This is a genomic window from Lacihabitans sp. LS3-19 (genome assembly GCF_024343575.1).
GTDB lineage: Bacteria > Bacteroidota > Bacteroidia > Cytophagales > Spirosomataceae > Leadbetterella.
Window position 1 is genome coordinate 403701 of the sequence record NZ_RJUA01000127.1, and the last position, 57671, is coordinate 461371.

General features: G+C 35.2%; 60 protein-coding genes (2 of these 60 cut by a window edge). 23 read left to right on the forward strand and 37 right to left on the reverse strand.

All coding sequences use genetic code 11. The features are described from left to right. Nucleotides 1–21, forward strand: partial view of a hypothetical protein gene (locus tag EGI22_RS22305; RefSeq protein WP_255070781.1) — the 3' end only. 978 nt of this gene lie to the left of the window's left edge; the window shows 21 of its 999 coding nt (coding positions 979–999); its start codon lies off the left edge, out of view; it ends in the stop codon at nt 19–21. A 4-nt stretch (nt 22–25) separates the two neighbouring features. Here EGI22_RS22305 and EGI22_RS22310 read toward each other — a convergent pair whose 3' ends face one another. After that, nucleotides 26–730 carry an SDR family oxidoreductase gene (locus tag EGI22_RS22310; protein ID WP_255070782.1) on the reverse strand — a complete coding sequence of 235 codons (705 nt, stop codon included), beginning with the start codon at nt 728–730 and terminating at the stop codon, nt 26–28. Between the two features lie 61 nt (nt 731–791). Here EGI22_RS22310 and EGI22_RS22315 point away from each other — a divergent pair, with 61 nt between their 5' ends. Next, complete coding sequence (locus EGI22_RS22315) at nt 792–1283, forward strand: dihydrofolate reductase (RefSeq protein ID WP_255070783.1); 492 nt, start codon at nt 792–794, stop codon at nt 1281–1283. A gap of 65 nt (nt 1284–1348) precedes the next feature. Here EGI22_RS22315 and EGI22_RS22320 read toward each other — a convergent pair whose 3' ends face one another. The 8 genes from EGI22_RS22320 to EGI22_RS22350 all read right to left on the reverse strand — a co-directional run bounded on the left by EGI22_RS22320 (nt 1349) and on the right by EGI22_RS22350 (nt 10169). Further along, nucleotides 1349–3898, reverse strand: a complete 2550-nt coding sequence (locus EGI22_RS22320) for a phosphoenolpyruvate carboxylase (protein ID WP_255070785.1) — start codon at nt 3896–3898, stop codon at nt 1349–1351. 167 nt (nt 3899–4065) lie between these two features. After that, nucleotides 4066–5112 carry a PA0069 family radical SAM protein gene (locus tag EGI22_RS22325; protein ID WP_255070786.1) on the reverse strand — a complete coding sequence of 349 codons (1047 nt, stop codon included), beginning with the start codon at nt 5110–5112 and terminating at the stop codon, nt 4066–4068. A 138-nt stretch (nt 5113–5250) separates the two neighbouring features. After that, nucleotides 5251–5451, reverse strand: a complete 201-nt coding sequence (locus EGI22_RS24200) for a PLDc N-terminal domain-containing protein (protein WP_369010887.1) — start codon at nt 5449–5451, stop codon at nt 5251–5253. A 48-nt stretch (nt 5452–5499) separates the two neighbouring features. Next, a complete protein-coding gene (locus tag EGI22_RS22330) occupies nt 5500–5880 on the reverse strand; it encodes a hypothetical protein (protein WP_255070788.1) in 381 nt (126 codons plus the stop codon). Between the two features lie 21 nt (nt 5881–5901). Further along, nucleotides 5902–7068 (reverse strand): aminotransferase class V-fold PLP-dependent enzyme, encoded by a 1167-nt coding sequence (locus EGI22_RS22335; RefSeq protein WP_255070789.1) that lies wholly within the window; start codon nt 7066–7068, stop codon nt 5902–5904. Further along, nucleotides 7069–7698 carry a DUF664 domain-containing protein gene (locus EGI22_RS22340; protein WP_255070791.1) on the reverse strand — a complete coding sequence of 210 codons (630 nt, stop codon included), beginning with the start codon at nt 7696–7698 and terminating at the stop codon, nt 7069–7071. It abuts the gene before it with no gap. Between the two features lie 96 nt (nt 7699–7794). Next, nucleotides 7795–9024, reverse strand: coding sequence for a DEAD/DEAH box helicase (locus EGI22_RS22345; protein ID WP_255070793.1), 1230 nt, complete (start codon nt 9022–9024; stop codon nt 7795–7797). Nucleotides 9025–9149: 125 nt separating this feature from the next. Beyond that, nucleotides 9150–10169, reverse strand: coding sequence for a hypothetical protein (locus tag EGI22_RS22350; RefSeq protein ID WP_255070794.1), 1020 nt, complete (start codon nt 10167–10169; stop codon nt 9150–9152). 439 nt (nt 10170–10608) lie between these two features. Here EGI22_RS22350 and EGI22_RS22355 point away from each other — a divergent pair, with 439 nt between their 5' ends. After that, the gene (locus EGI22_RS22355; protein ID WP_255070795.1) at nt 10609–11802 is read left to right on the forward strand and encodes an ATP-binding protein; all 1194 of its coding nucleotides are present in this window, start codon (nt 10609–10611) and stop codon (nt 11800–11802) included. Nucleotides 11803–11920: 118 nt separating this feature from the next. Here EGI22_RS22355 and EGI22_RS22360 read toward each other — a convergent pair whose 3' ends face one another. The 3 genes from EGI22_RS22360 to EGI22_RS22370 all read right to left on the reverse strand — a co-directional run bounded on the left by EGI22_RS22360 (nt 11921) and on the right by EGI22_RS22370 (nt 14348). Continuing rightward, nucleotides 11921–12319: a Dabb family protein gene (locus EGI22_RS22360; RefSeq protein WP_255070797.1), complete on the reverse strand. Its 399-nt coding sequence runs from the start codon at nt 12317–12319 to the stop codon at nt 11921–11923. 82 nt (nt 12320–12401) lie between these two features. Next, nucleotides 12402–13484, reverse strand: a complete 1083-nt coding sequence (fbaA, locus tag EGI22_RS22365; protein ID WP_255070798.1) for a class II fructose-bisphosphate aldolase — start codon at nt 13482–13484, stop codon at nt 12402–12404. A 150-nt stretch (nt 13485–13634) separates the two neighbouring features. Then, nucleotides 13635–14348: a DNA alkylation repair protein gene (locus tag EGI22_RS22370; RefSeq protein ID WP_255070800.1), complete on the reverse strand. Its 714-nt coding sequence runs from the start codon at nt 14346–14348 to the stop codon at nt 13635–13637. Nucleotides 14349–14417: 69 nt separating this feature from the next. On the opposite strand from EGI22_RS22370, the gene EGI22_RS22375 reads away from it, so the two are divergent. From EGI22_RS22375 to EGI22_RS22390, 4 genes are all read left to right on the forward strand, one after another. Beyond that, complete coding sequence (locus EGI22_RS22375) at nt 14418–14954, forward strand: NADPH-dependent FMN reductase (protein WP_255070801.1); 537 nt, start codon at nt 14418–14420, stop codon at nt 14952–14954. Nucleotides 14955–15048: 94 nt separating this feature from the next. After that, a complete protein-coding gene (locus tag EGI22_RS22380; RefSeq protein ID WP_255070803.1) occupies nt 15049–15837 on the forward strand; it encodes a DUF1080 domain-containing protein in 789 nt (262 codons plus the stop codon). A 54-nt stretch (nt 15838–15891) separates the two neighbouring features. Continuing rightward, nucleotides 15892–16725: a peptide chain release factor N(5)-glutamine methyltransferase gene (prmC, locus tag EGI22_RS22385; protein WP_255070873.1), complete on the forward strand. Its 834-nt coding sequence runs from the start codon at nt 15892–15894 to the stop codon at nt 16723–16725. A gap of 68 nt (nt 16726–16793) precedes the next feature. After that, nucleotides 16794–17765 (forward strand): MoxR family ATPase, encoded by a 972-nt coding sequence (locus EGI22_RS22390; RefSeq protein ID WP_255070805.1) that lies wholly within the window; start codon nt 16794–16796, stop codon nt 17763–17765. A 114-nt stretch (nt 17766–17879) separates the two neighbouring features. On the opposite strand, the gene hemB is transcribed toward EGI22_RS22390, so the two are convergent. The 4 genes from hemB to ispE all read right to left on the reverse strand — a co-directional run bounded on the left by hemB (nt 17880) and on the right by ispE (nt 22516). Then, nucleotides 17880–18860, reverse strand: a complete 981-nt coding sequence (hemB, locus tag EGI22_RS22395) for a porphobilinogen synthase (protein WP_255070806.1) — start codon at nt 18858–18860, stop codon at nt 17880–17882. A gap of 99 nt (nt 18861–18959) precedes the next feature. Then, the gene (gene atpG / locus EGI22_RS22400; protein ID WP_255070807.1) at nt 18960–19841 is read right to left on the reverse strand and encodes an ATP synthase F1 subunit gamma; all 882 of its coding nucleotides are present in this window, start codon (nt 19839–19841) and stop codon (nt 18960–18962) included. A gap of 60 nt (nt 19842–19901) precedes the next feature. Then, nucleotides 19902–21479, reverse strand: a complete 1578-nt coding sequence (gene atpA / locus EGI22_RS22405; protein ID WP_255070809.1) for a F0F1 ATP synthase subunit alpha — start codon at nt 21477–21479, stop codon at nt 19902–19904. Between the two features lie 212 nt (nt 21480–21691). Next, entirely contained in the window at nt 21692–22516 is an 825-nt protein-coding gene (ispE, locus tag EGI22_RS22410; protein WP_255070810.1) for a 4-(cytidine 5'-diphospho)-2-C-methyl-D-erythritol kinase, read from the reverse strand. A gap of 139 nt (nt 22517–22655) precedes the next feature. On the opposite strand from ispE, the gene rpsJ reads away from it, so the two are divergent. The 3 genes from rpsJ to EGI22_RS22425 all read left to right on the forward strand — a co-directional run bounded on the left by rpsJ (nt 22656) and on the right by EGI22_RS22425 (nt 25080). Then, complete coding sequence (gene rpsJ / locus EGI22_RS22415; RefSeq protein ID WP_255070811.1) at nt 22656–22961, forward strand: 30S ribosomal protein S10; 306 nt, start codon at nt 22656–22658, stop codon at nt 22959–22961. 192 nt (nt 22962–23153) lie between these two features. Continuing rightward, nucleotides 23154–23798, forward strand: a complete 645-nt coding sequence (upp, locus tag EGI22_RS22420; RefSeq protein ID WP_255070812.1) for a uracil phosphoribosyltransferase — start codon at nt 23154–23156, stop codon at nt 23796–23798. Nucleotides 23799–23826: 28 nt separating this feature from the next. After that, entirely contained in the window at nt 23827–25080 is a 1254-nt protein-coding gene (locus EGI22_RS22425; RefSeq protein ID WP_255070813.1) for an MFS transporter, read from the forward strand. On the opposite strand, the gene EGI22_RS22430 is transcribed toward EGI22_RS22425, so the two are convergent. The 3 genes from EGI22_RS22430 to EGI22_RS22440 form a co-directional block, all read right to left on the reverse strand. Then, nucleotides 25077–26333: a sterol desaturase family protein gene (locus EGI22_RS22430; protein ID WP_255070815.1), complete on the reverse strand. Its 1257-nt coding sequence runs from the start codon at nt 26331–26333 to the stop codon at nt 25077–25079. The two genes, EGI22_RS22425 and EGI22_RS22430, sit on opposite strands and share 4 nt — an antisense overlap. A 77-nt stretch (nt 26334–26410) precedes the next feature. Continuing rightward, nucleotides 26411–26860 (reverse strand): GNAT family N-acetyltransferase, encoded by a 450-nt coding sequence (locus EGI22_RS22435; protein ID WP_255070817.1) that lies wholly within the window; start codon nt 26858–26860, stop codon nt 26411–26413. 6 nt (nt 26861–26866) lie between these two features. Further along, a complete protein-coding gene (locus tag EGI22_RS22440) occupies nt 26867–27154 on the reverse strand; it encodes a hypothetical protein (RefSeq protein WP_255070819.1) in 288 nt (95 codons plus the stop codon). 118 nt (nt 27155–27272) lie between these two features. Here EGI22_RS22440 and EGI22_RS22445 point away from each other — a divergent pair, with 118 nt between their 5' ends. Both EGI22_RS22445 and EGI22_RS22450 read left to right on the forward strand, forming a co-directional pair. Beyond that, a complete protein-coding gene (locus EGI22_RS22445; RefSeq protein WP_255070821.1) occupies nt 27273–27503 on the forward strand; it encodes a hypothetical protein in 231 nt (76 codons plus the stop codon). Beyond that, a complete protein-coding gene (locus EGI22_RS22450; RefSeq protein WP_255070823.1) occupies nt 27485–27781 on the forward strand; it encodes a type II toxin-antitoxin system RelE/ParE family toxin in 297 nt (98 codons plus the stop codon). The genes EGI22_RS22445 and EGI22_RS22450 overlap by 19 nt, the downstream gene beginning before the upstream one ends. Nucleotides 27782–27966: 185 nt before the next feature. On the opposite strand, the gene EGI22_RS22455 is transcribed toward EGI22_RS22450, so the two are convergent. From EGI22_RS22455 to EGI22_RS22485, 7 genes are all read right to left on the reverse strand, one after another. Further along, a complete protein-coding gene (locus tag EGI22_RS22455) occupies nt 27967–30075 on the reverse strand; it encodes a prolyl oligopeptidase family protein (RefSeq protein ID WP_255070824.1) in 2109 nt (702 codons plus the stop codon). A gap of 112 nt (nt 30076–30187) precedes the next feature. After that, complete coding sequence (locus EGI22_RS22460; RefSeq protein ID WP_255070826.1) at nt 30188–31759, reverse strand: DHA2 family efflux MFS transporter permease subunit; 1572 nt, start codon at nt 31757–31759, stop codon at nt 30188–30190. 3 nt (nt 31760–31762) lie between these two features. Continuing rightward, nucleotides 31763–32890 carry an HlyD family secretion protein gene (locus tag EGI22_RS22465; protein ID WP_255070828.1) on the reverse strand — a complete coding sequence of 376 codons (1128 nt, stop codon included), beginning with the start codon at nt 32888–32890 and terminating at the stop codon, nt 31763–31765. A gap of 9 nt (nt 32891–32899) precedes the next feature. Then, entirely contained in the window at nt 32900–34243 is a 1344-nt protein-coding gene (locus tag EGI22_RS22470; RefSeq protein ID WP_255070829.1) for a TolC family protein, read from the reverse strand. Then, nucleotides 34224–34856 (reverse strand): TetR/AcrR family transcriptional regulator, encoded by a 633-nt coding sequence (locus EGI22_RS22475; RefSeq protein ID WP_255070830.1) that lies wholly within the window; start codon nt 34854–34856, stop codon nt 34224–34226. Before EGI22_RS22475 ends, EGI22_RS22470 begins: the two co-directional genes overlap by 20 nt. A gap of 168 nt (nt 34857–35024) precedes the next feature. Further along, nucleotides 35025–35639, reverse strand: coding sequence for a response regulator transcription factor (locus EGI22_RS22480; RefSeq protein WP_255070832.1), 615 nt, complete (start codon nt 35637–35639; stop codon nt 35025–35027). Next, a complete protein-coding gene (locus EGI22_RS22485; RefSeq protein WP_255070834.1) occupies nt 35636–37522 on the reverse strand; it encodes a sensor histidine kinase in 1887 nt (628 codons plus the stop codon). Before EGI22_RS22485 ends, EGI22_RS22480 begins: the two co-directional genes overlap by 4 nt. 277 nt (nt 37523–37799) lie before the next feature. On the opposite strand from EGI22_RS22485, the gene EGI22_RS22490 reads away from it, so the two are divergent. Further along, nucleotides 37800–38015 (forward strand): LytTR family DNA-binding domain-containing protein, encoded by a 216-nt coding sequence (locus EGI22_RS22490; RefSeq protein ID WP_255070835.1) that lies wholly within the window; start codon nt 37800–37802, stop codon nt 38013–38015. An 80-nt stretch (nt 38016–38095) separates the two neighbouring features. Here the strand turns inward: EGI22_RS22490 and EGI22_RS22495 are convergent, their stop codons facing one another. The 8 genes from EGI22_RS22495 to EGI22_RS22530 form a co-directional block, all read right to left on the reverse strand. Beyond that, nucleotides 38096–39133 carry a HipA domain-containing protein gene (locus tag EGI22_RS22495; protein WP_255070837.1) on the reverse strand — a complete coding sequence of 346 codons (1038 nt, stop codon included), beginning with the start codon at nt 39131–39133 and terminating at the stop codon, nt 38096–38098. Further along, nucleotides 39120–39452 (reverse strand): HipA N-terminal domain-containing protein, encoded by a 333-nt coding sequence (locus tag EGI22_RS22500; protein ID WP_255070839.1) that lies wholly within the window; start codon nt 39450–39452, stop codon nt 39120–39122. Before EGI22_RS22500 ends, EGI22_RS22495 begins: the two co-directional genes overlap by 14 nt. Continuing rightward, nucleotides 39445–39663: a type II toxin-antitoxin system Y4mF family antitoxin gene (locus EGI22_RS22505; protein ID WP_255070841.1), complete on the reverse strand. Its 219-nt coding sequence runs from the start codon at nt 39661–39663 to the stop codon at nt 39445–39447. The genes EGI22_RS22500 and EGI22_RS22505 overlap by 8 nt, the downstream gene beginning before the upstream one ends. A gap of 200 nt (nt 39664–39863) precedes the next feature. Further along, nucleotides 39864–41411 carry a long-chain fatty acid--CoA ligase gene (locus EGI22_RS22510; protein WP_255070842.1) on the reverse strand — a complete coding sequence of 516 codons (1548 nt, stop codon included), beginning with the start codon at nt 41409–41411 and terminating at the stop codon, nt 39864–39866. A gap of 100 nt (nt 41412–41511) precedes the next feature. Next, nucleotides 41512–43797, reverse strand: coding sequence for a helix-turn-helix domain-containing protein (locus tag EGI22_RS22515; protein ID WP_255070843.1), 2286 nt, complete (start codon nt 43795–43797; stop codon nt 41512–41514). Nucleotides 43798–43941: 144 nt separating this feature from the next. Further along, entirely contained in the window at nt 43942–44496 is a 555-nt protein-coding gene (locus EGI22_RS22520; RefSeq protein ID WP_255070844.1) for a hypothetical protein, read from the reverse strand. A gap of 12 nt (nt 44497–44508) precedes the next feature. Beyond that, the gene (locus EGI22_RS22525; RefSeq protein WP_255070845.1) at nt 44509–45543 is read right to left on the reverse strand and encodes a LacI family DNA-binding transcriptional regulator; all 1035 of its coding nucleotides are present in this window, start codon (nt 45541–45543) and stop codon (nt 44509–44511) included. A 173-nt stretch (nt 45544–45716) separates the two neighbouring features. Next, complete coding sequence (locus EGI22_RS22530; RefSeq protein ID WP_255070847.1) at nt 45717–46619, reverse strand: sugar phosphate isomerase/epimerase; 903 nt, start codon at nt 46617–46619, stop codon at nt 45717–45719. 112 nt (nt 46620–46731) lie between these two features. Here EGI22_RS22530 and EGI22_RS22535 point away from each other — a divergent pair, with 112 nt between their 5' ends. The 3 genes from EGI22_RS22535 to EGI22_RS22545 are packed head-to-tail and all read left to right on the forward strand — an operon-like array spanning nt 46732 to nt 48530. Beyond that, nucleotides 46732–47418: an HAD family hydrolase gene (locus EGI22_RS22535; RefSeq protein WP_255070848.1), complete on the forward strand. Its 687-nt coding sequence runs from the start codon at nt 46732–46734 to the stop codon at nt 47416–47418. Beyond that, a complete protein-coding gene (locus EGI22_RS22540) occupies nt 47415–48041 on the forward strand; it encodes a chloramphenicol acetyltransferase (protein ID WP_255070849.1) in 627 nt (208 codons plus the stop codon). Before EGI22_RS22535 ends, EGI22_RS22540 begins: the two co-directional genes overlap by 4 nt. Nucleotides 48042–48044: 3 nt before the next feature. Then, nucleotides 48045–48530: an NUDIX domain-containing protein gene (locus tag EGI22_RS22545; RefSeq protein ID WP_255070850.1), complete on the forward strand. Its 486-nt coding sequence runs from the start codon at nt 48045–48047 to the stop codon at nt 48528–48530. 19 nt (nt 48531–48549) lie between these two features. Here EGI22_RS22545 and EGI22_RS22550 read toward each other — a convergent pair whose 3' ends face one another. From EGI22_RS22550 to EGI22_RS22560, 3 genes are all read right to left on the reverse strand, one after another. Then, a complete protein-coding gene (locus EGI22_RS22550) occupies nt 48550–48996 on the reverse strand; it encodes a hypothetical protein (RefSeq protein WP_255070852.1) in 447 nt (148 codons plus the stop codon). Between the two features lie 3 nt (nt 48997–48999). Then, nucleotides 49000–50205 (reverse strand): acetyl-CoA carboxylase biotin carboxylase subunit family protein, encoded by a 1206-nt coding sequence (locus tag EGI22_RS22555; RefSeq protein WP_255070855.1) that lies wholly within the window; start codon nt 50203–50205, stop codon nt 49000–49002. Between the two features lie 99 nt (nt 50206–50304). Continuing rightward, nucleotides 50305–50694 (reverse strand): DUF1573 domain-containing protein, encoded by a 390-nt coding sequence (locus EGI22_RS22560; protein WP_255070856.1) that lies wholly within the window; start codon nt 50692–50694, stop codon nt 50305–50307. A gap of 237 nt (nt 50695–50931) precedes the next feature. Here EGI22_RS22560 and EGI22_RS22565 point away from each other — a divergent pair, with 237 nt between their 5' ends. The 7 genes from EGI22_RS22565 to EGI22_RS22595 all read left to right on the forward strand — a co-directional run. Then, nucleotides 50932–53340 carry a thiamine pyrophosphate-dependent enzyme gene (locus tag EGI22_RS22565; RefSeq protein ID WP_255070858.1) on the forward strand — a complete coding sequence of 803 codons (2409 nt, stop codon included), beginning with the start codon at nt 50932–50934 and terminating at the stop codon, nt 53338–53340. 51 nt (nt 53341–53391) lie between these two features. Then, complete coding sequence (locus EGI22_RS22570; protein WP_255070859.1) at nt 53392–53565, forward strand: hypothetical protein; 174 nt, start codon at nt 53392–53394, stop codon at nt 53563–53565. Then, nucleotides 53547–53843 (forward strand): hypothetical protein, encoded by a 297-nt coding sequence (locus tag EGI22_RS22575; RefSeq protein WP_255070860.1) that lies wholly within the window; start codon nt 53547–53549, stop codon nt 53841–53843. Before EGI22_RS22570 ends, EGI22_RS22575 begins: the two co-directional genes overlap by 19 nt. 169 nt (nt 53844–54012) lie before the next feature. After that, complete coding sequence (locus EGI22_RS22580; protein ID WP_255070861.1) at nt 54013–55392, forward strand: dipeptidase; 1380 nt, start codon at nt 54013–54015, stop codon at nt 55390–55392. A 29-nt stretch (nt 55393–55421) separates the two neighbouring features. Continuing rightward, nucleotides 55422–56258, forward strand: coding sequence for an N-acetylmuramic acid 6-phosphate etherase (gene murQ, locus EGI22_RS22585; RefSeq protein ID WP_255070863.1), 837 nt, complete (start codon nt 55422–55424; stop codon nt 56256–56258). Beyond that, entirely contained in the window at nt 56255–57241 is a 987-nt protein-coding gene (locus tag EGI22_RS22590) for a VWA domain-containing protein (protein WP_255070865.1), read from the forward strand. The genes murQ and EGI22_RS22590 overlap by 4 nt, the downstream gene beginning before the upstream one ends. A gap of 114 nt (nt 57242–57355) precedes the next feature. Beyond that, a protein-coding gene (locus EGI22_RS22595; RefSeq protein ID WP_255070866.1) for a putative oxidoreductase C-terminal domain-containing protein crosses the window boundary here: on the forward strand, nt 57356–57671 show its 5' portion. It continues 1724 nt past the right edge of the window; 316 of the gene's 2040 nt are visible here — the first part of the coding sequence; it begins with the start codon at nt 57356–57358; its stop codon lies beyond the right edge, outside the window.

Here is a 57671-nt window from a genome sequence, read left to right on the forward strand (position 1 = left end):
TCCGATAAGTATTGCAAGTGAGTTTTCACCCTGGCATTGTTGGCCTAACTTCTACTTTACTTGGTAATGTTCTCGCTGGCATTTTTATCAAATCCATTACCATCTGACCGATATCTTCCGGTTGAATTTTCCAAGCGTCTTTTTCATTTGGTTCATGACCATTGAAATACGAAGTTACTGATCCTGGCATTATGGTTGTTACTTTCACACCTTTAGACCTAACATCAAGCATTAAAGCCTGAGAAAAGCCAACTAAGCCAAACTTACTCGCATTGTAAGCTGTTCCACTTGCAAAGAAATTAGTCCCCGCCAAACTTGCGATAGTAATAATATAACCTTTTGATGCAATGATTTGATCCAAAGCGGCCTTTACAGTATTAAATACTCCTGTAAGATTGATATCAATAGTCTCATTCCACTGGTCAGCAGTTAGTGTTTCGATATTCCCGAAATGACCAACACCTGCATTGGCTATCAGATAATCTACGCTTCCCCATTTTGCTTCAGTTTCCTTAATATTTCCCTCTAAATCTGTTATTTTTCTAACATCAGACACAAAACCTATTGCGGAATCAGCCTTGATTTTATTTAAATATCCTGTAGCCTCATTTACTGTTTCAGCCGTTCTTCCAGTTATCGCAACTTTTATATTCTCCTTTACCATTGCCTCTGCTATTCCTAATCCTATTCCCTTCGATCCCCCTGTTATAAAGCCAACTTTGTTTTTCATGATATTTTTAAAAGATTATTCACAAATTTAGTCGGATATTTGCCTAAAGTTTAATAAAATCATGGATATTTCGATAATAGTGGCCGTGGCCAAAAATGGAGTAATAGGCAAGGACAACCAATTACTTTGGAGACTTTCTGAAGATTTGAAATTATTTAAGAAACGAACTACAGGTCATGCTATCATAATGGGTCGCAAAACTTTCGACTCTATTGGCAAAGCACTACCCAATAGGATAAATATAGTAATTTCAAGAAACGAAAACCTCGAAATTGAAGGCTGCGTAGTGGTGAATTCTTTAGAAAAAGGGATTGAAATTGCTAAAAATCTTTCTGACCAAAACGAAATTTTTGTAATAGGTGGGGAGAAAATCTACCAATTGGCTCAGCCTATGGCTACTAAATTATATCTCACTAAAGTGGATGCTGAAATGGAAGGCGATGCGTTTTTTGAAGAAAAACCTTATGAAAACTGGAAAATCATTTCTACAATTTCATATTCTAAAGATGAAAAGAACGAATACGATTTTGAGGTATTAGAAATGGAAAAATGATATAAAAAAAAGTTTAAGGGAACTTTCGTCCTCCTAAACTTTTAAAATATTCTTATGATAATTTCTTATGCCGAATTTCGACTAGCGTTAATGTTACCAAACAGCGACCTCGTTACCATTTTCTCAAAAATCACTTTTAAGTTTTCGTCTTTGGTTTCTTCCACTTCTTGTAAAGCATACTGCTGAATAGCTAAAAGAGGCAATACAATATTTTCTCTATAATCTACCGACCACATGCTCAACTGGTCAGTTTCCATCAACTGCGTTTGTTTTGAAATCAACAGCATATTGTTTATGCTTTTTTGTTGTTCTTCAAACAATATATTCCAAAACTCACCATAAATAGGGTCGTTTTTCATGTAGGAAGTCAAAGGGAAATAAGTTTTAGAAAGTGCCATCATACTGTTCTGAACCAAGGTTTTGAAGTACAATGAGTTTTCAAACAAATCTTGTAAATCGCCCAATTTGCCTTGATCTATTTTAATCTGAAGGGCTGTTCCAAATCCAAAAAAACCTGGCACGTTTTGTTTCAATTGGCTCCATGAACCAACAAACGGAATAGCTCTGAGGTCAGAGAGTTTTAATTGGCTCGAGCTCGATCTTTTGCTCGGGCGGCTACCTATTTTAGTTTTTCCGTAATATTTCAGAGGGCTTTTTTTCTCTAAATAAGAAACAAAAAGAGGGTGATTCTTAAGTTCTAGGTATTTTTTACCACCCAAATCTGCCAATTCTTCGATCAAAACTCGCTCCTTTGGATTAATCAAAGATTTATCATCAGTAAAAACGTCATTGATAATACCCGCAGAAAGTAATTGCTCAAAATTGAAAATAGCTTGAGGCTTAGAACCATACATCGACGAAATAGTTTGACCTTGGATGGTTATCTGTATCTCGTTATTGGCAATAGTTGGCCCTTGAGAAGCATAAAACTGGTGTGATTTACCACCTCCACGAGCTGGCGGCCCTCCTCTACCATCAAAAAACACCACATTTATTTCATTCTCCTTCGATACCGCCGTTAGGTTTTCTTTAGCCCTATAAATCTCCCAGTTGGCCTTAATATAGCCTCCGTCTTTTGTTCCGTCAGAGAATCCCAACATTATACTTTGGGCATTCCCACGCTTTTCAAGATGACTTTTATATTTTGGATTATTATATAATTCATCCATTGTTTCTCTTGCAGAATCTAAGCCTTCTATAGTCTCAAAAAGTGGCAAAATATCGATATGATTGGTGGTTACTCCACAGAATCTGAACATAGCCATCACCTCCAAAACCGAACAAGAAGAAGTAGAGTTTGAAATAATGTAGCGATGACAAGCCTTCTCCCCATTTTTTTCCTGAATCGCCTTTATGGTTTTGATTGTTTTAAAAGTATCACTCACCAATGCATCTTCAAACTCTTGATTGTCAATTTTTATGTCAGAGTGCAAGAGAAAATCAACTTTTTCTTCATGAGACCACTCACCATAAGGCTTTTCAGAGACCGAAAACTTTTCGTTTACAGCTTGAAAAACTTTCTCATGAATACTGCTGTCTTGGCGAATATCCAAACTAGCAAAGTGCATTCCAAAAAGTTTCACTCTACGAATAAACCTATCCAGCTCATCCAAAAACATCGAACTATGTTTCTCCACCATTACTTGTCTAACTTCTGCAAGCTGCTCAAGCAAACTTTCGGCAGTTAAATCATCATTTAAACCGAACATATTTGTATAAATACGACCATTTATCTTATCTAAAAGCGGAATTACACCTTTAAAAGTAAATCTTCTTCGTATGTCTTTGAAATGATTATAATAACATTTTAATATATTTGTTCGAAGTTCTTGAGCAACTTTTTTGGTTATATCGGCCGTTACAAATGGATTACCGTCCCTATCTCCTCCAGGCCAAAAACCAAGTTCGATTATTGGCTTAAATCCTTCTTCTTCATCTAAAATATCGTTGTAGATGGTATCGTGCAATTGCCCCAAAGCTTCATAGTAAACATGTCTTAAGTAAAATATTATACTTTGAGCTTCTTGAACAGGCGTAGGTTGCTCATCGTTGATAAAAGGTGTTTTACCTAATTGCTGCAATAATGCGTCAATGGCATTTATATCATTTACTTTTATACATTCTTCAAGGTCTTGTATAATTCTCAAAACAGAATTAGGATAAAACTGCGTTGGGTGAGCAGTAAAAACCACTTTCACCTTAAAATTCCGAAGTTTCTCTTTGACTTCCTCTATTTTTCCATGCTGTTTTGCCAAAGCAATAATAGAGCTAATTGTACCATTAGTATTTGTTGCATTAAGTTTTTCAAAAGCCGAGTCCTCCACACTATCAAACAATACCACTTGACGCTCAATGTATGTAATGAAACGAAAAAGCAAATCAATCTTTTCTTTATCTGTTTTTATGTAAGTAAAACGTTCGAAAAATTCATTGATAATTTCCTTGGGGGTATGTCCTGCCTCAAAACCCGACTTTGCCTTATCGTGAAGAAAAGGCATCAAAGTTCCAATATTGGTCATTTTGTCATAAGGTAGTCTTGAAAACAAAGTATTGAATACCAAATATTTGTTATGGACTTCCTGCGTAAATAGCGTCTCGAGATTTTGTTTTGTCATGGTTTTGTTTTTCCAGATAAAAAATTCATAACAAAGATAACAAAACTTAAAAAACAGAAGACAAATCAAGAAATTACTTGATTTTCAAGGCTAAAAATGTTCTGTTTTCCAAATTAAATATTGAAAAAATGATATTTTTAAGTATAAAAAATTGGGTAAAAATTCAATTATTCTTCGAAAAGCTCTAATTGGGGTTTGAGTAAGGGAATAAATGCCTTCATATTTAGTTTTGGATACTCAAAATCAGGGAAGAATTTTTGTCTTGCCAATTTCAACGTTTGGTTAATATTTTCAGAAATTTTACCTGTTCCTTTCATTCTTTCAATAGGCGTTTTACTACCCAAATTTCCTCCATGCGTTTCTTTTATTTGGTTTAAAACTTTTTCAGCTCTATCGGGAAAAGATTTATAAATCCACTCTTTAAATATTGGCTCAACGGCATCATTTAATCTAACTATTGTTGACGAAAAACCAATGGCACCATGAAGTTTAAACTGTTCGGCAAGGTTAAAAACTTCGTGATTATTAAGCGAAGGTATAATAGGTGCTATCATGCCAAAAACCGGAATATTGTGTTCTGATAATACCTTCATGGCTTTCAGTTTGTTGGCCGCAGATGAAGTTCTAGGCTCAAGTGTTCTTCTCAAATCTTCATTCAGAGTGGTAATAGACAAGGCCACAGCAATCAAATTGTCTTTTTGAAGCTCTATCAATAAATCCAAATCCCTTAACAAAAGTGCATTTTTTGTAATAATGCTCACTGGATGTTTGTACCTAAGACACACTTCTAAAATTTGCCTAGTAAGCTTAAATTTTCTTTCAGCTGGTTGATAGCAATCTGTATTTCCTGAAAGTGAAATCGTGTTTGGTACGTAATTCTTTTTTTTGAAATGTTTTTCTAGTAAAATCGCAGCATCAGGCTTGTAAAGAATCTTTCGCTCGAAGTCTAGACCGGCATTTAGTGCCCAATACTCGTGTGTTGGCCGTGCATAACAATACGTACATCCATGCTCACAACCTTGGTAGGGATTGAGCGATTGCACAAAAGGCAAATCGATACTTTTAACTTGATTTACAATAGTTTTGGCATAAACTTTAGTGAATTCAGTTTTGGTTTTTTCCTCTGAAAAATCAAAATCATTTTCCCAAAAAGGTACAATCTCGTTTTTTTCGAATTTATTTTTAATATTTCTGACAGCTCCTTGTCCTTTCATAAACTAAAAGTAGAAAGAGTAATGCAAAACCTAAAATAATGCTAATTTCCTTGGCTTGTTTTAGCTATAAAAGGACGAAAGATTTTTTTTAAATTGAATCTCAATAAAATAAAAATGCAATTCTTCAACTTTAATTCTTCATAAAACTTTGCTTTTCCTTCCCCAAATAAAATAAAAAGCACCTCCAAAAGGCACAAAAATGGATACTAAAACCCAGATAAGTTTATCATTTTTTTGAAATTTACTTCTTATAATATCAATAATTGCGAATATCATCAAAAGCCAAAACAAAAAAACTGCTACTTGCCAGATAATAAGGCTAAATGAAAGGTTGCTCATATGTTTTTTTTAAGAAATTATCTTATTTCAATTGGATTAAATCTGAAATCACTTTTTCAATACACCAAAAATCCATGCAAGTAAGGTTCCTATGGCTGTGCTTCCTGCAATAGAATATATATAACTGCGGATCAAAAAACCGGCAGTATCTTGTTTAAAAAAGCTAATCAAGTCTTTTGTAAAAGCAAAATAAGCGATTTGCAAAATCATTGGAAGAAGGATTACCAAAGTACGTGTATTGGTTTCCATGTTTTTGGTGAAATAAAAAACCAATGCAGAAATAACAAACAAAGGCACAGCCAAAACCAATTGGATAATAGGGGCCGAACCAACTTCACCTCCTGGATAGCTACTTTTGGTAATTATAAAAATATTGAAAACAAAAGCAAGAAGTACGATACCTATTAAAAAAAAATATATTTTGTCCATTGGCTATATTGGTTATGATTTTTATTGATTTGCCTCTAAAATACTGCTGAAAACATCTAAATCGTGTGCTTCATTCCAAACATTTATGGAAAGTCTAATTGCATTTCCTCTATAAGACACATGCACTTTTTCGGCTGAAAGGCTCTTCTGAATATTTTCCATTTTCACGTTTTCTGGTAAGCGAATACCAAACATGTGTGCTGATCTAAAACTTTCATTTTCAATCCAATACCCAGAATTACTAAGTCTTTCTATAAATGGCTGACCTAGATTTTTAGCATATTCTTGTATTTCTTTTGGCTGCCATTCTATTAATAATTCCAGGGCTTTTTCGACCATTGGCAGATTGATAAAATTACTATATTCGCCCATATTGTACCTAAAAGCACCTTCGCGATATTCTGGTTGATAATTCAATAAATTTTTAAAATCATCACTGTTTTTTCTACCAATCCAAGTTTGCTCCAAAGGCAGGCCTTCATCAAAATACGGCCCAAAATAAGCCAAAGTAGAGCCATAAGGCCCTAGAAGCCATTTATAACTCGCACAAACCAAAAAGTCAGGCTGTATTTTTTGTAAATCAAATTCGAAAGCACCTAAATGTTGCGTAGCATCTATAATCAACAATGCACCCGTATGTGTACATTTATTTTTTATTTCTTCCAAATTAAAAAGAGTACCATCGGCCCAATGAGTAGGAGAAATACAAACCAAGAGCGTCTTTTCTGTTATGGCTTCTAAAAGATTTTCATTCCAAACCTCTCCTCGATTATTTAACTCAACAGGAGCAGAAACCGTTACTATTTGTGTGTTATCTCTTAGCTCTACCAATTCATGCCAACCGTAAACATCACTTGGAAACTCCTCTCCTACCAAAACTATATCGGTTTTCAGTTTATCTGTAGACTTTTGGGCGATGTTCTTTACAACCGTTGCTATACCATAGGACACCGAAGGCATTAAGGCAATCCTTTCTGCATTTATGCAATTTATGAGTTCGGCAAACTTCCGTTTTACAACTTCAGCCAAACTAAAAAAATCAGCAGAGCTTATTTCATAAGGTTGAGATTTCCTTAATAATCCTTTGATGCCAGCCTCTTCCACCGTTTTTGCCAAAGGCGACATGGTGGCACAATTTAAGTATCTGACGTCAGGACTGAGCGAAAAATAATCTTTTTTACAATCCATTTATTTAGGGAGTCTTTTAGCGTACCAAGTCATTTGTCCGCGGTGGTTGGCAAAATGCTCTGTAACATGAAACCATTTGCAGTAATTGTTCCAGTCCCAATCTTTGGTTTCACCTGACAACAACCACGCATCGTCTCTTTTTTTCATTTCAGCTTTGGTTACTTCCCTGACAGATTCCATAGCTTCTTTATAATAGCTTAGTGGATTGCCTTTTATTTGATTTCTAGCATCTTCGCCTAGATCCATGGCTATGTTCCATTTGGCTTTGTTTTCAGGTGTAAAATCTTCTAAATTATGAAATGTCAAATCTTGATAGATCACTTCGGTAGCCACCAGATGCAACATTAGAGAACCGATAGAGTTTGAATCTTTATCATGAATGTAGTCTAATTGCTCTACGGTAAGTTTTTTGTTGTAGGAAATAACGGAATTGCTCACCCAATCGAGCATAGAGACCAAAGCACCAATTTGAGGTGTATATCCTTCCATTGGACCAATGTGGTTAAGATTTCGATCTTCCGGAAATTTAGCCGCAAAGCTATTTCTGGGTAAAACCAAGCTCCCAGCTCCAATCGCTGAAATGCCCAAAGTTCCAATAAAATTTCGCCGATTGAATTTTCCAGTTTCCATGATTTTAAAATTTGATTTTTCATAAAAGTATGAAAAAAAAGAAATTTCATTTCTACGAAAACTTAGATTTTTAAAAAAGTTTCTTTTCGCAAAAAATCAAGCAGATGGCTTTCTTTTAAAAAACTTCTTTTTATTACCATTAAACGGCTTATTAAAGCTTTTTTTAGCGGATGACGCGGTGAATTCTGGAGCTGGACCTAAGCCTAAACTTTCTGTTATATTTTGTTTTTCAACCTCTCTTTCTAGCAGCTTTTCTATACTTGTTATTTTTCTTTGGTCTTTTTCGTTTATAAAAGTAAACGAAGTACCTGTAGTTTCAGCTCTTGCAGTTCTTCCAATTCTATGAATATAATCTTCAGCGTCACGAGGCACGTCGTAGTTGATTACCAAATTCAAATTATTGATATCTATCCCTCTTGAAAGTACATCTGTAGCTACTAAAATGTTGAAGTTTTTGTTCTTAAAACCTCTCAAATATTCTTCTCGCTCTTCTTGGCTATTATCTGACGAAATCCCCTTAGCTATAATTTTGGCCTTACCCAAAGCTCTGATAATCTGATTGATCATGGATTTTTGAGAAGAGAAAATTATTATAGTTAAGTTTTCTTTTCCTTTCAAAAGATGAATTAGTAAAGGTAACTTTTGGTGATCAGACGCCAAATAAAACTGTTGGTCAATGCCCACTGCTGGTTTAGATACTGCCAATTTTATCTCTTCCGGATTTTTCAAAATTTTGTTGGCAAAATCTCTGATTTTCTGAGGCATGGTAGCCGAAAACATCAAATTTTGGCGTTTTTCTGGCAAATGTTTAATCACATACAAGATATCATCCGAAAAACCCATGTCTAACATTTTATCAGCTTCGTCTAAAACCAAACATTTCAAATCGTCGAATTTCACATCTCCAGATTTCATGTGAGCCAATAACCTTCCAGGCGTGGCTATAATTATGTCAGCTCCGTCTACCAAAGCCTTTCTTTGTTGGTCCCAGTTTTCGCCTTTACCACCTCCATATATTGCCAAACTAGTCGCTCTTATAAAATAGCTAAAGCCCTCTATTTGTTCGTCAATTTGTTTTGCAAGCTCACGTGTAGGCACAAGTATTAGAGCTGTAATATGTTCATTTTTTGCCCTGATTATAAGATCAAGCAAAGGGATAAGATAAGCCGCCGTTTTTCCGGTTCCAGTTTGAGCTGACGCTATCAAATCTTTCCCTTCTAAAATCATCGGAATGGCCATCTCTTGTATAGGCGATGCCTGTAGGTAATTCATGGCGTCTATGCCGGCCAGTACATCTTCGTGTATATTGAGTTCGTTGAATTGCAATTATTTACTATTTAATATATTAGCTAAAGCCTTAATACTACAAATATAGTGCTAAGTGTCCAAAGAGCAATATTTATGGTTTTGAGAAAAGGTTGAGACTATGATTTTTTAAAGGAAACCAAGTCTCATTTTTTCTTTTTTGATTCAGCAAATCGTTTTTGAAGCAGAATTTTTTCTTTCTTGCTTGGGTATCCCGAATCTAACAAAAATTTAAAAGCAGACTCATCTGAATCTAAATTAAGATTAATCATCTCGGCTAAAGCTTTGGTTTTGTCTTTAGCATTATTATAATACTTCAAGCATATTTGATGCCCCATAAAGTAGCCAATATCTTTAACCTTTACACCTCCAAAGTCTTTATCTTGTTGCATAAACCATTGTTTCTGGTCACTATTCAGTGGCGTAAACATTTCTTCTTTAAACTTCTCCCATATCTCCTTTTCGTGCGATTTTCCAAAAACATATTGCGAACTGGGATTGTTTTCTTCCACCGTTTTACCATAAACTACTTCAGCTACATGGTCTGCATTTCCTTCCCAAAGGGCATTTGCCAAAATCTGCGTTAGTCTCATTGGCTTTTGGCTAAAAATAAGTTCTGCGTTTCTCATGATCCATTGTTGCGTATGCGTAAATTCATGCAAGACCATCATAACGGCCCAATCTGGCTTTTCATTGGCTAATAGTTCTGTTCCAATCAATAAATCTTTTCCAAGTGGCCTCCCGCCAACTTGCCCCTTGCCTATTACAAAAACCACATCACCGGCGGTCATTTGAGGATATATGCTTTTATATCGCAAAAACATCTTATCGATAATCGGTTTTTGATCAATTGCTGACAATGCCCATGGTCTTATTTTAGTAAGATGTTTGCTATTTTTTGAGATGTAACTTAAATAGGAATTTAAATATTGACTAGAGGTTTCGTTAAAAGCAGTTTTTTCAAATTCCATGAATTTTTTCATCCCTTCAGATGCTCTTTCAAAATAATATTTTTCTAAGAAATAACTTTGCTTTAATGTATCAGTTGAAACTCGAATACTATCAAAAGCTTGGTAAAAATTATTTAAATCTTCAGCATAAATATTTACCTGACCGAATGAATTTGTTGAAATAAATAGAGAAAATAACAGGATAAATTTCTTCATAAAAAATATTTTGGAAGCAAATATAGCATTAAGAAATAAAAATCAAAATGGAGACTGTTTAACAAAAAAATCCCTGTTTGTTTCTTTAAAAATAGCAGGATAACCAATTTCATAAAAAATCTCCTCGAATCTACTACATTTTATACATTCACATTTTCTGATAAGTAAACGTGGTCTTCTTTAAACTTCAAATGAATTGGGTGTATTATTAAAAATTCCTTCGTCTTTAGTTCAAATAGTAGCGATCCTATTATAAGGCCTTTTTTCGAAAAAATCCTTTTACTCATTTCACATTTTCATTCATTTTGCATTTTTAAAAATACATTTTTAGCTATTATTGTATTTTATAAAATACATTTATTAATTATTTTTGTATTTTTTACATTACACTTTGAAGCATTTTTTGTACTTTTGAAAATACAAAAATGCAAAATCAATTATGCAAGAGTTATTTGAAAGTCAAAATAGAGTATTAGAAAAGGTGAATTTAGACTTTAAACGTTCACTATTCGCTAAACTCCCTTGGGATGAGAGAGCCATCATGCTGATGGGAGCAAGAGGCACAGGTAAAAGCACCATTTTTCTACAATATCTCAAAGAAAACTTCAAAACCAATGAGGCACTTTATATTACCTTAGATGACATTTATTTCAAACAACATACATTGGTAGAAACAGCAAGAGATTTTCTTCAAAACGGCGGAAAATTGTTATTAATGGATGAAGTTCACAAATACCCAGATTGGAGCCGAGAAATAAAGAATATTTATGACTTGATGCCCAATTTGAAAATGTTGTTTACGGGCTCTTCAATCTTAGAACTCCAAAAATCAAACGCTGATTTGAGCAGGAGAGTTTTAAATTATTATTTACCCGAACTTTCGTTTAGAGAATTTTTAGGCATAAAATATGGCCAAAAATTACCAATATTCACTTTAGAAGAAATAATAAAAAACCATGCTGATATTTCAAAAGACTTAAATTCGAAAATAGAAAACCCACTGATGCTGTTTAAAGAGTATTTAAAATCAGGAGCTTATCCGTTTTTTATAGAAACTAATTTGGTAGACATAAGACTAAAGCAAACGGTGAACCTGATAATCGATACGGATATTCCGAATGCTATACCTGTAGAATTTTCGACACTTGGCCAGTTGAAAAAACTCCTTTACATAATTGCTCAGAGTGTGCCATTTAAACCAAATATTACGAAACTAGCAGAACAGGTTGGTACTACGAGGCCTAAATTGTACGAAATGTTAAAAATGCTGGAAGCAGCCAAATTGATTTACGGCCTATACCATAGTAGCACCAATATTACGGTATTGAACAAACCAGAAAAGATCTTTTTACACAATACCAACTTGTTGCATGTTTTCTCAGAAAACCAGCCTGAATTGGGAACTATAAGAGAAACGTTCTTTATAAACATGCTTGAAAGTGCGGGATACAAGGTAAATTATACCGAAAAAGGCGATTTCACGATCAACAACAAATGGACCTTTGAAGTAGGCGGAAGAAACAAAACCGCAAAACAAATTTCAGGAGTAAGCAATGCTTTTTTGGCTTTAGATGAGATCGAATATGGCTATGGGAATGGTGTGCCGTTGTGGTTGTTGGGTTTTATGTATTAGGAAGAAACAGTATCGACGCTCTCTCAGAGTACTCAATACGAGCAATGTAATTCAATTAAATAAGATAGGTCTAGTGTCAAACCAAAGAATATATAAAGACACTAGGTCAAAAAACAACTTACCTCCTAGGCCCCACAGCATCATAAACATTCACTTTTTCCCATAGATATGCATAATCTTCAATGAACTTTAAATGAATAGGATGCTTTTGGTAAATTTCTTCCTCTTCGATATTGTCGAAAAAACATAACCACGAAATAGCGTAATCTCTTACAATTACAGAGCGAGTTGTATTTGCTGCTTCTCCAATATTAAATAATTTAATCTGAGGAACTTTTGAAAGTTTCAATAAGCCTTCGGTGAGTTTAGCTCTGTTTTCTGGCTTATCTTCTTTCAAATAAAAAAATACATGATGAATAAAAAGGTCTTTGGATTTTGCTTGATTAGCTACTACTGAAGCGATTGGCAAAGCACTCAATACCGCTGCATTTTTTAAAAAGTCTCTTCTGTTTTTCATAAAGTACATTGAATAAATTTAAAAAAAATCCCCATTCCCTGATAAACAGAAGAAATGGGGAATTACTATTAGATTTCTATTTTTAGAACAATCCTTCGCAACGATTGATACAGTTCAAATCTTCGAAAGCTTCTTTTAATCTCGCGATCATAGACTCTTCACCTTTACGCAACCATACGCGTGGATCATAATATTTTTTGTTTGGAGAATCCGCACCTGAAGGATTACCTAACTGAGACTGAAGATATTCTTCATTTGCTTTGTAATATTTCAAAATACCTTCCCAAGTGCTCCATTGCATATCTGTATCGATGTTCATTTTTACGGCACCGTATTCTATCGCCTCTCTGATTTCTGCACGGCTAGAACCAGAACCTCCGTGGAATACGAAATTTACTGGCAATTCACCTGTTCCAAATTTCTCTTGGATATAATCTTGTGAGTTTTTCAAAATGATAGGCTGTAAAGAAACATTTCCTGGCTTGTAAACACCATGCACATTTCCAAATGCAGCAGCAACAGTAAAGTTTGGAGAAACACTACCCAATTCCTCATAAGCATAAGCTACTTCAGAAGGTTGTGTATATAATTTAGAGCTGTCAACGTCAGAGTTGTCAACGCCATCTTCTTCTCCACCAGTTACTCCTAATTCAATCTCAAGTGTCATGCCCATTTTGGCCATTCTTTCAAGATATTTTTTCGAGATTTCTATATTTTCTTCAATTGGCTCTTCAGACAAATCAATCATATGAGAGCTAAACAATGGAGCTCCAGTAGCCTCAAAATGTTTCTCACCAGCATCTAACAATCCGTCAATCCAAGGCAAAAGTTTTTTTGCACAGTGGTCAGTATGCAATACCACAGGCACGCCATAAGCTTCTGCCAATTGATGTACGTGCATTGCACCAGATATTGAACCTAAAATTGCGGCTTTTTGTCCTTCGTTTGAAAGACCTTTTCCTGCATAAAACACTCCTCCACCATTCGAAAACTGAACGATAACAGGCGAATTAACTGCCTTGGCAGTTTCTAATACTGCATTGATAGAATCTGTTCCGACAACATTTACCGCTGGAAGAGCATAGTTATTCTCATTTGCATGACGCAACAATTGGTTAAGGGCTTCTCCCGTAACAACACCTGGCTTGATCAAAGATTGACTCATAAATAAAATTTTAGAATTAAATTAAGATTTTCTTGTATTTTCGTCCGTTGAAGAGTGTAATAGTGATATTTTGATACAAAAATACGAAAAATTAACCTTTGAATATTATTAAAACTGTAAAAATAAATGTTTGAAGTAAAACAAAAGCTCCTATTTTCCTAAATTCAAAAACGATTTTCTCTCCATTTCCTCCATTTTTTCTATAGCATATCTAAGCATTGTTCTAGGCATAATTTTTATATTTTCTCTGATATAGAATTCAACCTTTTCTTTCCCGCCTTTTTGCCAAACCTCTCTTAGCATCCATCCTGTAGCTTTATGAATCAGATCATGTTTGTGATGAATCAAAATATCTGAGATTTTAAAGGTATCTGTAAAATTCCCTTTTCTTATAAAATAAAAGGTTGTGATTATTGAAATCCTTTCTGACCACAGATCACCACTTTTTGCGAGTTTATACAGTTTAGATTTGTCTGTTTTTTCATAAAAATAAGGGCCTAAAATGTGCATACATGAGCAATCAACTAAATCCCAATTGTTGACATATTTTAAATTTTTGAAATAAAATTCAACAAATCTCTCTATTTCATTTTCAGTTTTTGCCTTTTTAATTTGAAGTACCAAAATTGTTAAAGCCACAAATCTTACTTCATGAATTTGGTTTTCTATAAGCTTTTGCAAATCATCAAAAGTAGCTAAGTTTTTATAGTGTTTACTTATTTGGTGCGTTTCGGGATTGGTCAAACCTACAAAAACATCACCTTCACCATATTCGCCTTTTCCATTTTTAAAATATTTAGCTTTAGATTGGGCTTTGTCTGGATTTCCCAAAAAAAGTATATCTTTAAGTATAGTTTCGTACATATTTTAACGTTTTTAGAACCCTTTGGGCTAAAATTTGTTCATTAATAAATAGTAAAATTGAGAATATAAATGTCAAAAAACAAAATAGGAATCATAATTGGCACAAATAGAAACCTTGCTTTTTCCGAACAAATAGCTGCATATTATCAAAAACAACTCGAAGAAAAAGATTTTGAAACTGAGAAAATCAACTTAAAAGACCTTCCTGCAGATTTTGCTTTTACAGCTCTATATGAAAACGCTGGCAAAAACCCAGAATTTCAAAAATTCCAAACTGTGTTAGATACGCTTGACAAAATAATTTTTATAGTTCCTGAGTACAATGGCTCATACCCAGGCGTGGTGAAAACTTGGATAGATGGCTTGAGGCATCCTGACAGTTTGAGCTATAAAAAAATTGCTTTGGTTGGCCTTTCTTCTGGCATGTTGGGAAACGCTGTAGGTCTAAGTCACTTGAGCGATGTTTTAAGCTATCTCAATGCCAATGTTTTAGGTTTAAGGATAAAATTGGGTAATATTTCGCAACACTTTTCAGAGGGTAAATTTACCAACGAAACATATAGACAGTTTGTAGATAAACAAATAAAACTATTTATTGATTTTTAAAAATAAGAACTAAAAATCCACGAAAAAATATTAAAATTTCAATTAACGGATTTTTATTATAATTTTGGATATAATTATAACCTTACATACGAAAATGAAAAAACAGATATTCGTTCAAGCATTGTCATTATTGTTCATAGGGAGTTTTGCTTCTGCTCAAAACGCTTACCCAAGCACACCGCCTGCGGTTTCGCCTATGCCAATGAAACCAGAAATGACAGAGATTTGGGATCCAGAAGTGAGGGTAGTAACCCCCGCTAAAAAACTCGGAGATGCACCTTCAGATGCAATAATATTGTTTGATGGTAAAAACCTAGATCAGTGGGTAAGCCAACTGGACATTACAAAACCTGCACCTTGGAAAATAGTAGACAATGACCACATGGAAGTAGTGCCTAAAAGTGGTGGTATACAAACAAAAATGAAGTTTGGAGATTGCCAAATTCACATTGAATTCAGTGCTCCGGATGTGGTAGAAAACGCGGGTCAAGGAAGAGGAAACAGTGGTCTTTTCTTACAAAACAGATACGAACTTCAAATATTAGATTCTTACAATAACAGAACTTACGCCAACGGCCAAGCTGGAAGTATATACAAAGACGTGCCTCCATTGGTTAATGCTATGCGTAGCCCTTTAGAATGGAATACTTATGATGTTATCTATACTGCAGTGAGATTTAAACCAGACGGTAGAGTTGATTCTCCAGCTAGAATTACTGTTTTGCACAATGGAGTTTTGGTTCAAAACAATACCACGATTGCTGGATTGACAAATTACATTGGATTGCATTTTTATCCTGCGGCTCATGGCGAGGACGTAATATCTCTTCAAGATCACAATAACAAAACACAATTCAGAAATATCTGGATTAGAAGATTGTAAAAGAACTAATTTTATATTTAAAAGGGAGAGCTAAAACTCTTCCTTTTTTTGTTTATGCTAGACCTAAAAACAGAATATCAAAAAATTTGTGAAGCTTTAAAAGTTTATGATAAAGAAGAGGCAAAGGAAATTGCATTTCTTTTATTAAATCATCTTTTGGGCATTTCGAAAAACGATATTATTACTTCTAAAACTGTAAAAGAGGCCGAAATGAAAGATTTGGGCACTTATATTGAACGTCTAAACAATTGGGAACCTCTTCAATATATCACAAACAAAACATGGTTTTTTGAGCATGATTTTTTTGTTGACCAAAATGTTTTAATTCCTAGACCAGAAACAGAAGAACTCGTGAGTTTAGCGATTGCTCTAAAACCTAAAACAGTGTTAGATTTAGGTACTGGGAGCGGATGTATTCCAATAAGTATAGCTTTGACTTTAGAGAACTCACGAGTTTTCGCTATAGATATTTCTGAAAATGCTTTGAAAGTAGCTCAAAAAAATACTTCAAACTTAAATGCAAATGTAAAATTTGAAAAAGCCAGCATACTTGATTTCGAAAATCCATTTGATACAGCAGAATTTGATTTAATAATCAGCAATCCACCTTATGTAAAAGAAAATGAGAAACCAGAAATTAGACAAAATGTATTGAACTTCGAGCCACATTTGGCACTTTTTGTTACGGACAATGACCCATTGATTTTTTATAAAAAAATAGCTGAAATCGGTTTGAAACATTTAAAGCAAAACGGCTGTATTTTAGTAGAAATAAACACCTATTTAGGCCCAGAAACTTGTGAGGTTTTTCGAAATGCCGGCTTTAGCAAAGTAGAATTGATTAAGGATTTTTTTGAAAAAGATAGAATGATTCGTGTAAATAGGTAATCGAAATAGAAAAAAGCTCCATGCTTTAAATTTTTATAATTAAATTCACGTTTCAGACGAATTCCCAGATGAACAAAATAGATAATTTATATAAAAAAATTGAAGATGTATTGACCGAAGTACACAAAGTGGTAATTGGTCAAGAATATCTTATCAATAGACTTTTAATTGGGCTTTTTACAGATGGCCATATCCTATTAGAAGGTGTGCCCGGCCTAGCTAAAACAAAAACAGTAAATACACTTGCCAAGGTTTTAGACTTAGGATTTAGAAGAGTGCAGTTTACACCCGACTTGCTACCCTCAGACTTGATAGGGACTATGATTTACAATCAAAAATCGGGTGATTTTGAAGTAAAAAAAGGGCCAATCTTTGCAAATTTAATCCTTGCTGACGAAGTAAACCGTGCTCCAGCTAAAGTTCAGTCTGCTTTATTGGAGGCAATGGCCGAGAAACAAATTACGATTGGCGAAGAGTCTTTTCAGTTAGACCCTCCATTTTTAGTAATGGCCACACAAAACCCTGTGGAGCAAGAAGGAACTTATCCTCTACCAGAAGCCCAAGTGGATAGATTTATGATGAAGATTTTCGTCGACTATCTTGACAAGAAATCTGAACTTGAAATGATACGCAAAGTCGCTGATTTAGATTTTAAAGAATCCGTAAAGTCTGTTTTAGGGAAAAATGACATTCTTGAAATAAAAAAACTCATAAACGGAATTACGATTTCAGATATGTTGGAGAGATATATTGTAGAATTGGTTTTTGCTACTAGGAATCCAGAAGAATATGGGCTAAAAGAAGAGGCAAAATATATTCAATTTGGGGTTTCACCGAGAGCTGGAATTGCAATACATAAAGCCTCAAAAGCTTTAGCTTTTTTTGACAAAAGAGATTATGTTTTACCAGAAGACATCAAAGCAGTAGTTAGCGATGTATTCAACCACAGAATCATATTGAACTATGAAGCTGAAGCTGACGGAATAAATACCCGCCAGATCATAGATGCAATATTAAAGAAAGTGGCGATTGGAGGATGAGTTGATTGATTCGATTTTAGATTGATTTGATTTTAGATTGACGATTGATTCGATTAATTGGATTGGGGTTTGGTTAAATTGGGCTTCAGTTTTTTCTTGAAAAAAAGAAGGTTTTCACTCATTCAACAAAACGGCCACTTCTTTAGCGAAATAACTCAGAATAATATCTGCTCCAGCCCTTTTCATACTTAGTAACATTTCCATCATGGCTTTTTCACCATCTATCCATCCGTTTTGAGCGGCGGCCTTTATCATTGCATATTCCCCTGAAACATTATAGGCTGAAATTGGAATATTAAAATTATCTTTTAAAGCTTTTATTACATCCAAATAACTAAATGCTGGCTTAACCATCATAATGTCGGCTCCTTCTTCAAAGTCTAATTGAGCCTCTAAAATGGCCTCCTTAACGTTAGCGGGATTCATTTGGTAGGTTTTCTTATCGCCAAACTTTGGAGCAGATTCTAAGGCATCTCTGAAAGGCCCATAAAATGCACTTGCGTATTTGGCTGTATAAGCCATTATGCTGACATCCGTAAAACCTTCGCTGTCTAATCCTCTCCTTATCGCTCCTATTCTGCCATCCATCATGTCTGAAGGTCCGATAATATCAGCTCCTGCTTTTGCTTGAGCGATGGACATTTTTGTTAAAATCTCTACAGTTTCATCGTTTAAAATCTTTCCATTTTCAACCACACCATCATGACCATCTGAGCTATACGGATCCAATGCCACATCTGTCATAAGCACTATATCTGGAAACTTGGATTTTATTTCCGACAATGCTTTTAAATATAGCGTGTCTTTTACTAAACTTTCAGAGCCATATTTGTCTTTTTTGGCTTCGGGATAATTTGGAAATAAACAGATCGATCTAATACCCAATGAATGAATTTCAGCAATTTCGTGTAAAAGCGTATCTAAACTAAACCTAAAAATACCTGGCATTGATTTTATCGCAATTTTTGCTCCGCTACCTTCTTGAACAAACATCGGAAAAATAAAATCATTTAATGTCAAGGTATTTTCTTCAACCAAAGCTCGCATAGCGGCCGTTTGTCTATTTCTTCTCGGACGTCTGTTTAGAATCTGCATAAATTTTTCGTTTTCACAAAGGTACTGTTTAGCATTTTAGGAATAAAAAAAACGCCTTGAAATTAATCAAGACGTTTTTCAAAAAGTTTATTTTTAACCTTAAGCTTTTAAAGCCTCTGCACCACCAACAATCTCCAAGATTTCCTTGGTAATAGCTGCCTGACGCGATCGGTTGTATTCAATTTTCAATGCTTTTAATAGATCTCCGCCATTTTCTGTGGCTTTATCCATCGCTGTCATTCTAGCTCCATGCTCAGAGGCATTTGAATCTAAAATGGCTTTGAAAATTGTTAATTTTATTGCTTTAGGTATCAATTCAAGAATAATCTCCTCTTCAGATGGCTCAAAGATATAATCTACATTTGCAGTTTTTGTGTCACTACTTTCATCACTTACTAAAGGAAGAATTTTTTCCGTTTTTAGTATTTGAGTAGCAACGTTTTTAAACTCATTGTAAACTACAACTACTTCATCATATAGTCCTTCGGCATACGCAGCCATAACTTTTTCAGCAGCCTCTTTTGCTGTGTCAAAGCTTAACCTTGTGAAAATATCCGTGAACTCATTATCAACTTTAATTCCTCTTCTTGTAAAAGCCTCGCTACCTTTTTTACCAAAAGACAAAACCGAAACATTTCCTTTTGCCAACTGCGAAGAGTAGTTATCATTGATATAAGTAAGAGCGGTTTTGATAATGTTCGAATTAAAAGCTCCACACAGACCTCTATCTGATGTTACCATTACTATCAAAACATTATTCACCTCTCTTACTTGAGTATATGGGCTAGAGCCTCCAACTTCAGTTCCTTGCGAAACTTGTGCTATAAGTTCGTTCAACTTTTTAGCATAAGGACGCATTTGAATAATACGATCTTGGGCTCTTCTCAACTTTGCAGCCGCTACCATTTTCATGGCTTTGGTAATTTGCATTGTAGAGTTAACCGAGGTTATTCTATTTCTTACTTCTTTTAATGAAGCCATTTTCTCTAATTATGATTTACGATTTGCGATTTTAGATTAACTAAAAACCCTTATCAAAAATTAAGCGTACTTCTTAGCCAAGTCTTTTCCGAAAGATATGATATAATCTGTATCTTCTTTTTCCATTTTACCTTTGGCCAAGTTTTCAAGTATTTCTGGCTTTGTATGTCTCAAAAGCGTCAAGAACTCTGATTCGTATTCTTTTACTTTTGTTACTGGTACTAAGTCCATAATACCATTTATAGATCCAAAGATTATAGCAACCTGATCTCCAACCGAAGATGGCGAATACTGTCCTTGTTTCAAAATCTCTTGGTTTCTACGTCCACGCTCAATTACCAATTTGGTTGCAGCATCTAAGTCAGAGCCAAATTTCGAGAATGCTTCAAGCTCTCTAAACTGGGCTTGGTCAAGCTTCAATGTACCCGCAACTTTCTTCATCGACTTGATCTGAGCATTACCACCCACTCGCGATACCGAAATACCCACGTTGATTGCAGGACGGATACCCGCGTTAAACAAGTTAGACTCCAAAAATATCTGTCCGTCGGTAATAGAAATTACGTTTGTAGGAATATATGCCGACACGTCACCCGCCTGAGTTTCAATGATTGGCAATGCTGTCAATGATCCACCACCTTTAACTTTTCCTACCAATGAAGGCGGAAGGTCGTTCATCGCTTGAGCAATTTTATCTGATTGGTTGATTTTAGCAGCACGCTCCAACAATCTTGAGTGAAGGTAAAATACGTCTCCTGGATATGCCTCACGACCTGGTGGACGACGAAGCAATAGAGATACCTCACGATAAGCAACTGCTTGTTTAGACAAATCATCATATATAACTAAAGCTGGACGACCAGTATCTCTGAAATACTCTCCAATAGCAGCACCTGTAAAAGGAGCAAAGAATTGCATTGGTGAAGGATCAGAAGCTCCAGCGTTAACGATCACAGTGTAATCCATAGCTCCGTAACGTCTCAAAGTTTGTTCTACAGCTTTCACTGTTGAGTTCTTTTGACCACAAGCTACATATATACAATAAACTGGCTCTCCTTTATCAAAAAATTCTTTTTGGTTGATAATTGTATCAATACAAACGGCAGTTTTACCTGTTTGACGGTCACCAATAACCAACTCCCTTTGACCACGACCAATCGGAATCATCGCGTCAATCGCCTTGATACCTGTTTGAAGAGGCTCAGTAACTGGCTGACGATAGATAACACCAGGTGCTTTTCTTTCCAATGGCATCTCGAAAGTCTCGCCTTGAATAGGACCGTGTCCATCAATTGGCTCGGCAAGGGTGTTAACAACACGTCCGATGATACCTTCACCTACTTTTACAGAGGCGATTTCTCCAGTACGTTTTGCTACTGCACCTTCTTTGATTCCAGCCGAGTCACCTAATAATACGGCTCCTACGTTGTCTTCTTCAAGGTTAAGTGCAAGTCCTTTTAGTCCGTTTTCGAAAACGATAAGTTCTCCTTGTTGTACTTTTGAAAGTCCATAAATACGTGCAACTCCATCACCTATTTGGAGTACCGTACCTACTTCTTCTAATTCTGCTTCGGTTTTTGCACCCGCCAATTGCTCACGCAAAATTGCCGAAACTTCATCTGGTCTAACTGATGCCATGCTCATTATAATTGTTAATTTAAGTCTTTTTAAAACATATTTTTAGAGAAAGGACTCTAAAAAGGGTAGTTTTTCGGGTGCGAAATAACGAAAAAAATTTCATAATTCCGATATAAAAGCAAAAAAAAGTATTAAAAGGTTGGATTATTCAAGGATTAAAGATTTTTAATATAAGTAAAAGAATAATATTTTGAAAAATTAAACTTAAAACTTCAAAATCCAGCTTCTCCTTTCCAAATTATGCATCTCTTAAAAATTGATTCTAAATCAAAAATTTCTTTCTCGAAAATCCCAAACACTGTTGAACCGCTACCCGTCATTGAAGCATATTGAGCTCCTAATTGATACAATTTATCTTTAATTTGGCCAATCTTTGGATGGTTCTGAATAATTTTTTCTTCAAAATCATTTTTTAAAACCTCTTTCCATTCATAAATTGGCCTCTTTATAATTTCTTTTGTACTAAGTTCTGGCTTTTGAGGTTTTATCCCAGAATAAGCCTCTGCAGTAGAAATATGAATTTGAGGATTTACCAAAACTAAATATTTGCCTTTTAAGTCAAGTTCGACATTTTCAAATTCAGTTCCTTTTCCAAAACAAAACTTAGGCGTATTTTCAATAAAAAAGGGGCAATCGCTTCCTAAGCGAGAAGCGAATTCTTGCATCTGCGAAACAGAAAGTTTTAGATTGAACAACTCATTCAGCATTTTCAAAGCAAAAGCACCGTCAGCTGACCCTCCACCAATTCCCGCTCCCATTGGCAAAACCTTGTGTAAATGAATGGCTACATTCCCTTCAAAACTTACATTTCTTTCATTTTTTAATAGTTCAAAAGCTTTCACTATTAAATTATTGGCCTGGTTTCCCGGAATTCCTAAACCCGAAGAAGCAAAGGAAAAGTTTTCTGAAGGAATCATTTCTAATGCGTCGCACCAAGCTATTGGATAAAAAACTGATTCTATGTTGTGGTATCCGTCCGCACGTTTTTCGGTGATATTTAGACCTAAATTAATTTTGGCGTTTGGAAATGAAAGCATTATCAGAATTTTTATGCTTCAAAATTCATATAAAATTTTTCTTTTACCAAATAAACACTAATTTTGCAGTCCAATTTTGGCTTGTCGGAGTAAATGGTTCTTTCGCAAGCTGTTTTTTCACCAAAAAATATTGAACCAAATGTCACAAAAAATCAGAATTAAATTAAAGTCTTTCGACCACATGTTGGTTGACAACTCATCTGAGAAAATCGTTAAAGCGGTAAAATCAACAGGAGCTACAGTAAGTGGACCAATTCCATTGCCTACGCGTGTTGAAAAATTCACAGTTTTACGTTCTCCTCACGTTTCTAAAAAATCAAGAGAGCAATTCCAACTTTGTACTTACAAAAGATTGATTGATATCTTCTCCGCAAGTCCAAAAACTGTAGATGCTTTGATGAAACTTGAGCTTCCAGCTGGTGTTGACGTAGAAATCAAAGTGTAGTTTTTACGAAAGTATTGACATTTCTAAGCCTCTGCTTCTTTTAAAGATTCAGAGGTTTTTTGTTTTTCAGCTTACTTAAACAATGAAAAAATGCATTTCTTTCATTTCAAGTCACAAAATTTTCCAATATTTCAATTCCATAATTATTTCTTCAAGTATTTTCTTATTTTTGTTCTAAACTAAAAAAATAAGATGTGGGTATTAGCTGAGCAAAATTCGGTTGCAAAAAATTTCCTTTGTGAACTTAGGGATGAAGAAACACAAAAAGATGCAATGCGATTTCGGAGAAATCTGGAAAGAATAGGTGAAATTTTTGCTTATGAAATTTCAAAAACCTTAAGTTTCAAAAATACTAAAATCAATACATCTTTAGGCGTCAAAGAAACGCAAGAACTTACTGACTACCCAATCATTGCAACAGTTTTACGTGCTGCAATGCCATTACACCAAGGCTTACTCAATTTTTTTGACAAATCTGAAAGCTCTTTTATAGGAGCTTACCGTGGCGTTCATGACAAAAAGGAACACTTTGAAATCGAAATGGATTATATAAGTAGCCCTAGCTTGCAGGGTAAAACATTGATTATTTGTGACCCAATGTTAGCCACTGGAAAGTCCTTAGAAAAGGCTTATCATGCATTGTTGAGGTTTGGTATTCCAGCTAAAACACATATCGTATCAGTTGTAGCTAGCCAAAGAGGTGTAAGATATATCAATGCCAGAATGCCAGAATGCAAACTTTGGATTGGCGATATAGATGACGAACTAAATACCAAATCTTATATTGTACCTGGACTTGGCGACGCCGGTGATTTAGCATTTGGCGTAAAAATTTAAACCCTATTATAAAAGAATAAACCCTACCATGGAAAAACAAAAATCTGACTTGCAGTTACTTTTCAGTATGCCCGTAATCGTGGCGGCTTTAGGCTATTTTGTGGATATTTATGATTTACAACTTTTTGGAATAGTCAGAATTCCAAGTTTACAAAGTCTTGGTCTAAACAAAACTGAAGTGGATACAATTGGAACAGAAATTATAAACATTCAAATGATTGGTCTTCTTTTGGGTGGAATACTCTGGGGAACTTTAGGCGATAAAAAAGGTAGGTTGTCTGTACTTTTCGGGTCAATTATAACCTATTCACTTGCCAATATTTTTTGTGGATTTATTCCTCAAATGGACTTTGTAAACAAGGTCGAAACTTATAAATGGTTGAGATTTCTAGCTGGAATTGGCCTTGCAGGTGAATTGGGTGCTGGAATAACTTTGGTCTCAGAAGCACTTCCAAGGCACCTACGAGCAAAAGGCACCTCACTAGTTGCAGGAGTTGGACTTTTAGGAGCTGTAGTCGCTACATTTACTGTAAAATTATCTGGAACTTGGACCATCGCATACTTCATTGGAGGTGCAATGGGCTTTCTACTGCTACTATTAAGAGTTGGTGTTTTGGAGTCTGGAATGTATAAAAACATCACACAAAACAAAGCTATTCAAAAAGGTAATTTCTTTTCGTTTTTTACGGATTGGGATAGATTTACGAAATACTTAAGATGTATTGGAATAGGACTACCAACTTGGTTTTGTATAGGCATATTGGTTTATTTAAGCAATCAATTTGGAGAAGCATTCGGCTTTACAGAAAAAGTGGAGCCAGGACTTGCCATTATGTGGGCCTATGTGGGTATTTCCGCAGGTGATTTTCTTAGTGGTTTTTTGAGTCATTGGTTAGCTTCACGCAAGAAAGCCATTGGTTTTATGATGGGGATGTCTCTACTCGGCGTTCTGTTTTATCTTTTCGGAGGTATGCAATCTGCCTTTACGCTATATGTCACTTGTGTTTGGCTGGGCTTCTGGACAGGTTATTGGGCCATGTTTGTGACAGTTGGAGCTGAGCAATTTGGCACAAACCTTAGAGCAACTGCTGCCACTACCGTACCCAATATGGTAAGAGGTGCAGTGGCTGGCATGACGACTTTGTTTGGCTTATTCAAAACCGACAATGGTGTTGTTTGGGCAGCCGCAATAGTTGGTTTAATTATCTATACATTAGGATTTTACTCTACTTTTACCATTGCAGAAACACATAACAAAGACTTGGATTACCTTGAAGTTTAATTTAAACTTAAAACTTCTTTGGTTCTGAAAAAATAAATAGAAACAATGCTCGAAATAATCATGTATGCTAGAAAGATTAATTTCAAGACAGGTACTATTTCGAAAATTGGCAACCAAAAATTGGTAAATAAAACAACGGCCATTCCGAAAAGGTTTTTTGCAATTTCGAAAAGTAGAAAATCAGGATTTTTGTCCATCAATTCTGTGTAGGCGTAAATATTCAAGGCTACAAAAAGACCATAAATCAATAAACCGCTCAAGTCAAATTTGCCGAAGTAATAAAACATAGTAGTCAAAAAACCGAGCGTAATAATAAATTGAAACCAAATCCAAATACGGGCATTTAAAGAGAATTCGGTTTTGTATTTGTTAAAATTATAAGGATCTAAAATTTTAGCTACGGGATATTTTTCTTCAAAACCTTCAGGCCTCCAACCAGTGGGTTTAAACCATATCGTAAGTTTATCTTTCCAATTTTCAGCTCTCCAAGCGTCTTGTATCAACAACCAAAGGTGCTTGAAATTTATTTTTATTGGATTCCAAGTGGACATGGGGCGTGTTATACCATAAACAGGTTTCAAATTAGGTAACTCTTCCTGGAAAGTACCGAACAGCTTATCCCAAATGATAAATATCTGGCCATGGTTTTTATCTAAATATTCGGGATTTAAGGCATGATGCACACGGTGATGCGAAGGCGTAACGATGATTTTTTCGAGAAAACCTAGCTTGCCGATGTAAACTGTATGGTACCAAAACTGAGCAAAAAGCTGCAAAGGTGCAACTACAGCAATAACCTCAGGCTTAACTCCAAAAATGGCAGCAGGAATAAGAAAAAAAGTGAAAATGTTGACAAAAGAAGAAATGCTTTGACGTAAGGCACAGGCCAAATTAAACTCCTCAGAACTATGGTGAATGGCGTGTTTATTCCAGAAAAAATTGATTTGATGAGACAGTCTATGTACCCAATATCCTGAAAAATCAATAGCCACAAAAGCTATGATATATACCCAAACCGTAGACTTTATCTCCAAAAAAGCAAAATGTTCATAAAACCATTTGTAGGAAATAATGGTAATACTTAAACCCAAAACGTCTTTTAATGTATTTGTATATCCCGAACTAAGGCTAGAAATAGTATCCATAGCTCGAAATTCATCTTTAAACCGAAGATAGCCATATAGTTTTTCGGCCAAAACCAAAATCAAGAAAATTGGAGAAGCAATCAGTAAAATCTTAGCGTAAGTTTCCATTGGTATGCAAGCATAATGTTTTTACAAATATAAGAATATTTGGGAATTGTGAATATTTTAAGAAAAAATTATGTGATTTAAACAAGCTTTTCAAAACATACACTATTCTTTACATCAACATATTGACCATAATTTTCTATAACTGAATAAGCATTTTTATGATAAAGTGCAATGGCTTCGGTTTGGCGTTTACCAGTTTCTAGAATCAATTTCTCAACTTCAAGTTCTTTTGCCCAATTTTCTAATTCAGCTAAAATTTTTGAAGCAATTCCCTTTCCTCGGGCTTGTACAACAGTAAACATTCGCTTTATTTCCCAAGTATTGCCTTCAAACTGCTTTATGGCTCCGCACGCAATTGGCTGGTCATTTTCATAAAAAACCAATACATGTTTGATGTTTACTATTTTATTGAATTGGTCATAAAAGGCATGCTCGTCACCATCAGTTACCGCTAGATAAGCATCCAATTGTTTAACTAAACTGATGAAGTCCGGGTTTTGGGAATTGGTTTTTAAGATGGTTACCATGTTAAATCAATACGGAAAAGGTGTCGGATTCGACCGTTTCAAGGTGTAGCATCTAAATAAAGGTCTATCAATAGCGGCTGAAGCTAAATACATTCTAGTTTCTGGCAAAAACTTGGCGTTTAGTAATGCTTCAGTTACTTTATCCACACCATAATATTTGAAGCAATTTCTGATATCGGGCACATCACCACGCTCAAACACACGCTCAATCACAAAATTGGCCTTATCGTCGTAATCTATATTCTCGAATACCACATCCCAGAAAATGCGTTTGTTGAAAATTGGTTTTTCCATGTAACAAATTTAGGATTTTTTGGAAGAAAATGAAAATGTAATTCTTAATGCAATTTTTTGGTTTATGGCATTTGTATTTGGTTGAATTTTGATAGATTTGTATAAAATAGATTCAAATATGACAATTGCATCAGCTCAAAAAGAAATAATGGCGGAAATTTCTCAGATTCAAGACCTTGAAACCTTGGAAACGGTAAATTATTATCTAAAAAATAGAATCATTCCTTACAATTTAACTGAAAATCAATTGAGTATATTAAAGGAAAGTGATGCACAATACCGAAGAAAAGAAGTAAAGGAGAACACAACAATATTAATCGAACTCGAAAAATGGCTCGAAGAAAAGTAATTTGGACAAAAAATGCTGAATTATTATTTAAGGAAATTCTAACCTTCTACTTTGAGAGAAACCAAAATAAAACGTACAGCAAAAAACTGCTACAGAAAGTAAAATCCTTAACAAATAAACTTTCAAGGTTTCCATTTTTGGGCTTTGAAATAGAAACTACAAACTATAGGGAAATAATTTTTGATCACTATTCAATCATTTATTCCGTTTCTGAAAATGAAGTTGTGATTAAATTGATTTGGGATCATAGACGAAATCCTGATGTATTAAGGCTTTAACAAATAGTGAACTTATGATTTTAAGAGTTTTTTTTAATTTTAACAAATAACTAACCTAGAAAATGCTTTTGTTGAAAATTGGTTATTCACATAAAATAAATTAAGATTTTTTGGGGAGAAAATGAAAAGCTGTATCTAAAACATTACAGCTTTTCAAGTCTTTTTTTCTTCTATATACCAGCCGATCAGTTTATTTTTAAATTTGTAACCCCCATATTCCAAAAGATAAACCCATAAATATCTGCCATAGTTTCGATGTTCTTTTTGGTGTTGGAGGCCCCGTGTCCTGAGTTGGTGTCTATACGTATCAATAATGGGTTTTTGGTACTTTCTGCTGCTTTGGCTTGTAGTTCAGCGGCATATTTAAACGAGTGGGCTGGCACTACGCGGTCGTCGTGATCGGCAGTGGTTACCAAAGTTGCTGGGTAATTTACGCCTGATTTGATATTGTGCAAAGGCGAATAGCCATACAGCACTTTAAACTCTTCGGCATTGTCAGCTGAGCCATAGTCTGCAATCCAGTTCCAACCTATCGTGAATTTGTGAAAACGCAACATGTCCATTACGCCCACTTGCGGAATAGCTACCTTTGCCAAATCTGGCCTTTGGTTGATAACCGTTCCTACCAAAAGTCCTCCATTGGAGCCACCACGAAGTGCCAAATGCTCCGAATCGCAGTATTTGTTGGCAATAAGATATTCACCTGCAGCAATGAAATCATCAAATACATTTTGTTTTTTGAGTTTCATGCCTTGTTCATGCCATTTTTCGCCGTATTCTGAGCCACCACGCAAATTGGCTTGAGCATAAACCCCACCATATTCCAGAAACGGAATCAAAAGTGGACTGAAAGCGGGGTTCAAACTAATATTAAAACCACCGTAACCATAGAGTAAAGTTGGATTTTGAGAATCAAGCTTCAATCCTTTTTTGTAAGTAATGAACATTGGTACTTTGGTACCATCTTTTGAAGTATAAAACACCTGTTTGGTTTCAAAATCATCGGCCTTAAAATCTACTTCAGGATTCCTAAATACTGAGCTTTTCTTTGTGGCGATATCGTATCGATAAATAGTAGGAGGAAAAGTAAAAGATGTAAAAGAATAGAAAACAAATTTGTCGTCTTTGTCACCTCCAAAACCACCTGCTGTACCTAATCCAGGCAATTTTACTTCATTTTCTAATTTGCCTTTTAAGTCATAAACATATATCCTTGAGGTAACGTCTTTCAGGTAATTCAAGAAAAGTTTTCCTCCAGCTGTGCCTGCACCTTGCAATGGCTCAGGTTTTTCAGCTATGAAATCAGAGAATTTGCTGGTTTTTGGATCAAACAATTGTAGTTTTTCATTTGGTGCATTGTCATTGGTTTGAATAATAAATTTTCCATTCACATTATCAATAAATGAATAGGCCGAATTTGTAATTTCTTTTACAACTGGCGTAAATTCTTTTTGGTCTTTGGATTTATAAAAAAGGGCATTGCCGTCGAACCCTTTACCTCTATCACTTAGGTATAATAGTGCATATTTCTCGTCTTCTGATGTGCTAAGGGTATGAAACCTCTGGGCATTTTCTGGATCTTGATATACCAATTGGTCTTTATCTTGGCTAGTACCAATCGTATGATACCAAACTTGATGGTTTTCGTTTTTAGCTGCTAAGGCACTTCCTTCTGGTTTTGGATAGCGACTGTAGTAAAATCCGTCTCCTTGCCAAGCTAAACCTGAAACCTTTACCCATTCTAATTTATCATCCATTTGTTTCAAGGATTTAAGATTCAAAACAAAAACATCTTGCCAATCAGAACCACCATTAGATAAAGCAAAAGCCGCATATTTCCCGTCTTTAGAGATACGGAACTGCATAAGCCGTGTCGTTCCATCTGCTGAAAGTTGATTTGGATCCATAACCATTTCGGGTGTAGCATCTAAACCTTTTTGGCGATACAAAACGGATTGGTTTTGCAAACCATCATTTTTATAAAAATAAAACCATTCATGTTTTTTGGATGGTGCCGAATATTTAGGATAATTATAAACCTTTTCGAGACGATCTTGCAATTGTTTTTTATAAGGTATTTTTGATAAATAATCGAAAGTAACCTCATTTTGGGCTTTTACCCAAGCACCCGTTTCTGCTGACTTATCATCTTCCAACCATCGGTATGGATCTTTTACTTCAGTGCCGTGATAGTTGTCAGTTTGTGTTCCTTTTTGCGTTTGAGGATAATTTATTTGAGCCATTGAAAATATTGGAATTAAAAATAAAGCGATTAGTCTGATTGTTGATTTCATTTTTGATGATTTGAATTGTCGGTAAATTTAGGAAAGATTTTCTCCAAAAAAACAAAAAACCGATGATTTCAAAACTTGAAAACATCGGTTTTTATCGAAAACTTGAAAATAATTAATGTGCGTCCACTGGTGCTGTCATTTTTCCAGCTCCTTTTTTTATCAATAATATAAAAGGTATACAAGCCAGAAAAAGATTCCCCAATACTAAAAAGACATCCATATATGCTAATAATGCTGCTTGTTTGGATACTCCGAAATCTAATAATTGATAGGCCTTGTTTAGGGCATCATTTGCAGAAAATCCTTTGCTCATAAACATTTGAGTCATGCTAGAAATTCTAGCTTGCACTTCTTGCGAAAACACTGGCATGTGGCTCACGAGGTCGCTTCTGTGATTTGCATTCCAAGTAGAAATCATGGTGGTGATGATAGCAATACCAAATGACCCGCCCAACTGTCTCATCATACCAGTAAATGCAGCTCCATCACCTATCTCTCTACCCTTCAAACCACTCAGCGAAAGTGTGGTAATTGGGATAAACAATAAACCCATGCCCATTCCTCTTAATACCAAAGGCCAAATAAAATGCTCACTACCAGTGTCTGCTGTTAGGATTCTATATGACCACTGACAATAGATAAAAAATATCAAAAACCCACTGGCTACCAAATACTTAGGAGACACACCTTTTTGTAATAACATACCAATAAAAGGCATCATAAAAGCCGTAGTAATTGAACTTGGTATTAATAACATACCTGATTGCGTGGCAGTCCAACCCAAAATAGATTGTAAATAAATTGGTATGATAAACGTAGAGCCATACAATCCAAAACCCAAAATAAAGGACATAATGGTACCAATGGCCAAATTGTTATCTTTTAAAACCCGAAGATTGACAATAGGATGCTCGGCTACGATTTCTCTCCATATAAAAAAGAAGAAGCCAAAGACAGCCAAAATACTCAATATCAATATTTTGTTGTTATTAAACCAATCGTCTTGTTGACCGTGCTCTAAAACAAATTGTAAAGAACCAACAGCAACAGAAAGTAATGCAATCCCAATAAAATCAACCTGTCTTACCGAAAGTTTAGTTGAATATTTCGGACTTTTTACAAAAATCAGCGTCATAATTGTGGCCGCAATACCAATTGGAATATTGATATAAAAAATATAAGGCCAAGAAAAATGATCAACCAAATATCCACCTAGAGGAGGTCCAAGCGTAGGCCCAATGATTACGCCCATACCATAGATAGCTTGGGCCATTCCTCTTTTTTCTTTAGGATAACTCTCCGTGATAATCGTTTGGGCAGTTACCAATAGTGCTCCTCCACCTAAACCTTGAATAAATCTAAATAGGATTAATTCTGTTATTGTAGAAGAATTCCCACATAAAAAAGATGATACAGTAAAAATAATAATTGATGCTGCAAAATAGTTGCGACGGCCAAACTGCTGAGATAACCAACTAGACATAGGCACAACGATTACGTTTGCGATGGCATAAGCTGTAACTACCCAAGCTACATCTGTTAGTGTAACACCTAGACTGCCCTTCATGTCGTTAAGAGCCACGTTGACAATTGTAGTATCAACGATTTCAAGTAAAGCACATAGAATGGCCGTAATAGTGATAATCACTCTACGGTAGCCATATTCTACTAAATTATCCTCCATATTTTATTTGATGTTTACATCTACCTCCACGTTCATTCCTGGACGGATAAGTTTCAAAATCTCTTTATTATCGTCGCTCAATGTAATTTTTACAGGTATTCTCTGGATAGTTTTTACATAATTTCCTGAGGCATTGTCAGGCGGAAGAAGAGCAAATTTTGAACCTGTAGCAGGTGAAATAGACTCGATTTTGCCAATTAGTTTTTGATTAGGGAAAGCATCCACTTTTATATCAGCAATTTGCCCAGGCCTAATTTTATCCATCTGGGTTTCTTTAAAATTGGCTACTACCCATTGGTTTTGCACTCCGACCAACATAAATAATGATTGTCCTGCTTGCACCAGTTGACCCGTTTGAAGATTCACTTTGGAAATCTGCCCATCCTCTGGAGCCACAATAACTGTATAACTTAAATACAATTTTGCATTTTCTACACCTGAAGCAGACTGACTAATATTGGCATCCGCAACTTCGATTTGGCTTTTAGCAACATCAATCTGTGAACGAGTGCTTCCAATTTGGCTAGCTGCTACTTTTGCTTGTTTTTGGAGTGCGTTTCTTTGTTCTGTCAAAACAGTCACTTGCTTTTCGGCAGTTTCTTTTGCTGCTTGGGCTTGCTCATATTGCTGTTTTGTTACAGATTTTTCTTTATAAAGATTTGCATATCGATCAAAATCATTTTTAGCCCTCCAAAGTGCTACTTTTGCAGATTCAATGTTGGCATCAGCTGTTGCGATATTTGCTTGAGCCGACATTGAGCTTGCTTCTGTCACTGGCAAAACACTACCTGCTGACTTTACCGAAGCACCAGCAACTTTCAACTGGCTTAAGCCAGCTCGGTATGCGGCTTCAGCCATACGAACTTTTAAAGCAAATTCTGCATCATCTAAAATCACCAAAGTGTCCCCTTTTTTAACCCACTGATTATCAACCACTCTAACTTCTTTTATGTAGCCAGAGATTTTAGGAATAATTGGTGAGACTTTAGCTTCAATTTGAGCATCATCTGTAGTTTCGTGAGCTTGACTTTTGTTCCAAGTATAATACCCGAACATACCTCCAAGTACTACTACGACTATAAAAACACTTAAAAATTTAGTATTAATTTGTTTCTTTTTTGCTGGTTCCATTTCTATATTTTACCTTTTAATTTTTAAATAATCTAACAATGTGCCATTAAGATATAGCACTTGATACCAAGCAATCTGGCGATCGCCTTGACTTAATTTGTAATTGATTTCTGCCTGAAGCTGCTGCACATCTGCCTCAAGTAATTGGTCAGTATCAGCTAAACCATTTTGGTTTTTGTTGGTAACAATTCTCAAATTTTCGCTTGCTTGATTTAAAGCCTCTTTGTAAACCTCAACTTTTTTAATATTCAGCTCAAAGGCTTTAATAGCCTTATTCAGTTCAATTTTAGCTTTTTCTTGAGCTTCTGTCACCATCAATTGGCTTTCTTTTAATTGCAGTTGAGCTGTTTTTACTTCCGTTTTGTTTTTGTAAAGTGAAGCAATATTGTACTTCAAACCAATCCCAATATTGAAGGCGTTAGTAACCGATGCCACTTGGTCAATATTTAAACCTATATAGCCGCCAGTAAGTGCAATGTTGGGATAATAAGCAGCTTTTGCCAAAGCTATTCCTGTTTGAGACATATCTACACGTTTGTTTAAAAGAGCCAAATCGGAGCGATTGTCTATGTCTAAACCAAAATTTGAAATCAAAGCTAGTTTTTCATTTGAAACATCAAAAGCTACATTTATGGCAATATCTTGATTGAGCCAAGTATTGAATTTATAGGTTTCTGATTCTCTATTTGAAAGCACTTCTTCCAAACTAAGGTTTACATTTGACCTTAATAATTTTGCTTTAAGTAAGTCATTCTCAGAGAGGATTCCGTTGTCAACAAAATTTTGAAAATCTTTGATTCGAGAATCTTGCCTTACTAAATTTCCTTTTAAAACTTCACCCATATGGTCTGTTCTTAACATAGAAAAACAAAGCTGAATAGTTTGCCAAGCTACGCTTTCGGCTTGCATACTAGCCGAAATTTTGATAGCCTCAATTCCTTGTTGAGCCTTAATAAGGTTGTTTTTGATTTTGTATCCAGTAAAAATCGGATAACTAGCACTCAATTGGCCCAAAAACAAAAACTTGGGGTTTGGTGAAGCAGTCGCCGCCGCTTCTGGGTCGGTGGTAGTTGTTTGTTGTTGCCCAAATTTCAGATTGAAATTAGGCTGGATTGGCAAAAACATAAATTGCGAAGATGCATTCAAATCAGGCAATTTTGCATTTTGAACACTCTTTAAATTACTCTCAGAAATTTCGACTTTTGTCCTCTCAACTTTCATCGTTTTGCTTTCGTCTATCGCTTTCTGCACGATATCTGATAGAGATGAATAAATTTTGACATCTTGGGCTATTGTTGCTGAACTCATCAACAAAAAAGCCGCCAAGAGCCAATTAATTGTTCTTTTCTTCATATGTTAAAACTGCTTTTAATGCGTAAAAAATTTGGTCCTTAATTTTGTCTTTTGTTTGTTTTTCGAAGGAAACACTAGGTTTTAGTTTCCATCTTATCCGATAATATTTTTCGTTTATAGCATAGTTTGAAATTGTGCCATTTACAATAGAGATCACGGAGTCAGTGTTTGCAAATTCATTAAATTCTCCAGAATTGATTCCATCAATAATGACCTTATCCATCAAATTAAAATTATTGGTTTTCATTTTTTCAATTTGATCAAATGCCACAGTTGAATCCAAATAGGCGATTTCTTTAAGCATGATTTTATGAAAGCCAAAATTGTCAAATACTTTGTTAAGATAAGCTTCGGTAAGTTTCATCATCTTATCCAAATTGGTCAATTTCGAATCCTTGAAAACTAAATCGGTCTGTAATCTGAATTGACTTGACTTCCAAATAAAAAGTGCTTCAAGCAATTTTTCCTTTGAACCAAAATAATAGTTTATCATGGCCAAATTTACATCTGCCCTTTTCGAAATTTCACGCACAGTAGAGCCCTCAAATCCCTTTTCTGAAATAAGCTGCTCTGCAATTTTCAATATCGCAATCTGCTTTTCATTGAAATCCATATTAAACGCTTGTTTAATTTTTTTGCAATATTAATTAAACGCTTGTTTAGTTTTTTAGAAAAATTAAAAGAGAAAATAAAAATTCTTTGAAGAATACAATCAGATGACGGAATTTTTAAAATTGAAAAACCGATTTTGAATAAAATTCGAATTTTGATTAATAAAAACTCAAATCAAATCATTCTGAACTGCAATTTTGATTAAAGAAGCTGTGTTGTTTACTTCAAACTTCATCAGGAGATTTTTTCGATGGCTATCGACTGTTAGCACACTCACAAATAGTTTTTCGGCGATTTGATGGTTAGTAAATCCATCAGAAATTAAAATCAAAACTTCTTTTTCGCGTCTGGTTAGAAACGGCAAGGGCTTGTGGGGTTCGGGTTGATTTGGAAGTTTTATGTTTAGATTAAGATAATAACCGCCTTGGCTAACTTGAGAAATAGCATCAAGGATTTCATCTTTTGAGGAACTTTTAAGCAGATATCCCATGGCTCCATTTTGTACCATTCTACTTATATAGCTTCTTTCGGCAAATGTGCTCAAGGCGATACTTTTCACATCTGGAAATTCTTCTTTGATTTTTTTGCATAAATCTATACCACTTATATCTGGGAGATTTATATCCAAAAACGCAATATCTACTTGGTTTTCTTTTAAAAAAACCATCGCATCAAATGCATTTGTAGCTACGCCCACAACAATAATGTCTTCTTGATCAACTAATAATGATTTGACGCCTTCGATGACTAAAGGATGATCATCAACTATCAATATTCTTGTCATACCTTTATTTCAATTATTGTAGAAGTACCTTTTCCTGATTCGGTTTGAATTTCCATTTTGCCTTTCAAATATTCAACTCTATTTTCAATATTGTTTATACCGATTCCTTTAAGTTCGCGTAATTTACTGCTGTCAAAACCTTTCCCGTCGTCTTCTACGGTTATTGTCAGGGTCCCTTCTGTTCTCACTATTTGTACAAATGCCTCGCTTGCCTCAGCATGTTTGATGACATTATTAAGTAATTCTTGAATGATTCTATAGAGTGTTATTTCAGTTGATTGTTCAAGATTAAATCCATCCAAGCCGAAAGTTTGAAAATGAATTTTCAGTTTCCCTGCCTGATTGATACCTTCACAATAATCAGAAATAGCGTCTTTTAATCCAAATTTCAATAAAGATTCAGGTAACATACTATGAGCAACCCTTCTAAGTTCGGTAATGGCATTATCTAATTGCGTGATAGTTTTTGAGAAAACTTGAGCATTTTGATTACTCAAAACAACATTTCCAGGAATTGAGCTGAGGTTGAGTTTAATGCCTGAAAGCAAGCCTCCTAATCCATCATGAAGATCGCGAGCAAGCCTGCTTCGTTCTTCTTCTTGGCCTTTTAATACAGAGTTGGTTGCCAAAAGCTGACGTTCTTGCTGAAGTCGCTCCATTTCTTTTTCGGTTAATTTTCGCTTATAATTCATATTGCGAATCACAATAAAACCAATAACCAATGCGGCAACCATACCGAATAAAAGACTGTAAATCAGATAGTTTTTCTTTTGATTTTCAAGTATTTTCTTTTCTAATTCTTGCTTTTGATTTTCAGTATCAAACTCATATCTTATTACTTTCATTTTGTCTTCAAAGTTGACTTCAGACATGGAATCCTTGATGGCAGAATACAAAATATGATGTTCTAAAGCGTCTTTATATCTTCCATCAGCTTTATTAATTTCATATAAAATTTTATTTGCATCCCGAATGGAAAAAAAGACACCTGTTTTTTCAGCAATGTTTCTAGCTAACAATGCGTATTCTTCCGCTTTATCGAAGTTTTTTAACTTTAAATAATATTGAGAAGCGTTATTATAAGCATCGCCTAACAAATACTCCCCATTGTGATTTTTAAGATAATTTATGCTAAAATCCAAGCCGGTTTCTGCTTCCTTGTTGCGGAGAAACTTCTCCAAAGCCAAAGCTTTGTAGCTACCAAGATAAGCTAAGCCGAATGAATCTTTTATGGCTGCGTATCTTTTTGAGGCAATTTCAAAATTCTCCAAAGCCTTTTTCCCTTCATTTAATAGTTTAATATTTACTATACCTATTTCAGTATAAGCATCGTTTATTGTAGTTGATAGAGTTTTTAGGGATTTACTATGAACTGTTGAGAATTTCTGATTTACTCTATTTTTTGAAAAAGAGAAAAATGAATTATAATATTCCAGAGCTTCTTTTGGTTTTTCTAACCATAAATACGCCCCACCTACACTTCGTAAACAAAAAGCATAATATTGCCAATCACTATTTTTATCTGCATAAGTTAAAACTTTGAGGGCATTGTTTATTAAAGAAAAATATCTTCCTTTTACATTATCCAGCTCTGAAATTGTAAAATAAGTTATCACAAATCCCTTTCGCCAATTTGTCTTTTTACAAATTGACAGTGCCAAATCAGTATATTTCAAAGAAGAATCAACGTGTCCACCGTTTTGAATTATCTCGTAAGCTTTAATATTATATTGAACTACCAAAGAAGTGTCCCTATGGAAGCTATTTTCAAACTTTAGCAATGAATCAATTACATAGATATTTCCACTCTCCTGTGCCTTTAAAGTAGGAAAATTTACAAATACTAACACCAAAAACAAATGCAATGCATTTCGGCCTTTCATAAAAATGGCTGTTTCTTCTGTAAAAGTAAGAATAAGCCTTATAAAAATAATCCCCTAAAAAGGGGATATTAATAAAACCTATTTATAGGTGATTGATTGATTTTTGTTCAAAACGTACCTTCGAATAAAAATATAAGCTGAAAAATTGTATCTGAAAACTAAAAATCTAAAAATATGGACCCATACCGCATACACGTAGGCAGCTGGAAAAAACTCGCACCCAAGGATATAATATTTTTAAAGGGTGAAATAAACTACACGCATATTTTCTTAGCGAATGGAAAAAAAAATCCTGGTTTCTACCACGCTAGGAATCCTTGAAAGCCGATTGGCAAATTATCGATTCTTTAGAACTAATAAATCAACAATGATAAATTTAGATTATGTTTCGAAATACGAAGACAATATTAATCAAGGAACAATCTCGCTAAAAAACGACAGAAAAATTCAGGTTTCGAGAAGGAAAAATAGAATTTTGAAAAATATCATTTAGAACTTTCATGAAAATCGATTTTGCAAAATGAAGAATTGTAACAATTTCATAATTTCAACATTCTCATTATTGAGTTTTAACTATACCAAACCCAATTTCCTGAATTTTTCAGTCATTAGGACTTCAAATTCCGATTTTAAATCTTCTGGCAAAAAACTTTTATAAACCACCTCCAGCATTTCAAATCGGCAATAATAGAAATTTTCGAGGGTTTTGTCCAATAGTTTTTTTGAAAGATTGCTTAAGGAATAAGCCGCTAAAAAATCTTCATATTTAAGTTTGCTTTTTTTGCCATTTAAAGTCAATGCCAATTCTTCGGTATCTGCTTTATTTACTAAGGCTGTGCTCAAAAGGTCGTAAGCAGGGCTTAGCAAAAATCTACCTCTTTCATCAGTTTCGAGTAAAGAGAAATTCTTTAAATGCATATCAGCATTTCCTGTCAAATAACTAAATACAACGTATTCATAAAAATTAGTGACATCAAGCAAAGGTGCGTTTGAATATTTAAGCAAAGCTTTGGCAACTTGTTCATGACTTCCTTTGTATTTATCTTCAGTAAGGCGTTCAGTGAGTTGGCACATGTCTTCCATGTGTCGCATACCCGTGCGTGTGCGATCTACTCTTTTGGTAAGATAGCAAAGTGTACCATCTTGCAACGGAAACAAAGTATGCGGCACTATATTTAAACCACATACATCGGCCATTTTCATGGTACAGGCTTCTAATTCAGGCAAACTTTGGTAATAATCAGAAGGGGGCTTCAGTATGTAGTCACCATAAAGCCCCACTATTGTGAGCTTCTTTAAGGCATTTCGCTCTTGTTTGCGATGCCAACTTAAACTCACTTTGGCCTGAACACCTGTAACAGCCATGTTGGCGTTTAGAAACTGCTGAGCCAAATCTGCAAGGGCTTCTTTGTCATACTCAAACTTCGGCACATAGGCTTGTCCAAAAAAACGTTTGCTACAGGCTTGGTGGTAGTGCTCCTCCCCTTCTTTCAGTTGCTCATAACAATAAAGACATCTTGGTTTGTTGCTTCCATATTTCTGTTCTGGCTCAAAAACCACGTTTTGAGCTTTCTGATTATATAAAGGATTCTTTTTTCTATAATTCTTCATCTTCTTGTGCTATTATACTCACTGCACCTATACTGTTTTTACAACAAGCCAATAATAATCCAAACCTATCTCTGCCGTTTATTTTCCAATTGTCTATGGCTATATCAAGCAGCCAGCCTTCGGGTATCAATCCATCAAAAAACGGAAACAAAACTTTGCTTTGGTATGGCTTGGTATTTACCTTTAAGGTTTTGCTTATATCATGTGCTTCGTCTTCTGAAACATAACTTAAATCATAGCTAAATGCATAGCCACTGTCTGTTTCGGCCAATACGCCTGCCAGTTTATCGTGTAAAAACACATTTGCCTTTCTATTCATTATTCCTGTCTTTTTCTATTGGTGCCAATTCCGCACCAAAGAGTGCCAATACTTTGTTTACGGTATCCATCCTCAAAGATTTTTTACCTTGCTCTAAATCCCTCACAAATCGTAAACCTACATCTGCTTTCTCTGCCAGCTCCACTTGAGTGATTTTGGCAAGTTTTCTTTTTTGTTTTACAAATGTTCTCAACTTATTATTTTCTCTCATTTTTATACCTTTAATGATACAACATTACAAATTTATTACTTTTTTATATACGATAAGGTATATTTTTATATTTTTTTATTTTTTTATACCCGATAATATACTAAAACAACACAAAAGTCAATTTGTATACCCCATTAGGTATAAAAAAAACTCGCCCAAAGCGAGTTCTTTTTATTATCCACAGTGTGTTTTTTTTTAAATCAGCTTTTTCTTAGCTCTTTTTTTAAGATTTTACCTGTAGCACTCATTGGTAATGCCGCCAAAAATTCAACATGACGAGGATATTTATAAGCTGCAATTTTACTTTTTGTCCAATCAATCAAATCGGACTCGGTAATAGTTTTTCCTTCTTTCAATACCACATAAGCCTTTATTTCTTCGCCAAACTGATCATCAGGGATACCGATAACGGCTACCAAAGACACGGCATCATTCTGAATCATAACTTCCTCTACTTCACGAGGATATACATTAAATCCTCCACGGATTATCATGTCTTTGGTTCTATCTACAATAAAATAAAAACCGTCTTCATCACAAATAGCAACGTCGCCAGAGTACAGCCAACCGTCTTTCAAAGTACTCGCATTAGCTTCGGGCTTGTTAAAATAGCCTTTCATGACATTTGGTCCTCTGTAAATCAACTCGCCCTTTTCGCCTTGTGGTACATCATTGCCGTCGGCATCAACAAGTCGAACATCAACGCCCCAAACAGGAGTACCGATTGACCCAGGTTTGCAACCCACATTTAACTGATTAAAAGTTACAACTGGCGAGCCTTCTGACATTCCGTATCCTTCCAAAATATCGACATCAAAACGTTTTTTGAAATCTTCTAAAACTTGAACTGGCAGTGCTGCACCGCCAGAAACCGCACGTCGAAGATTTTTGGCAATCGAAACATAATCGAATTTTTCATCCATGTAATTCAACAATCCCCAATACATCGTAGGTACACCTCCGAAAATGGTGATTTTGTGTTTTGCCATTAAACCAAAAACAGCCTCCGCGTCAAATTTCGGCAACAATACACAATGAACCGACTTGTAGACAGCGGCATTCATCATACAGGTCATTGCAAAAATATGAAACAAAGGCAGAACAATAAGGGCGGTGTCATTTGTTGTATACTCAAACAAATCTGCACACATAATAGCATTTGTAAAAAGGTTATTATGTGATAGCTCGGCTCCTTTTGGCCTGCCGGTAGTGCCTGAAGTATAAATAATCACAGCGGTATCTTCAGCCGAAGTTTGCTCCGTTTCAAAAACTGGAGATTGACCATTTACCAAGCTGCCGAAAGTCTCGGTATCATGAAAAGGGGATGTTTCAGCAGGTGTGGGCATAATAACAAAAAAATGCTTGCAACATGCCGTATTTTGGTATCCTTGATAACCCATTTTGGCCATCGGAAGCTCTGGAGAGCCTATAAAACAAAAATATGCTTTGGCTTCGCTATCAGTTAAGTGATACTGGATTTCATCTTCTTTCAGCAATACACTCAGCGGAACTACCGATGCTCCAGCTTTAAGAATTCCAAAATATATAATAGGAAAATAAGGCAAATTAAAACAGCTTAAAGCCACTTTATCTCCTCTTTTTATGCCTTTGCTCTTAAGTCCATTGGCTACTTGACTTGCGGCACCATTTAACTGAGCATAAGTTAAAGTCGAATCCATAAAAGTCATGGCTTTTTGGTTCGGATTTCTTTTGGCACTTTGCTCTAAGAGAATTGATAAATTTAACATTTTTAGGTTTTGGTTTAATGAAAATGTAGCCAAACTTAATCATATTTTTTCTCTAAATTATACCAAAAAGATAAAAATCGAGCAAAACTATTTGAAACAACTATGAAACATTCAAACCAGCTTTAAAAATCCTCAATTCTTCCCAACTGAATGTATCCCCTACTATTTCTTTAATTTGTCCCAAAGGAACATCGGTTTCAAAACTTTCAAAAGCGGAAGCCAACTCTATTATTCTATCAGAACTTATCAAATCCGACACTTTGACTTTTTTCTGCTCAACCAATTTTGCAAAATGCGATGAAATAGTTGTGGCCGAGAGCATTCTTATCTGAGCTATCTCATCAATGGTTTTATTCTGAATCCAAAGTTCGTATGTCTCTTCAGTGGTAGGTTTTTTATCTGATTTAGGTTTCTTTTTTTTGCTTGGTGCTTCGTAATAAGAAACATCTTCGCGGTCTTTTATCAGTTCTTTGCTATTTTCAAAATACTTATTGGAAGCATTATCTAGCATTTGTTTTTTATAGATGGCTATTTCAGGTATTTGCAAATTCTGTTTTGTAATTTCTACTCCTTTACAAACACAGTCCACAAACTTTTCAACTTTAAAAAGTTGTAAAACAAGTGAGGTGAAACTATCATCCAATTCGGACAGTTCGGTAAAATAGCCTTTTGCATTTTTTATTCTTTTTACAACCTGAATCTCCAGCAAAAGATCTAAATGAAGATTTTCTAACAAAGGCATAAAATACAACTTGGCTGCTTCAACCCTTTTTTTAAGAAACTCTAAATCAATGTCTTGTGAAATAAAAACATTATTAATTTGCTGCGTAAATTTCAAAGCTAAAGCCGAAAGTTCCATTTGTTTTTTTAGAAAATCCTTAGCCCATGCTATTTCTTTAGCTTTACTTTTTAGGTCAATTAAGTCTTGATATCCAACTACAAGATTTCGGGCCAATTGCTCAAAATCCGTCCAATTAAAACTTTTAACTATGTAGTCTTTTACATACACCAGTTTTTCTTTATCAAGTGTTTCTTCTATAACTTTTTCGTCGGCCTTGTTGCTTGCATATTTTAACACATCATAGCTCAACTGTATTCCATTCAACCTAATGGGCTCCACCAAAACCATGCCTTCCAAAGATCTAAGCCGCGAAAGTGCCACATAAAGTTGCCCGGGGACAAACACTTGAGAAACATCCAAAATTGCTTTGTCAAAAGTCAAACCTTGGCTCTTGTGGACAGTAATAGCCCAGGCAAGTTTGATAGGATAATGCACAAACGTACCCAAAGTTTCTTCCTCAATTTCTTTGGTATTTTCGTTTACGGTATATCTAATATTTTTCCATTCGTATTTGTCTACTACAATGGTCTTATTCTCTAAAGGAAATTTTACAAGAATTTCATTTTCGGAAATAGAATGCACCAGGCCCATTTTTCCATTAAAATAGTTCTTTTCCAAGCTCAAATCGTTTTTTACAAACATCACTTGAGCACCTTTTTTTATTGCTAACTCTTCTTCCAAAGGATAAATCCAGTCAGGAAAATCTCCACCAATTTCAGCTTTAAACCTATACTCAGGACTTGTTAGCTCCTCCAGAGCTCTCTTATTGATTTCGTCGGCTTTAAGATTATGCGTAGTAAGCGTAATAAATCCCTCGTCTCTTTCAGGAATAAATTCAGGCCTAAGATATTCGTTGAGTTTTTGCTGATCTTCTGCGGTTATTTTATTTTCCCTGAGATTATTTAGAATATTAATAAAAACGGGGTCTTGTTGCCTGAATATCTTATCTAACTCCACATAAAGCGGCGGATTATTAAGCACAGCATGGGCATGAAAAAAGAATTTTCCATTATAATATTTTTGTAAAACCGCCCATTCTTCGTTTTTGATAACGGGAGGCAATTGCATCAAATCGCCAATAAATAGCACTTGAACGCCACCAAAACTCAATCTATTCCGCCTCACTCTTTGCAACATAAACTCCATGGCATCCAGCACATCTGGGCGGAGCATACTCACTTCGTCAATAATCAAAAGTTGTAATTCCTGAATGACGTTTCGCTTTGTTGCATTCATCCTAAAATGCCTCGTTAGAGAGTTTTTAGTTTCAAACCTGACTCTTTCCGAAAAATGCTCTGGGTCTATTTCTTGCGGAATAAAACCTGCAAAAGGCAATTGAAACATACTGTGAATGGTCACCCCTTTGGCATTTAATGCAGCTATACCAGTTGGTGCAACAACTATGGTGCTTTTGTGTGTAGATTTAACAATATGATTAAGCAGTGTGGTTTTTCCTGTACCCGCTTTTCCAGTCAAAAAAATGGATTTTTGGGTTTGGTTTACAAAGTTTATTACGTTTTGTGCTATCGGCGAAATTTCTGTCATTATAAAATCAAAGCATCGATTTGGAAAACTTTCTTGCAAAAATAGCCTTTAATAAGGAAACTATTTAAACAAATTCGGCGGAGTAATATTTTGGCGAATATAATTTATTAACAAACCAATTTTTATTTAATAAAGAAATAAAGATCATTTAGACCAATCGGGAGCGGGGGTATTTTCATCAAAAAGCTCGTCTATATAATATTTACGCCGGCCAGTTTTGTTGCACAGTTCTGGCTTATCATCCAAAACATATACACAAGGACTGTACAAGTCTGAATTACTAGAAATCATAATGCTTTTTGGACTTCCATCATTAAAAAGGTCGTCTTTGTGAAGTAATCTTCCCAATAGACAATGACCCAACTCATGGAAAACCAATGCCTCCCGATTGTTTTCAGGCATGCTTTTCCAACATGTAAGGCTCTCCGTATTTATTTCTACAGTTCTTTGTAAAGAAGGATATTGGGTATTTTGCTTACATTTTCCACAAATATCGGTTTGTCCTAAGTTTAAATTCGCTTTTACAATCAAATTCTCTCTAGCAATGGTAATACCTCGACTGGTAGCCTCTTCGTAAAACTTGTTTACATAAACGGTAAATTCAGGTGCAATATCATATTGGATACCAACATCAATTGAATCTTTTTTGCAAGAAATCAAAACCAAAATAAAAGACAGACAAGTAAAAACTTTTTTCATATCACTCAATTCTTAAATTCCGAAAAATCGTCTCGTTTGGTTGGTTGATTCTCTTGCTTTAAGTTCAGGTGCAAAAAGCTTGGTTTTACTTTCAGAGGTTCCGCTCAAATGCAATTGTGAAATTATGGAATTTATAGCACTTTTTCCCATTTCATAAGCCGGCACAGATACACTTGTGAGGGCAGGATAAATAGCAGAGACAGTAGGTTCATCATAATAACCCACAATCCCAATGTCTTTGGGCACATTATATCCTGCCTCATGTATGGCTTTATGAATACCAATCGCTGCCTGGTCATTCGCTGCAAAAAAAGCATCAGGCCTATCATTTAGTCTCAAAATCTCACTTGCTTTTTCAAAGGCTTGTACTTGATTATAATCACCGAAAATTAACTTTTTATCAAAATTGTCAATTTTAGCTTCTTTCATTCCTGCCAAAAGGCCATTTTCGATGGTGTATTTTGAAAATGAATAAGATTTTGCTCCAAGAAAACAAATTTTCCGATATCCTTTTTCTACCAAATGCTTAACTGCTAGTTTTCCACCTTCAAAGTTATCAATAACAAAATTCGGGGTATTCAATTCTGTAAATTCTCTATCGATAAAAACTAAAGGAATGTTTCTTTTTATAATACCTTCAAAGTGTTCAAAACTTGAAGTTTCAAAAGCTCGGGCCACCACTAATCCATCAACATTAGATTGTAAAAGTCTATGAATTGCCGACACCTCTCTACCGAAAGACTCATTGGTTTTGTTTACCACCAAAGTAAATCCCGCATCTATTGCAGCATCATCCATTCCCCTGATTATTTCTGAAAAATAATAATCAAATTGAGGTACAAGGGCAGCAATAATTTGATTTTTTGTATTGGCTTTTTGCTGTTGGTTGGAGGGTAATTTATATTCTAGATTTTTTGAAAGCTTCAATACAGCTTCGCGTGTTTCTAGGTTAATCTCGGGCATTCCTCGGAGTGCTCTCGAGACAGTAGAAATCGATATGCCTAGCTCTTTGGCAATATCTTTTAAAGTTGGGGCCTTTGCCTTCATTTTTTTATGGTTTTTTTGGGACTTTCACTCGGCAAATTTTAGAATAAAAACCTTGCCACTAATCACTTAGCAAAATAAAATTAAACAAAAAAAATGAATATTTACAAATTTCCGCAAAAAACCACAAAAAAAATGGGGCTATTTAGCCCCATAAAAATTTAACTTTTTTAAAATCAATATCCCCAACTTTTGATTATTTTCAAGTCTTCATTTATACAATCTATCGGTGCTTTACCTTGATAAGATTCCTGTTCGATAATAAATTGGGTAGTTCCACCTAATTTCTTACCCATTTCTACAATCTCTTTTACCCCTATAACGCCTACTCCTAAAATCGCACTTTCCCATCCGCCGTGCTCCTTTTCAGACTTTATTTCATCCTTCACGTGCATCAGCTCAAATCTACCTGGATATTGTGCTAAAAGATCTGCTGCTCTTCCACCACCACCGTACATATTGCCAATATCCAATTGTTGTGCAACCAAACTTGGATCAGTATTTTGCATGATAATATCATAAACCTTTACACTGCTCAATTTCAGACTAAATTCAAAATCGTGGTTATGATAGCCAAACTTCATTCCTGAACCTTTGCACAATTCGCCATTTTTATTAAACACCTCCATGAATCTTTTCAACTGATCAAAGTCTTTTCGATAGGCGATGTCCAGCCATGGACTTATCACATATTTTTGCCCACAAATAGCGGCATCCTCTACTAATTTTTTCCAGGTATCCGTAAATTCTTGCTTACCCTCGTCCCAATGGCCTTTACCAAAAACTGTGTGCCCCGAAGGCATCTTTAAACCTAAATCATCCAATATTTTTCGAAACTCTTTTGCCTCCCAACCATAAAATTTACCATTGACATAATTGGCATGTTCCACATTTTTATAGCCCATAGCAGCTACTTTCTTTAGGGTATCCAAAGGGGCATTTTTCATGTCATCCCTAACAGAATACAATTGTACACCAACGGCATTTTTAGATTTCTTTTTTGCAAAAACCGAATTGGAAGCCAAAAACGAGCCTGCAATTGTCATTGCTGTATTTGATACAAATTCACGCCTGTTCATTTCTATTTATTTATGATTGAATATTATTTTACTCTAAATTTATGCATTTTCTTGAGAAAAAAATTAATCCTAATATAGTTTTCTATAATTTTAATTTTTTTAAAATTAACAAATGAAAGATTTAAAAGTATTAGCTTTTGACGCTGACGATACCCTTTGGGTAAACGAGCCCTATTTCCAAGAAACTGAACATGCCTTTTGCTCATTATTGGAAGATTATTTACCACACCATACCGTTTCGCAGGAATTATTCAAAATAGAAATGCAAAACTTGGCTCTCTATGGTTATGGCGTAAAAGCATTTATGCTTTCGATGATAGAAACAATCTATAAAGTAACAGATCATACAGCCCCTCTCAGTTTAATTGAAAAAGCAATAAACCTAGGGAAAGACCTTCTAAATAAAGACATCGAATTGTTAGAAAACATAGACGAAGTATTAAAAAACTTAAAAGGAAAATACAGACTTGTGGTGGCTACAAAAGGCGATTTGTTGGATCAAGAGCGTAAACTTATCAAATCGGGTTTAGGTCATTACTTCCATCATATCGAAATCATGAGTGATAAACAAATCAAAGATTACGAGAAGCTTTTAAAACACTTGGATTGCAAACCAGAAGAGTTTATGATGATAGGAAATTCTTTGAAATCTGACGTAATTCCAGTTTTAGAACTCGGCGGCTGGGGCGTTCATGTGCCATATCACACCACTTGGGCCCACGAAGTAGTGGATACAAAAATTGATAATCCTAGATTTGGTCAAATTTCAAACATTATAGAAATACTTAAACTCCTATGAAAAAAGAGCTTTTAGACATAAATACATGGGCAAGAAAAGATCACTATCACTTTTTTTCTCAATTCGACGAACCTTTTTTTGGGATTACAGTTGATGCAGATTGCACCAAAGCCTATAATGATTCAAAATCTCAAAATTTTTCATTTTTTTTAAAATACTTGCATTGCTCTTTGGTAGCAATCAATAGCATTGATGCCCTAAAATTAAGAATTGAAAATGACCAAGTATGGTTATATGATCAAATAAATGCCTCTCCTACTATCAATAGGCCTGACGGCACATTTGGTTTTGCCTATATAGATTTTTATAAAAACTTTGATGACTTCAGCTCAGTTGCAAAAAAAGAAATCGAAAGGATCCACACTTCTGTAGGATTAGACCCTGCTGGCCCAGGGCAAAACGTAATCCACTATAGTTCTTTACCATGGATAAAATTTACGAGTATTTCACACGCCAGAAGTTTCAAATTTAAAGACTCGTGTCCCAAAATATCCTTTGGAAAAATATTCGATCAAAATGAACGAAAAATGATGCCTATATCAATCCATGTTCATCATGCCTTAGTTGATGGGTTTCATATTGGCCTTTTTATTGAAAAGTTTCAAAAATTATTAAATCTTTAGTAAATGGAAGGTCTAAAAAAAATAGCTGTAATCTGTATTTTGAAACACAAAAACCATTTATTACTTTTAAAAAGATTGAAGGAGCCAAACAAAGACCTTTTTACACCGCTTGGAGGAAAACTTGACCCTTTTGAAACTCCACTTTCAGCAGCAAAAAGAGAAACTCAGGAGGAGTCCGGAATAGAAGTTAAGATCATGAATTTCTGTGGAATACTAACCGAAACATCTCCAACTAAATACAATTGGGTGAGTTATGTATATCTATCTGAAATTGAATTTCAAGAAGCTCCACCATGCGACGAAGGCACGCTATATTGGGTTCACATAGACGAATTGGACAAAATCCCTACTCCTATCACAGACTTGCATATTTACAAATATGCCCTACAGAACAAGAAATTTATTTTCGATGCTGTCTATGATGAAAATCTCAAGCTTCTTGAAATGAATGAGGAAATAGAGAATTTACAAATTGCTTTATGTAAATAGAATAAAGAGTTCTATTAAATCAATAAACCTTCAAAATCTTTATTTCCCTACCATTCATATTTATACTTTCATTTGCTTTTTTGCCCATCATTATTGCCCCAATTGGCGAAACAGTTGATATAAGCATGATCGTTTTACCAGCCTCAATGATTTTTCCTAAACTTATACAAACCAAAAAACAACCCAAACTTGTCTCAACAATGCTACCCGTCTTTATGCTATCTGTTTCTTGTGTAAAATTGGTATTTTCGAAAGTGAAAATATCTCTTACAAGCTCTATTTTTTGATGCTCCAACATAGCTCTATCGTTTTGAGCCATGGCTCGGCCAGTTTCGTATTTATCGCCCATGCTGCTTTTAGATTCCTCATTAGCAGCACTTTGAACATTTAAAATAGCTTGATCTAAGTCTTTGAGTTTTTTCTCTAAAATCTCTTTTGCCTTTATTAATATCTGGTCTTTATTCAATTTTCAATGCATTGGTTTATCTGGCGAAGGTGCTGAAGCATGAAGACCGTTGTCAAAAATCATTTGGGCAAATTTATCCAACAATTCTATTACACGCTCTCGTTTGCTTGCTTTTACTATAAGCCCAATATGATATTCTTCGTTCATTTTCCACACAATTTCCTTTTCATCAAACATACTCATATCTGGCCATTGTTGCGATGAAAGCGATATCAAGATACCTGAATAAGCCTTTTCTACCTTTGGCAATTTATAGGTTTTTTTCTCAGCAACTGCAGTTTCTATTTTTGCCCATTCCGCCCATAAATTTATTCCAGAGGAAGCCTCAACCATCTCTGCCAAATGTGCCCCTCCTACCCTTGAAGCAGTTTCTAAAAAATAATAATTCCCGTCTTCATGGCATTTGATTACTTCCGTATGGGCAGCACTAAATCGCATACCGAAAGCTTTCATAACCTGGTGATTTACTAAAGAAAGTGCCTGAGAATCTATTGATTTAAAATCTACGATTACTGATCTAAAAATACCGCCTCCATGTGCAACTTCAAACGGTGTACTCAAATATTGGCTACACCTTTCAAAAACCACTTTACCGTCTATAATTAATGAATCAACATGAAAAACATCCCCAGGCTTAAAACATTCTATCAGGAAATTGTGCCTATTTTCTCCCAAACCATTTATCCAGTCCCACGCTTCTTGTTTCGAATGCACTTTTTTAATACCAGCGGCAGACGCCTCAGAACGCGGTTTTACTAACCAAGGAGCTTGGGAGTTTTCAAGAAAATGAGTTATCTCCTCACTATTGAACAAAGAACTGAAACTAGGAACTGAAATTTGGTTGTCCAAAGCCTGCATTCGCATAGCCAGTTTATCTCTAAAATACCTTGCAGTGGTTTGCCCCATACCAGGTATTCTAAAATGCTCTCTGACCAAGGCGGCTTTTTCAACATCAAAATCGTCTAAGGCTACCACCAAATCTATTTTACGGGACTGCATTAAAAATGCTGTCCCTTCTATTATTTTTTGATAGGTTTCAAAATTGTTTTCATTTTTGTCTAAATAAAAAAACTCATCTATACTTTCTCTTGGCCAATCTTTGTGCTCAAGATTTTTATGTGTCAATAAAAAAACTGTATTCCCTTGTTTTTTGGCAGCTCTCAAAAACTCTTGGCCTTTCAGATAGGTACAAATGCAAAGTATTGTCATCTCAATGTTTTTTTTCTAAAAATAGAAAATAAAAAATGAATACAAAAAAAAGCCATCCAAAATATTTGGATGGCTCAATTATATGTAAACAGTCGAAGTTTATTTTCCTCCTGCTGCTTTTGGAGTTACACTACCTTTGATTGTCAAAATTACAGTCCCGTTTTCAGCATTGCTTACTACAGTAATAGTTTTAGTAAATGCTCCTGGACGTCCTGAAGTGTTATAACCAACTTTGATTACACTTTTAGCACCTGGCATAATAGGGTCTTTAGACCACTCTGGAGTGGTGCATCCACATGAAGCCTGAGCATTGGTGATAACTACCGGAGCTGTACCAGTGTTAGTAACCTCAAACGAATAAGTAGCCAAAGGACCTTCCGCTAATTTACCAAAATCATGTGTTTCTTTGTTGAATTTCAAAACACCCTGAGCATTTGTAGCTGCAGCAAATAAAAATACGCTTACTAAAGTGAAAAATAATTTTTTCATGTTCTTGAATATTAATTGTTTAAAATAATTCTGTAATAATCTTTATACAAAGTAAATACCAAACCAAAAATATTAAAAATTTTTAACAATGTATTAACAATCCATTTTTCATTCCAGAAATAGTGCTTTGTATCGATTTTACGCTTAACTTTACATTTATAACATCAAACAACCTACTTGTTTTCTTAAAATTATGTTAACAGTTTGATTTTTTTCAATCGAATACTCCCATAAATCATGAGTGAACTGCTTACTGGTTTTTATACAAAAAATGAGGTTATTCTTTCAAAAACAGAAGTTCTGTCTGATTATAAATTAGCCTGTGAAAGTAGAGCAGTTAGTCTTTTAGGAAGAAAAGACGTTTTTATGGGAAGAGCCAAATTTGGGATTTTTGGTGATGGGAAGGAACTGGCACAGATAGCATTATCAAAAGTTTTCAGAAAAGGTGATTTTCGTTCGGGATACTACAGAGATCAAACCTTAATTGCTGCGAATGGCGGACTAACTTGGCAACAGTTTTTTGCACAACTTTATGCTCACGCCGACATTAATCACGATATTTTTTCAGGAGGTAGATCTATGAATGCCCACTATGGCAACCATTGGATAGACGACCAAGGACGTTGGCTGGACCAAACTGACTTGTATAACGACGTCATGGATGTATCGTCTACTGCCGGCCAAATGCCACGAAGTGTGGGTTTAGCCTATGCTTCAAAACTTTACAGAAACAATCCATATCTCAAGAAATTTAAGAACTTTTCAAATGAAGGCAATGAAGTTTGTTTTTCAACAATAGGTGACGCCTCTACCTCGCAAGGTATGTTTTTTGAAGCTGTAAATGCCGCAGGAGTATTGCAGATTCCTTTGGTGATGTCAGTATGGGACGATGGCTACGGTATTTCTGTGCCAATAGAATACCAAACCACCAAAGGGAGTATTTCTGAAGCTTTGGCAGGATTCCAAAAAACAGACGGAAATGGTATAGAAATCATAAACGTACAAGGCTGGAATTATCCCGAACTTATAAAAGCTTATCAAAAAGCAGCTAGGATAGCAAGAGACCAGCACGTTCCGGTTTTGGTACATGTCTACGAAGTTACTCAGCCTCAAGGTCATTCTGCATCGGGCTCACATGAAAGATATAAGTCTAAAGATAGGCTAGAATGGGAAACAGATTTTGATTGCAACAAACATTTCAAAAAATGGATTCTTCAAAATAATTTTGCGAATGAAGCTGAAATATTAAAAATTGAAAAAGCGGCAGACGAAGTAGCCAAAGATGCTCGTAAAAAAGCATGGGATGCTTTGAAAGAATTTATAAATTCCGAAAATAAGCTTGTGATAGATTTGCTCAATGAGGCTATCGAAACTAATAAGGGAAATTCTGAAATAATAAAGTTAAAAAACCAATTAGAGACCAATACCCATCCTTTGAAAAAAGATGGTATAAAAGCTCTTAAAAAACTTGGAAGACTAAATTCAAGTGATAAAATCCGTAAAGATTTAGGAAAACTTCTTGAAACTTTAGAAAATAAAAATACAGAACGCTACAGCAGCCATTTATACTCTGAGTTTGAGACTTCACCAATGAACGTGAAGCCAGTTTCAGCTCAATACTCTGACAAAAGCCCAATGTTAGATGGCAGAGAAATAATCAATAAGTTTTTTGATTATACTTTCTCAAAAAATCCACTTGTGTTTGCCTTGGGCGAAGATATAGGTAAAATTGGAGATGTAAATCAAGGTTTTGCCGGCCTTCAAGAAAAATATGGTGAACTTAGGATAACAGATACAGGTATAAGAGAAACTACAATTATTGGACAAGGAATTGGAGCAGCAATGCGTGGATTACGTCCTATTGTAGAAATCCAATACTTCGATTATATTTATTATGCTTTGCCATCGCTTACTGACGATCTCGCTTCTTTGCGATATAGAACAGTTGGCAAACAAGCCGCACCTTTGATTGTTCGTACTCGTGGACATCGATTGGAAGGCATTTGGCATTCTGGCTCACCTATGGCGGTTATGATACACGCCCTCAGAGGGATGCATATCGTAGTTCCGAGAAATTTCGTAAAAGCTGCTGGATTTTATAATACATTACTGAAAGGAGACGACCCTGCTTTGGTTATAGAAAGCCTGAATGGATATAGACTAAAAGAAAAATTACCTGATAATTTAAACGAAATTTGTGAACCACTTGGCGTTCCAGAAATCATAAAAGAAGGCTCTGATATTACCATCGTAACGTATGGCTCCATGTGCCGTATAGTAGTAGAAGCCGCCGAAGAACTTAAAAAAGTGGGCATTTCTGCTGAAGTTATTGATGTGCAAACGCTTCTTCCTTTTGATATCAACAAAATAATTTTGAAATCCGTAAAGAAAACCAACCGCGTTATTTTTGCTGATGAAGACATGCCTGGAGGCGGAACAGCCTACATGATGCAGCAGGTTTTGGACGAACATGATGCCTACACTTTCCTCGACTCCAAACCCATAGCCGTAAGTGCCAAAGCCCACAGACCTGCATACGGTACAGATGGAGATTATTTTTCAAAACCAAACGTAGAAACCATCTTCGACGCCGCCTACCAAATAATGACAGAGGTAAATCCTGTAAAGTTTCCGGACTTGTATTGAGGTGTTTTATTTTTTAAAAATTCGTTTATATTTGAATTAAAAAAGAAGGTTATGGTATCTGAAGTAATTATTGACGATAAAAAATATGTTTTAATGCCGAAAGAAGAATACTTAGCTCTTCAAAAATCGGACTTGCATAAAAAGTTCGAAGGCAGATTATTTTCAATTGAGGAAGCTAGAAAAAAAAGTGAAGAATTGATTCTGGAATGGGCAAAACAAAAATAAATTTCTTAGATACCTTTATAGAAAACCTAGCTTCAGTTTCATTGTTTATCGAATCTAAAGGCTTAACACAAACTGCAATTTTGTTTAAAGAAAAAGTCTATGATTTTATTGAAAATTTAAATTTTGACAAAACAGAATATTCTACATGCCGTGACCCTGAAAGAGCAAGCTCTGGATTAAAATGCATCCTCTTCAACAAAAAATACACAATAGTTTTTTACCAAATGGGAGATGAAGTCTTAATAATTGAATTTGTCGCTTCTAAAATGATACATTAGTGAAATTTTTCAAAACTCTCTACTCTTTGAAAAATCATATCGATAATTTCTATAACACCTTTCTCAAAAATCTATTTTAACATATTTATTAAATCAACATCAATCCTCCCCATTTTTTTCATCCAAAAAAATACCCTAATTTTGAACATCAAATTTAAGGCCTTTTAGAATGAAAGAATACATTGCTTCAAACAAACAAAGATATTTAGACGAACTTTTCGATTTCTTGAGAATACCTTCGGTAAGTGCAGACACAAAACATATCCCAGATATGCTTACAGCAGCTGAATGGGTAAAAGATAAACTATTAGCCGCAGGCTTAGACACAGCCGAAATCTGTCAAACCGATGGTCATCCGATAGTATTTGCTGAAAAAATATTAGATCCATCATTGCCTACCATTTTAGTATATGGTCATTATGATGTGCAACCTGCCGACCCAATTGAACTTTGGGACAGTCCGCCGTTTGAGCCTACTGTTAAAATCACTCCTGTACATCCCGAAGGAGCTATTTATGCAAGAGGATCTTGTGACGATAAAGGCCAAATATATATGCATGTAAAGGCCGTAGAAGCCATGATTTTGCACAATACGCTTACTTGCAATGTGAAAATCATGTTTGAAGGCGAAGAAGAGGTTGGTTCTGAAAACCTCGGAACATTTGTAAAAAACAATAAAGAAAAACTCAAAGCTGACATCATTTTGATTTCAGATACTTCCATCATTGGCAATGACATCCCTTCAGTAGAAACTGGCCTTCGTGGCTTGGCTTATATGGAAGTGGAAGTAGAAGCTGCCAACCGCGACCTTCATTCTGGCGTTTATGGCGGTGCCGTTGCAAATCCTATCAATGTACTTTCGCAAATGATAGCCTCAATGCACGACGCAGATGGAAAAATTACCGTAAAAGGTTTTTATGACAAAGTTGTAGAACTGTCTCAAGTAGAAAGAGATGAGCTTGAAGCTGCTCCTTTTGATCTAGAAGAATACAAAAAGGATCTAAATATTGCCGAAGTAACTGGCGAAAAAGGATATACTACAAGAGAGAGGGCTGCAATACGCCCTACACTAGATGTGAACGGAATTTGGGGAGGCTATACAGGTGAAGGTTCTAAGACCGTTTTGCCTTCAAAAGCATTTGCTAAAATATCGATGCGTTTGGTTCCAGACCAAGACTGGGAAGAAATCTCAGAACTTTTTATGACGCATTTCAAAGCCATTGCTCATCCTACTGTAAAAGTTAAAGTAAAAAAACACCACGGTGGTCAACCCTACGTAACACCAACAGATTCAATAGGATACAAAGCAGCATTTATGGCTTTGGAAGAAAGTTTTGGCAAAAAACCAGTGCCCACCAGAGGAGGTGGAAGTATACCCATCGTGGCCTTATTTGAGCAAGAATTAGGTCTGAAATCAATATTATTTGGCTTTGGACTAGACTCTGATGCTCTTCATTCACCCAACGAACATTATGGCATTTTCAATTTCATGAAAGGCATAGAAACTATTCCTTTATTTTATAAATACTTTAAAGAATTAAACAGCTAAATCTATTTAATTTTTTAAAAAAGAAAACTATGAGCGACATCTTGAACCTCGAAAGATTATCTACTGAAGCAGCCTCAAACCATGAAAATCTTGAGAAAAAGACTGTTTTAGAAATATTAAACGGAATAAATCAAGAAGACAAATCTGTGCCTTTTGCAATCGAAAAAGCTTTGCCGCAAATAGAAGGCCTTATAAGTGCAGCTGCCGAAAGAATGAAAAATGGTGGCAGATTATTTTATATTGGTGCAGGCACAAGCGGTAGATTAGGTATTTTAGATGCATCTGAGTGCCCACCAACTTACGGTGTTTCTGATGAACTGATAGTAGGAATTATCGCTGGAGGAGATTTAGCCATCAGAAAAGCTGTTGAAAATGCCGAAGACGATTATCTTCAGGCATGGAAAGATTTGCAAAGATTTAATTTGACGCCATTAGACACAATAGTTGGCATAGCAGCCTCCGGCAGAACTCCTTATGTAGTAGGTGGATTAGAAGTTGCTAACCAAAACGGACTCTTGACAGGTTGCGTAGTTTGCAATACGGGCAGTCCCGTTGCTGCAAAAGCACAGTTGCCAATAGAAGTAGTGGTTGGACCCGAATACGTTACTGGATCAACAAGAATGAAATCTGGTTCTGCTCAAAAAATGGTATTAAACATGATTTCAACCACTTTAATGATAAAGCTCGGAAAAGTAAGAGGCAACAGGATGGTGGATATGCAACTGAGCAATGAAAAATTAGTAGAGAGAGGAATAAAAATGGTAATGAACGAAGCAAATGTTGTCTACGATGTTGCTAAAAAATTACTCATAGAAAACGGAAGCGTTAGAAAAGCCGTTGATTTTTATAAAAACAATCAAAAATGAAATGGTTTTCATTGAAATGGTTTACTTCAGCTGCTCTTCAAAAATTTGAATGGGCAAATGCCTATTATTTCTGGCTTTTGCTTTTAATCCCAGGGCTATTCTTTTTAAAATGGGTATTTAAATCTCAAAAAAAGCAAAATTTAATATTATCCATAAACAACATATCCATTCAAGCTTCTATGTTTGTTTGGCTTAGGTACCTCGTACCTTTTTTTTATGTTTTGGGTATATTTTGTCTAATATTAGCCTTGGCAAGACCGCAATTGGTAAACCAAGACAATGAAAAATACGCAGAAGGAATTGACATAGCTTTAGCGATTGATATTTCAGACTCTATGTTAGCCAAGGACTTGCAACCCAACAGACTGGAGGCAGCAAAAAACATCGGCATAGAATTTATTTCGGGAAGAATGAACGACAGAATCGCATTGGTGGCTTTTGCTGGAGAAACTACCACATTGAGTCCTTTAACCACGGATTATTCTATGCTCAAAGAATACCTTAAAAGTCTCAATACCAGTATTATAAAAACCTCCGGAACCGCAATAGGCTTGGCTTTATCTTCTTGTATAAACAAACTTAGAGACGTACCTGGAAAATCAAAAATAGCCATATTAATAAGTGATGGCGACAATACTACCGGAAGTATAGACCCAGAAATAGCGATTGAACTCGCCAAAACCTTTGGTATTAGAGTTTATACCATAGCCATTGGAGAAAATTCTGGTGAGGAGAAAATAGACGAAAAAACGCTAAAAATGATGGCAGAAAAAACCGATGGTCAGTTTTTTAGAGCCAATGACAACAATGCCTTGACCAAAATTTTTACAAAAATCAATCTCTTAGAAAAAACCATTTTTAAAGACCAAGGCATTAAAGATGTCAGTGATTATTATTATATTTATCTCAATTGGTCAATTGTCTTTTTTTTAATTTCACTTTTCTTAAAATTTACTTTCTTGGGTAATATTTTAGAAGATTAAATGAAATATTTCTTCTTTTTTAAAAAGACAGTCAAAATAATACCATAAAAGGGATTAAATTCCTTCCTACTTTTTTGAAAATTTTATAGGTTTGCATTATCAACCTTAAATACAATGTACAAACTTAGTTTTCTTATTTTCTTTTGTTTTCAAATAGCATTTGGGCAAGCTATCAGGCCCGAAAAAAAGGTTCTTATTTTCTCGAAAAATGCTTCTTGGGCCTATAGACACGCTTCTATTGAGCATGCAGATAGTTGCTTAAAAGCATATTGTGAAAAACGCGGTATTCTTGCTGACATTTCAGAAGATGCTAGCTTATTTGACGACCAAAATTTAGCAAAATATAGTGCTTTGGTACTTCTTAGTGCCAACCAAGACATATTTGACACAGACCAAGAGGCCGCTTTACAACGATACATTCGTTCCGGTG

Bases quoted from the DNA above. Each gene is read 5' to 3' on its own strand.
- EGI22_RS22310 (WP_255070782.1), bottom strand. From the start codon at position 730: ATGAAAAACAAAGTTGGCTTTATAACAGGGGGATCGAAGGGAATAGGA.
- EGI22_RS22315 (WP_255070783.1), top strand. From the start codon at position 792: ATGGATATTTCGATAATAGTGGCCGTGGCCAAAAATGGAGTAATAGGC.
- EGI22_RS22320 (WP_255070785.1), bottom strand. From the start codon at position 3,898: ATGACAAAACAAAATCTCGAGACGCTATTTACGCAGGAAGTCCATAAC.
- EGI22_RS22325 (WP_255070786.1), bottom strand. From the start codon at position 5,112: ATGAAAGGACAAGGAGCTGTCAGAAATATTAAAAATAAATTCGAAAAA.
- EGI22_RS24200 (WP_369010887.1), bottom strand. From the start codon at position 5,451: ATGAGCAACCTTTCATTTAGCCTTATTATCTGGCAAGTAGCAGTTTTT.
- EGI22_RS22330 (WP_255070788.1), bottom strand. From the start codon at position 5,880: ATGGACAAAATATATTTTTTTTTAATAGGTATCGTACTTCTTGCTTTT.
- EGI22_RS22335 (WP_255070789.1), bottom strand. From the start codon at position 7,068: ATGGATTGTAAAAAAGATTATTTTTCGCTCAGTCCTGACGTCAGATAC.
- EGI22_RS22340 (WP_255070791.1), bottom strand. From the start codon at position 7,698: ATGGAAACTGGAAAATTCAATCGGCGAAATTTTATTGGAACTTTGGGC.
- EGI22_RS22350 (WP_255070794.1), bottom strand. From the start codon at position 10,169: ATGAAGAAATTTATCCTGTTATTTTCTCTATTTATTTCAACAAATTCA.
- EGI22_RS22355 (WP_255070795.1), top strand. From the start codon at position 10,609: ATGCAAGAGTTATTTGAAAGTCAAAATAGAGTATTAGAAAAGGTGAAT.
- EGI22_RS22360 (WP_255070797.1), bottom strand. From the start codon at position 12,319: ATGAAAAACAGAAGAGACTTTTTAAAAAATGCAGCGGTATTGAGTGCT.
- fbaA (WP_255070798.1), bottom strand. From the start codon at position 13,484: ATGAGTCAATCTTTGATCAAGCCAGGTGTTGTTACGGGAGAAGCCCTT.
- EGI22_RS22370 (WP_255070800.1), bottom strand. From the start codon at position 14,348: ATGTACGAAACTATACTTAAAGATATACTTTTTTTGGGAAATCCAGAC.
- EGI22_RS22375 (WP_255070801.1), top strand. From the start codon at position 14,418: ATGTCAAAAAACAAAATAGGAATCATAATTGGCACAAATAGAAACCTT.
- EGI22_RS22380 (WP_255070803.1), top strand. From the start codon at position 15,049: ATGAAAAAACAGATATTCGTTCAAGCATTGTCATTATTGTTCATAGGG.
- prmC (WP_255070873.1), top strand. From the start codon at position 15,892: ATGCTAGACCTAAAAACAGAATATCAAAAAATTTGTGAAGCTTTAAAA.
- EGI22_RS22390 (WP_255070805.1), top strand. From the start codon at position 16,794: ATGAACAAAATAGATAATTTATATAAAAAAATTGAAGATGTATTGACC.
- hemB (WP_255070806.1), bottom strand. From the start codon at position 18,860: ATGCAGATTCTAAACAGACGTCCGAGAAGAAATAGACAAACGGCCGCT.
- atpG (WP_255070807.1), bottom strand. From the start codon at position 19,841: ATGGCTTCATTAAAAGAAGTAAGAAATAGAATAACCTCGGTTAACTCT.
- atpA (WP_255070809.1), bottom strand. From the start codon at position 21,479: ATGGCATCAGTTAGACCAGATGAAGTTTCGGCAATTTTGCGTGAGCAA.
- ispE (WP_255070810.1), bottom strand. From the start codon at position 22,516: ATGCTTTCATTTCCAAACGCCAAAATTAATTTAGGTCTAAATATCACC.
- rpsJ (WP_255070811.1), top strand. From the start codon at position 22,656: ATGTCACAAAAAATCAGAATTAAATTAAAGTCTTTCGACCACATGTTG.
- upp (WP_255070812.1), top strand. From the start codon at position 23,154: ATGTGGGTATTAGCTGAGCAAAATTCGGTTGCAAAAAATTTCCTTTGT.
- EGI22_RS22425 (WP_255070813.1), top strand. From the start codon at position 23,827: ATGGAAAAACAAAAATCTGACTTGCAGTTACTTTTCAGTATGCCCGTA.
- EGI22_RS22430 (WP_255070815.1), bottom strand. From the start codon at position 26,333: ATGGAAACTTACGCTAAGATTTTACTGATTGCTTCTCCAATTTTCTTG.
- EGI22_RS22435 (WP_255070817.1), bottom strand. From the start codon at position 26,860: ATGGTAACCATCTTAAAAACCAATTCCCAAAACCCGGACTTCATCAGT.
- EGI22_RS22440 (WP_255070819.1), bottom strand. From the start codon at position 27,154: ATGGAAAAACCAATTTTCAACAAACGCATTTTCTGGGATGTGGTATTC.
- EGI22_RS22445 (WP_255070821.1), top strand. From the start codon at position 27,273: ATGACAATTGCATCAGCTCAAAAAGAAATAATGGCGGAAATTTCTCAG.
- EGI22_RS22450 (WP_255070823.1), top strand. From the start codon at position 27,485: ATGGCTCGAAGAAAAGTAATTTGGACAAAAAATGCTGAATTATTATTT.
- EGI22_RS22455 (WP_255070824.1), bottom strand. From the start codon at position 30,075: ATGAAATCAACAATCAGACTAATCGCTTTATTTTTAATTCCAATATTT.
- EGI22_RS22460 (WP_255070826.1), bottom strand. From the start codon at position 31,759: ATGGAGGATAATTTAGTAGAATATGGCTACCGTAGAGTGATTATCACT.
- EGI22_RS22465 (WP_255070828.1), bottom strand. From the start codon at position 32,890: ATGGAACCAGCAAAAAAGAAACAAATTAATACTAAATTTTTAAGTGTT.
- EGI22_RS22470 (WP_255070829.1), bottom strand. From the start codon at position 34,243: ATGAAGAAAAGAACAATTAATTGGCTCTTGGCGGCTTTTTTGTTGATG.
- EGI22_RS22475 (WP_255070830.1), bottom strand. From the start codon at position 34,856: ATGGATTTCAATGAAAAGCAGATTGCGATATTGAAAATTGCAGAGCAG.
- EGI22_RS22480 (WP_255070832.1), bottom strand. From the start codon at position 35,639: ATGACAAGAATATTGATAGTTGATGATCATCCTTTAGTCATCGAAGGC.
- EGI22_RS22485 (WP_255070834.1), bottom strand. From the start codon at position 37,522: ATGAAAGGCCGAAATGCATTGCATTTGTTTTTGGTGTTAGTATTTGTA.
- EGI22_RS22490 (WP_255070835.1), top strand. From the start codon at position 37,800: ATGGAAAAAAAAATCCTGGTTTCTACCACGCTAGGAATCCTTGAAAGC.
- EGI22_RS22495 (WP_255070837.1), bottom strand. From the start codon at position 39,133: ATGAAGAATTATAGAAAAAAGAATCCTTTATATAATCAGAAAGCTCAA.
- EGI22_RS22500 (WP_255070839.1), bottom strand. From the start codon at position 39,452: ATGAATAGAAAGGCAAATGTGTTTTTACACGATAAACTGGCAGGCGTA.
- EGI22_RS22505 (WP_255070841.1), bottom strand. From the start codon at position 39,663: ATGAGAGAAAATAATAAGTTGAGAACATTTGTAAAACAAAAAAGAAAA.
- EGI22_RS22510 (WP_255070842.1), bottom strand. From the start codon at position 41,411: ATGTTAAATTTATCAATTCTCTTAGAGCAAAGTGCCAAAAGAAATCCG.
- EGI22_RS22515 (WP_255070843.1), bottom strand. From the start codon at position 43,797: ATGACAGAAATTTCGCCGATAGCACAAAACGTAATAAACTTTGTAAAC.
- EGI22_RS22520 (WP_255070844.1), bottom strand. From the start codon at position 44,496: ATGAAAAAAGTTTTTACTTGTCTGTCTTTTATTTTGGTTTTGATTTCT.
- EGI22_RS22525 (WP_255070845.1), bottom strand. From the start codon at position 45,543: ATGAAGGCAAAGGCCCCAACTTTAAAAGATATTGCCAAAGAGCTAGGC.
- EGI22_RS22530 (WP_255070847.1), bottom strand. From the start codon at position 46,619: ATGAACAGGCGTGAATTTGTATCAAATACAGCAATGACAATTGCAGGC.
- EGI22_RS22535 (WP_255070848.1), top strand. From the start codon at position 46,732: ATGAAAGATTTAAAAGTATTAGCTTTTGACGCTGACGATACCCTTTGG.
- EGI22_RS22540 (WP_255070849.1), top strand. From the start codon at position 47,415: ATGAAAAAAGAGCTTTTAGACATAAATACATGGGCAAGAAAAGATCAC.
- EGI22_RS22545 (WP_255070850.1), top strand. From the start codon at position 48,045: ATGGAAGGTCTAAAAAAAATAGCTGTAATCTGTATTTTGAAACACAAA.
- EGI22_RS22555 (WP_255070855.1), bottom strand. From the start codon at position 50,205: ATGACAATACTTTGCATTTGTACCTATCTGAAAGGCCAAGAGTTTTTG.
- EGI22_RS22560 (WP_255070856.1), bottom strand. From the start codon at position 50,694: ATGAAAAAATTATTTTTCACTTTAGTAAGCGTATTTTTATTTGCTGCA.
- EGI22_RS22565 (WP_255070858.1), top strand. From the start codon at position 50,932: ATGAGTGAACTGCTTACTGGTTTTTATACAAAAAATGAGGTTATTCTT.
- EGI22_RS22570 (WP_255070859.1), top strand. From the start codon at position 53,392: ATGGTATCTGAAGTAATTATTGACGATAAAAAATATGTTTTAATGCCG.
- EGI22_RS22575 (WP_255070860.1), top strand. From the start codon at position 53,547: ATGGGCAAAACAAAAATAAATTTCTTAGATACCTTTATAGAAAACCTA.
- EGI22_RS22580 (WP_255070861.1), top strand. From the start codon at position 54,013: ATGAAAGAATACATTGCTTCAAACAAACAAAGATATTTAGACGAACTT.
- murQ (WP_255070863.1), top strand. From the start codon at position 55,422: ATGAGCGACATCTTGAACCTCGAAAGATTATCTACTGAAGCAGCCTCA.
- EGI22_RS22590 (WP_255070865.1), top strand. From the start codon at position 56,255: ATGAAATGGTTTTCATTGAAATGGTTTACTTCAGCTGCTCTTCAAAAA.